This window comes from Psychrobacter sp. DM8, from assembly GCF_051307025.1.
Lineage (GTDB): Bacteria > Pseudomonadota > Gammaproteobacteria > Pseudomonadales > Moraxellaceae > Psychrobacter.
The window spans coordinates 288,358-346,028 of the sequence record NZ_CP195538.1 but is presented as its reverse complement, the minus strand read 5'-3'; the positions used below and the strand labels follow the sequence as shown (position 1 = coordinate 346,028).

At 44.6% G+C, this 57,671-nt stretch carries 55 protein-coding genes and 3 tRNA genes (1 of these 58 running past the window's edge); 21 read left to right on the top strand and 37 right to left on the bottom strand.

What is annotated here, in order from left to right:
- The 3 genes from mutS to ACR64J_RS01570 all read left to right on the top strand — a co-directional run.
- Positions 1–65, top strand: partial view of a DNA mismatch repair protein MutS gene (gene mutS / locus ACR64J_RS01580; RefSeq protein ID WP_435950180.1) — the end only. The gene continues 3,013 nt to the left of window position 1, outside the view; the window shows 65 of its 3,078 coding nt (coding positions 3,014–3,078); its start codon lies off the left edge, out of view; its stop codon occupies positions 63–65.
- A gap of 95 nt (positions 66–160) precedes the next feature.
- A complete protein-coding gene (gene fdxA / locus ACR64J_RS01575; protein ID WP_317199484.1) occupies positions 161–484 on the top strand; it encodes a ferredoxin FdxA in 324 nt (107 codons plus the stop codon).
- Positions 485–695: 211 nt separating this feature from the next.
- Complete coding sequence (locus tag ACR64J_RS01570; RefSeq protein ID WP_317199485.1) at positions 696–1,229, top strand: REP-associated tyrosine transposase; 534 nt, start codon at positions 696–698, stop codon at positions 1,227–1,229.
- A gap of 350 nt (positions 1,230–1,579) precedes the next feature.
- Here the strand turns inward: ACR64J_RS01570 and ACR64J_RS01565 are convergent, their stop codons facing one another.
- From ACR64J_RS01565 to ACR64J_RS01515, 11 genes are all read right to left on the bottom strand, one after another.
- Positions 1,580–3,076, bottom strand: coding sequence for a fused MFS/spermidine synthase (locus ACR64J_RS01565; RefSeq protein WP_435950179.1), 1,497 nt, complete (start codon positions 3,074–3,076; stop codon positions 1,580–1,582).
- A gap of 634 nt (positions 3,077–3,710) precedes the next feature.
- Positions 3,711–4,124: a prepilin-type N-terminal cleavage/methylation domain-containing protein gene (locus ACR64J_RS01560; protein WP_435950178.1), complete on the bottom strand. Its 414-nt coding sequence runs from the start codon at positions 4,122–4,124 to the stop codon at positions 3,711–3,713.
- Between the two features lie 289 nt (positions 4,125–4,413).
- Positions 4,414–4,905, bottom strand: coding sequence for a type IV pilin protein (locus ACR64J_RS01555; RefSeq protein WP_435950177.1), 492 nt, complete (start codon positions 4,903–4,905; stop codon positions 4,414–4,416).
- Positions 4,899–5,396: a type IV pilin protein gene (locus ACR64J_RS01550; protein WP_435950176.1), complete on the bottom strand. Its 498-nt coding sequence runs from the start codon at positions 5,394–5,396 to the stop codon at positions 4,899–4,901. Before ACR64J_RS01550 ends, ACR64J_RS01555 begins: the two co-directional genes overlap by 7 nt.
- A 1-nt stretch (position 5,397) precedes the next feature.
- Entirely contained in the window at positions 5,398–9,504 is a 4,107-nt protein-coding gene (locus tag ACR64J_RS01545; RefSeq protein WP_435950175.1) for a hypothetical protein, read from the bottom strand.
- Between the two features lie 99 nt (positions 9,505–9,603).
- Positions 9,604–10,407, bottom strand: a complete 804-nt coding sequence (locus ACR64J_RS01540; protein ID WP_435950174.1) for a PilX N-terminal domain-containing pilus assembly protein — start codon at positions 10,405–10,407, stop codon at positions 9,604–9,606.
- Positions 10,407–11,474, bottom strand: a complete 1,068-nt coding sequence (locus ACR64J_RS01535; protein ID WP_435950173.1) for a PilW family protein — start codon at positions 11,472–11,474, stop codon at positions 10,407–10,409. The genes ACR64J_RS01540 and ACR64J_RS01535 overlap by 1 nt, the downstream gene beginning before the upstream one ends.
- A gap of 61 nt (positions 11,475–11,535) precedes the next feature.
- The gene (gene pilV / locus ACR64J_RS01530; RefSeq protein WP_435950172.1) at positions 11,536–12,126 is read right to left on the bottom strand and encodes a type IV pilus modification protein PilV; all 591 of its coding nucleotides are present in this window, start codon (positions 12,124–12,126) and stop codon (positions 11,536–11,538) included.
- Positions 12,126–12,620, bottom strand: coding sequence for a pilus assembly FimT family protein (locus ACR64J_RS01525; protein WP_435950171.1), 495 nt, complete (start codon positions 12,618–12,620; stop codon positions 12,126–12,128). Before ACR64J_RS01525 ends, pilV begins: the two co-directional genes overlap by 1 nt.
- A 293-nt stretch (positions 12,621–12,913) precedes the next feature.
- A complete protein-coding gene (locus ACR64J_RS01520; protein ID WP_435950170.1) occupies positions 12,914–13,720 on the bottom strand; it encodes a ComF family protein in 807 nt (268 codons plus the stop codon).
- Between the two features lie 28 nt (positions 13,721–13,748).
- On the bottom strand, positions 13,749–15,152 hold the full coding sequence (locus tag ACR64J_RS01515; RefSeq protein WP_435950169.1) for a phospholipase A: 1,404 nt from the start codon (positions 15,150–15,152) through the stop codon (positions 13,749–13,751).
- Between the two features lie 355 nt (positions 15,153–15,507).
- Here ACR64J_RS01515 and ACR64J_RS01510 point away from each other — a divergent pair, with 355 nt between their 5' ends.
- Complete coding sequence (locus ACR64J_RS01510) at positions 15,508–16,041, top strand: DUF2058 domain-containing protein (RefSeq protein WP_317199498.1); 534 nt, start codon at positions 15,508–15,510, stop codon at positions 16,039–16,041.
- A 185-nt stretch (positions 16,042–16,226) separates the two neighbouring features.
- On the opposite strand, the gene ACR64J_RS01505 is transcribed toward ACR64J_RS01510, so the two are convergent.
- From ACR64J_RS01505 to ACR64J_RS01460, 10 genes are all read right to left on the bottom strand, one after another.
- Complete coding sequence (locus ACR64J_RS01505) at positions 16,227–18,416, bottom strand: cytochrome c biogenesis protein CcdA (protein WP_435950168.1); 2,190 nt, start codon at positions 18,414–18,416, stop codon at positions 16,227–16,229.
- Positions 18,417–18,598: 182 nt separating this feature from the next.
- Positions 18,599–18,979, bottom strand: coding sequence for a type II secretion system major pseudopilin GspG (gene gspG, locus ACR64J_RS01500; RefSeq protein ID WP_435951001.1), 381 nt, complete (start codon positions 18,977–18,979; stop codon positions 18,599–18,601).
- A gap of 424 nt (positions 18,980–19,403) precedes the next feature.
- Positions 19,404–20,606, bottom strand: coding sequence for a type II secretion system inner membrane protein GspF (gspF, locus tag ACR64J_RS01495; protein ID WP_435950167.1), 1,203 nt, complete (start codon positions 20,604–20,606; stop codon positions 19,404–19,406).
- 40 nt (positions 20,607–20,646) lie between these two features.
- Positions 20,647–21,618: a hypothetical protein gene (locus ACR64J_RS01490; RefSeq protein WP_435950166.1), complete on the bottom strand. Its 972-nt coding sequence runs from the start codon at positions 21,616–21,618 to the stop codon at positions 20,647–20,649.
- Positions 21,619–21,810: 192 nt separating this feature from the next.
- Positions 21,811–22,752, bottom strand: coding sequence for an AraC family transcriptional regulator (locus ACR64J_RS01485; protein WP_435950165.1), 942 nt, complete (start codon positions 22,750–22,752; stop codon positions 21,811–21,813).
- A 325-nt stretch (positions 22,753–23,077) separates the two neighbouring features.
- Positions 23,078–23,153, bottom strand: a tRNA-His gene (locus ACR64J_RS01480).
- 40 nt (positions 23,154–23,193) lie between these two features.
- Positions 23,194–23,270 (bottom strand) — tRNA-Arg (locus ACR64J_RS01475).
- 85 nt (positions 23,271–23,355) lie between these two features.
- Positions 23,356–23,432, bottom strand: a tRNA-Pro gene (locus ACR64J_RS01470).
- Between the two features lie 240 nt (positions 23,433–23,672).
- A complete protein-coding gene (locus ACR64J_RS01465; protein ID WP_435950164.1) occupies positions 23,673–25,025 on the bottom strand; it encodes an McrC family protein in 1,353 nt (450 codons plus the stop codon).
- 37 nt (positions 25,026–25,062) lie between these two features.
- On the bottom strand, positions 25,063–26,427 hold the full coding sequence (locus ACR64J_RS01460) for an McrB family protein (protein WP_435950163.1): 1,365 nt from the start codon (positions 26,425–26,427) through the stop codon (positions 25,063–25,065).
- Positions 26,428–26,608: 181 nt separating this feature from the next.
- On the opposite strand from ACR64J_RS01460, the gene ACR64J_RS01455 reads away from it, so the two are divergent.
- Together ACR64J_RS01455 and ACR64J_RS01450 are read left to right on the top strand one after the other, a co-directional pair.
- Positions 26,609–27,310 (top strand): DUF4442 domain-containing protein, encoded by a 702-nt coding sequence (locus ACR64J_RS01455; RefSeq protein ID WP_435950162.1) that lies wholly within the window; start codon positions 26,609–26,611, stop codon positions 27,308–27,310.
- Positions 27,311–27,369: 59 nt separating this feature from the next.
- The gene (locus ACR64J_RS01450) at positions 27,370–27,855 is read left to right on the top strand and encodes a RidA family protein (protein WP_435950161.1); all 486 of its coding nucleotides are present in this window, start codon (positions 27,370–27,372) and stop codon (positions 27,853–27,855) included.
- Positions 27,856–28,021: 166 nt separating this feature from the next.
- Here the strand turns inward: ACR64J_RS01450 and gspE are convergent, their stop codons facing one another.
- Entirely contained in the window at positions 28,022–29,554 is a 1,533-nt protein-coding gene (gspE, locus tag ACR64J_RS01445) for a type II secretion system ATPase GspE (RefSeq protein ID WP_435950160.1), read from the bottom strand.
- Between the two features lie 276 nt (positions 29,555–29,830).
- Here gspE and ACR64J_RS01440 point away from each other — a divergent pair, with 276 nt between their 5' ends.
- Both ACR64J_RS01440 and ACR64J_RS01435 read left to right on the top strand, forming a co-directional pair.
- Positions 29,831–31,231, top strand: coding sequence for a WS/DGAT/MGAT family O-acyltransferase (locus ACR64J_RS01440; protein WP_435950159.1), 1,401 nt, complete (start codon positions 29,831–29,833; stop codon positions 31,229–31,231).
- 125 nt (positions 31,232–31,356) lie between these two features.
- Positions 31,357–32,636 (top strand): IS3 family transposase gene (locus ACR64J_RS01435; protein ID WP_435949542.1). Its coding sequence is split into 2 segments (ribosomal slippage): positions 31,357–31,735 and positions 31,735–32,636, totalling 1,281 coding nucleotides; the frame shifts between segments, so codons are not numbered across the junction.
- Positions 32,637–32,677: 41 nt separating this feature from the next.
- Here ACR64J_RS01435 and ACR64J_RS01430 read toward each other — a convergent pair.
- Complete coding sequence (locus ACR64J_RS01430; RefSeq protein WP_435950158.1) at positions 32,678–33,505, bottom strand: inositol monophosphatase family protein; 828 nt, start codon at positions 33,503–33,505, stop codon at positions 32,678–32,680.
- A 154-nt stretch (positions 33,506–33,659) separates the two neighbouring features.
- Positions 33,660–35,708 (bottom strand): 1-deoxy-D-xylulose-5-phosphate synthase, encoded by a 2,049-nt coding sequence (gene dxs, locus ACR64J_RS01425; protein WP_435950157.1) that lies wholly within the window; start codon positions 35,706–35,708, stop codon positions 33,660–33,662.
- A gap of 561 nt (positions 35,709–36,269) precedes the next feature.
- Here dxs and ribA point away from each other — a divergent pair.
- From ribA to ACR64J_RS01410, 3 genes are all read left to right on the top strand, one after another.
- On the top strand, positions 36,270–36,908 hold the full coding sequence (gene ribA, locus ACR64J_RS01420; protein ID WP_435950156.1) for a GTP cyclohydrolase II: 639 nt from the start codon (positions 36,270–36,272) through the stop codon (positions 36,906–36,908).
- A gap of 108 nt (positions 36,909–37,016) precedes the next feature.
- Positions 37,017–38,009 (top strand): oxygen-dependent coproporphyrinogen oxidase, encoded by a 993-nt coding sequence (gene hemF / locus ACR64J_RS01415; RefSeq protein WP_435950155.1) that lies wholly within the window; start codon positions 37,017–37,019, stop codon positions 38,007–38,009.
- A 115-nt stretch (positions 38,010–38,124) separates the two neighbouring features.
- Positions 38,125–38,625, top strand: a complete 501-nt coding sequence (locus ACR64J_RS01410) for a c-type cytochrome (protein WP_435950154.1) — start codon at positions 38,125–38,127, stop codon at positions 38,623–38,625.
- Between the two features lie 103 nt (positions 38,626–38,728).
- Here ACR64J_RS01410 and ACR64J_RS01405 read toward each other — a convergent pair whose 3' ends face one another.
- The 4 genes from ACR64J_RS01405 to ACR64J_RS01390 all read right to left on the bottom strand — a co-directional run bounded on the left by ACR64J_RS01405 (position 38,729) and on the right by ACR64J_RS01390 (position 42,322).
- A complete protein-coding gene (locus tag ACR64J_RS01405; protein ID WP_435950153.1) occupies positions 38,729–39,892 on the bottom strand; it encodes a hypothetical protein in 1,164 nt (387 codons plus the stop codon).
- Positions 39,893–39,919: 27 nt separating this feature from the next.
- Positions 39,920–40,936, bottom strand: a complete 1,017-nt coding sequence (locus ACR64J_RS01400; RefSeq protein ID WP_435950152.1) for a mechanosensitive ion channel family protein — start codon at positions 40,934–40,936, stop codon at positions 39,920–39,922.
- A 45-nt stretch (positions 40,937–40,981) separates the two neighbouring features.
- Positions 40,982–41,551 (bottom strand): lactoylglutathione lyase, encoded by a 570-nt coding sequence (gene gloA, locus ACR64J_RS01395; protein ID WP_435950151.1) that lies wholly within the window; start codon positions 41,549–41,551, stop codon positions 40,982–40,984.
- 123 nt (positions 41,552–41,674) lie between these two features.
- Positions 41,675–42,322, bottom strand: a complete 648-nt coding sequence (locus tag ACR64J_RS01390; protein WP_435950150.1) for a carbonic anhydrase — start codon at positions 42,320–42,322, stop codon at positions 41,675–41,677.
- Positions 42,323–42,608: 286 nt separating this feature from the next.
- Here ACR64J_RS01390 and potA point away from each other — a divergent pair, with 286 nt between their 5' ends.
- The 4 genes from potA (at position 42,609) to ACR64J_RS01370 (ending at position 46,796) form a co-directional block, all read left to right on the top strand.
- Positions 42,609–43,886 (top strand): spermidine/putrescine ABC transporter ATP-binding protein PotA, encoded by a 1,278-nt coding sequence (gene potA / locus ACR64J_RS01385; RefSeq protein ID WP_435950149.1) that lies wholly within the window; start codon positions 42,609–42,611, stop codon positions 43,884–43,886.
- A complete protein-coding gene (gene potB / locus ACR64J_RS01380; RefSeq protein ID WP_435950148.1) occupies positions 43,886–44,773 on the top strand; it encodes a spermidine/putrescine ABC transporter permease PotB in 888 nt (295 codons plus the stop codon). The genes potA and potB overlap by 1 nt, the downstream gene beginning before the upstream one ends.
- On the top strand, positions 44,773–45,561 hold the full coding sequence (gene potC / locus ACR64J_RS01375) for a spermidine/putrescine ABC transporter permease PotC (RefSeq protein WP_435950147.1): 789 nt from the start codon (positions 44,773–44,775) through the stop codon (positions 45,559–45,561). Before potB ends, potC begins: the two co-directional genes overlap by 1 nt.
- A gap of 344 nt (positions 45,562–45,905) precedes the next feature.
- A complete protein-coding gene (locus ACR64J_RS01370) occupies positions 45,906–46,796 on the top strand; it encodes a LysR family transcriptional regulator (protein ID WP_435950146.1) in 891 nt (296 codons plus the stop codon).
- Positions 46,797–46,992: 196 nt separating this feature from the next.
- Here ACR64J_RS01370 and ACR64J_RS01365 read toward each other — a convergent pair whose 3' ends face one another.
- The 7 genes from ACR64J_RS01365 to ACR64J_RS01335 form a co-directional block, all read right to left on the bottom strand.
- A complete protein-coding gene (locus ACR64J_RS01365) occupies positions 46,993–47,889 on the bottom strand; it encodes a hypothetical protein (protein WP_435950145.1) in 897 nt (298 codons plus the stop codon).
- Positions 47,890–48,057: 168 nt separating this feature from the next.
- Positions 48,058–48,339, bottom strand: a complete 282-nt coding sequence (locus ACR64J_RS01360; protein WP_435950144.1) for an addiction module antidote protein — start codon at positions 48,337–48,339, stop codon at positions 48,058–48,060.
- On the bottom strand, positions 48,340–48,642 hold the full coding sequence (locus ACR64J_RS01355; RefSeq protein WP_435950143.1) for a type II toxin-antitoxin system RelE/ParE family toxin: 303 nt from the start codon (positions 48,640–48,642) through the stop codon (positions 48,340–48,342).
- 78 nt (positions 48,643–48,720) lie between these two features.
- Complete coding sequence (locus ACR64J_RS01350; protein WP_435950142.1) at positions 48,721–49,092, bottom strand: CrcB family protein; 372 nt, start codon at positions 49,090–49,092, stop codon at positions 48,721–48,723.
- A 51-nt stretch (positions 49,093–49,143) separates the two neighbouring features.
- Positions 49,144–50,202 (bottom strand): tRNA (adenosine(37)-N6)-threonylcarbamoyltransferase complex transferase subunit TsaD, encoded by a 1,059-nt coding sequence (tsaD, locus tag ACR64J_RS01345; RefSeq protein ID WP_435950141.1) that lies wholly within the window; start codon positions 50,200–50,202, stop codon positions 49,144–49,146.
- Between the two features lie 130 nt (positions 50,203–50,332).
- Complete coding sequence (locus ACR64J_RS01340) at positions 50,333–50,854, bottom strand: c-type cytochrome (protein WP_435950140.1); 522 nt, start codon at positions 50,852–50,854, stop codon at positions 50,333–50,335.
- Between the two features lie 53 nt (positions 50,855–50,907).
- The gene (locus ACR64J_RS01335) at positions 50,908–51,435 is read right to left on the bottom strand and encodes a c-type cytochrome (protein WP_435950139.1); all 528 of its coding nucleotides are present in this window, start codon (positions 51,433–51,435) and stop codon (positions 50,908–50,910) included.
- Between the two features lie 370 nt (positions 51,436–51,805).
- Between ACR64J_RS01335 and rpsU the strand changes: the two genes are divergently transcribed.
- Together rpsU and ACR64J_RS01325 are read left to right on the top strand one after the other, a co-directional pair.
- Complete coding sequence (gene rpsU, locus ACR64J_RS01330) at positions 51,806–52,021, top strand: 30S ribosomal protein S21 (protein ID WP_025651930.1); 216 nt, start codon at positions 51,806–51,808, stop codon at positions 52,019–52,021.
- Positions 52,022–52,168: 147 nt separating this feature from the next.
- Complete coding sequence (locus tag ACR64J_RS01325) at positions 52,169–52,618, top strand: GatB/YqeY domain-containing protein (protein WP_435950138.1); 450 nt, start codon at positions 52,169–52,171, stop codon at positions 52,616–52,618.
- 105 nt (positions 52,619–52,723) lie between these two features.
- Here ACR64J_RS01325 and ACR64J_RS01320 read toward each other — a convergent pair whose 3' ends face one another.
- On the bottom strand, positions 52,724–54,361 hold the full coding sequence (locus ACR64J_RS01320) for a M48 family metalloprotease (RefSeq protein WP_435950137.1): 1,638 nt from the start codon (positions 54,359–54,361) through the stop codon (positions 52,724–52,726).
- Between the two features lie 227 nt (positions 54,362–54,588).
- Here ACR64J_RS01320 and ACR64J_RS01315 point away from each other — a divergent pair, with 227 nt between their 5' ends.
- The 4 genes from ACR64J_RS01315 to thiS all read left to right on the top strand — a co-directional run bounded on the left by ACR64J_RS01315 (position 54,589) and on the right by thiS (position 56,860).
- A complete protein-coding gene (locus tag ACR64J_RS01315; protein ID WP_435950136.1) occupies positions 54,589–55,020 on the top strand; it encodes a sulfurtransferase TusA family protein in 432 nt (143 codons plus the stop codon).
- Between the two features lie 329 nt (positions 55,021–55,349).
- Complete coding sequence (gene rpoH / locus ACR64J_RS01310) at positions 55,350–56,213, top strand: RNA polymerase sigma factor RpoH (protein ID WP_317199671.1); 864 nt, start codon at positions 55,350–55,352, stop codon at positions 56,211–56,213.
- A 32-nt stretch (positions 56,214–56,245) separates the two neighbouring features.
- Positions 56,246–56,611 (top strand): DUF423 domain-containing protein, encoded by a 366-nt coding sequence (locus ACR64J_RS01305; RefSeq protein WP_435950135.1) that lies wholly within the window; start codon positions 56,246–56,248, stop codon positions 56,609–56,611.
- A gap of 51 nt (positions 56,612–56,662) precedes the next feature.
- The gene (gene thiS / locus ACR64J_RS01300) at positions 56,663–56,860 is read left to right on the top strand and encodes a sulfur carrier protein ThiS (protein WP_317199534.1); all 198 of its coding nucleotides are present in this window, start codon (positions 56,663–56,665) and stop codon (positions 56,858–56,860) included.
- Positions 56,861–56,927: 67 nt separating this feature from the next.
- On the opposite strand, the gene hpf is transcribed toward thiS, so the two are convergent.
- Positions 56,928–57,308 (bottom strand): ribosome hibernation-promoting factor, HPF/YfiA family, encoded by a 381-nt coding sequence (gene hpf, locus ACR64J_RS01295; protein ID WP_317199535.1) that lies wholly within the window; start codon positions 57,306–57,308, stop codon positions 56,928–56,930.
- Positions 57,309–57,671 lie beyond the last annotated feature (363 nt).

The following is a 57,671-nucleotide window of genomic DNA, read 5'->3' as shown; positions in this document are numbered from 1 at the left end:
ATAGCCTCACGCCCAAACAAGCGCATGACTTACTCTATGAGCTCAAACAACGCAGTAGTCGCTAAAGACAATTGTTAAATGAGGATAAAAGCGCTAAAATACGCTTTATTTTATTTCCTTTTACTTATTTATTTAAGCCGAATCAATAACAGGATTTCCTATGACCTTTGTCGTTGCAGATAATTGTATTCTTTGTAAACATACGGACTGCGTGGAAGTCTGCCCAGTGGACTGCTTTTATGAAGGTCCTAACTTTTTGGTGATCGATCCTGATGAGTGCATTGACTGCGCGCTATGCGAGCCTGAATGTCCTGCCAATGCAATCTTTTCAGAGGACGAAGTACCTAAGGGTCAAGAGGTCTTTATTGAGCTTAATGCTGAGCTGGCACAAAAGTGGCCAAACATCACAGAGATGAAGCCGCCAATGGAAGACGCCGAAAAATGGGACGGCGTTGAAGGCAAGATTCAGTATCTTGAAAAATAGCGTGTTTTGCTATAGATAATCCATTCGGTATTCATTAGGCTGTGGCTTTTGCTACAGCCTTTTTTTATTGAGAAACTTTTGATAAGCCATATTGTAGGGTGGGTTAGCAAAGCGTAACCCGCCAAACGTTATTCAAAATGAAATTATAGACATAGATAAATTTCGATCGTAATGATATTGTTTTATTATCATTAACTTTTTTGTAGAATCTATGAAAAACTATCGTAGAAATAGACAAGTCGGTGCAACTTACTTTTTCACGTTTTGTTTAAATGATAGACGCCGCTGCCTTTTGACCGACTACATTGATGAATTAAGACAGGCTTATAGTAAGACCCAATCAAAACTACCTTTTACTAGTGAAGCCATGGTAATACTGCCTGATCATATCCATGCGCTATGGACGATGCCTGACAATGATGATAATTATCCTGCCCGTATCAGGCTTTTTAAAAGTCACTTTAGTCGTCAACTCCCTCAATCGGTAAAGCAGACGGGCAGTATCAGTCGCATCAATCGTAAAGAAACTGGCGTTTGGCAACGTCGATATTGGGAACATACTATACGTGATGAGTTAGATTTTAATAACCATATGGATTATATTCATTTTAACCCTGTCAAACACAAGCTAGTAAGTTGTGCCGCTGATTGGGAATATTCTAGTTTTTTACGTGAGGTAAAAAAAGGGAGGTATGCTAAAGATTGGGCTACAAATGCGTTCGATGATAGCGATATTGGAGAATAGCCAAAGCTTTATCAAATACTCCTGTTATCGTCAATAAAGGCGGGTTACGCTGTTGCTAACCCGCCCTACGATAGCTATATTGTCAAAGTTAATTTTTTGTAGGGTGGATTAGTTTTATCAAATTCTTAACGAAAATTTCGATAGAGTGTAACCTACCCTTTAATAATACTTAATAGGCGGGTTACGCTTGCGCTAACCCACCCTACGACAGATATATTTCAAAGTTAGTTTTTCGTAGGGTGGGTTAGTTTTACCAAACTCTGAACGAGAGTTTTTATAAAACGTAACCCGCCATTCAACGAATAGACTTATACGCTATCGTCCACCCTATTTACTTTCAATCAAATATCTCACAACCGCTCAATAGAGCGATACAGATACCGATCAAGTCTCGGTACGTCATCGGTATGGACATGTTGATGTTTATTTAAAAACTCAGCTTGCGCAAGCTTTTGACTATCTGGACAAGCAAAATTACAAAGTATCAGGTTTTGTAACTTGCTGCTGTCGTTTTGAGTCAGGATATAAGCGGAATCGCCAAATACTTCAACCCAGTTCTTTAAGATGGTTTGGGTGTAGCCGTGCTCGCTATTGGGCATGCCAATCACGTTTGCCATAATGTATTGACTATTGGCTTTGAACCCAGTCAGCGCCTCTAGGGTATATAAGTTACTCGCGACAAAACGCCCTTGAAAAGCATCAATCAGCATAAAGTCATAACGTGCTTGCGCGTTACGGGTCAAATAACCGCGCGCATCATCGCCGATGAACTTGATATTGGGCGCTATAGATGCTTTTAAAAAGTGCTCTTCGATAATCTTGGGTAAGCCTTTATCAATATCGATGACCGTCAGCGCCATATTAGGATTGTGATGTGCCACTTCGCTTGGTGTACCCATACCCGCGCCGCCCAAAAACACAAGCGTCTCAGGGGCAATCTCATTGATAGCCTCTACGGTAACCTTGCCATACCAGTGACAGTTCTTTTTGGGCAAATATATCCAGCAGCTGCTCGTTGATAGTCCAGGCTTGTCAGTGATGGTGACTGCCAGCTGATGATCGATAACCGTCTGGTTGATAAACCAAGCGCCCGTCGCGGTCTGATAGCCTGTATCGGTCTTATTCAACAGTATGAAGCTCATGGTCATTACAAACGCCGATAACGCTAACATATAGTTAAGCGTCGGCGTAGATAGGCTCACAGGCTCGTCGCTCTGTATATGTATAGCGAGCTTGGTACATAGATAGCTACTGATCGCAAGGGCGGCGATAAATAGCGCCAAGCTACTCATCAGGCCAATATAAGGCAGTAGTATAATTGGCGTCAGCGTCGAGCCAAGCACACTACCGATAGTAGTGACCGCTACCATCATCCCCGCGTTCTTGCCTGCATCGACACTGCCATTATTGTCCAAGCTTTTATATTTCAATGATAAAAACTGGGTAATCAGCGGAATCGCCGTCGAGCCAAACGCTAGCCCTACCCCAAACAGCAAGCCAACACCGATAGCCGCGAGGATTGGACTGTCTGTGCTAGCAGTCATGACTGCAAGCAGTGGCAATTGAATAATACAGGCAATCGCGTGAGAAACAGCAGACAAGGACAAGACATGCCCTGCTTTTAATAGTGCTTGTCTTGGGGTATGGATATCTTGTGACAGGCGTCCGCCATACCAGTAGCCCACAGCGATAGCGATTAGCACCATCGCGAGGATGACACCTGTGATAGAGATAGACGAGCCGATATACGTCGCAGAGATACGAATGGCATAGATCTCGATACCGAGACCAGCAAAGCCTTCTAGTAGCGCGATGACTAGACAGATACCTAAGACTTTCTTTTGCATAGCACGACTCATCAGCACAATATTTTGTGATGATTTTACACTATTCTGGGTGGGGCGTAATGGTGGGTATGTTTTAAGTTTTTAAAAGAAAAATGGATAATTGGATGAAACTAAGGCAAAACTTTACAAGATGAACCATTAGGAAGATCGCACTCTATACGAGCATCAGAAGGTGATTTAGCAATAGCTATAATCTTTTGTTGTGTTTCTACTGTCCATCCTGTAGCGTCAGTAATTGATTTGCAAGCGCTTATAATTGGAGCAATTGGTGTTGCATTACTATTATTCTTAGTATAAAACAAACTGTTACTATAATTTTCTACCTCTGACAAGCAAGCATTTTATTGAGCTTTAAAAGTATATTAAGTGTAATTAGGAATAGCAATTGTAGCCAATAACAACAATCATTATCCCTATTAATGTAAAGCCTTTTTATAATTGTTGAGTCATTATATTCGACTAAAGTTATATTTAGTGAGTAAGGTATGAAACAGAAATTAGGCCAATAACAGTATTCACTTAATGTTTGTAAATTTCTTCGATATAAAAAAGCCAAACACAATGCTTGGCTTTTAAGTAGTATATTCATATTGTGAGCTGCGCTAAAAGCCCAGCCTACGCCTGTTTTCAAATGTTAGCAGTCTAACCAACCAGCAGCACATACATCTGTACCAGCTAAAGTAGCGACTGTCCAAGAAATTTCAGTAGTATTTGTAGTTACGGGAGTAGCGGTAATTGTATCATTAGTGCCGTTACCATCAATGTCACCAAGATTTGCAGTTATGACACCATCGGTTACATCTGTAACCGCACCTTGAGCAGCAGGAATACCTTCGGCACCAGCATCACATGGTGTTAAAGCACCACCGTTAGTTTGAGAACACAAAGCAATAGCAGTACGATACGTAGTAGTATCTGAGTATTCACTTGTAGCATTAGCACCGCGAGTATAGTTCTGATATTGAGGAATAGCGATCGCAGCCAAGATACCGATAATGGCGATAACGATCATAAGTTCGATTAGGGTAAAACCTTTTTGAGCGTTCATAGGAACTCCTTTAGGGATAGTACGAAGATATCTCTATCTTCAGTTATAAGGGTAATGCTTTCTTATCTTAGTTGTTGCATGTAGTGTGCCAAGTTATCGTTTCTAATTCTTTTATCTTAGTTCGTATTTGATTCTAACTCGTTTAAATACTCTTTAAAGGTCTATTGAAGCTCAATAAGATCAATATTTTGGCTTATGTTACGTAATACTTACTCAAAATTGTCAGTACAGATATTTATTACGTATTTTGAATACTATTTACTGACATTTTTTGTCAATGACTTATTCATTACTGCCATTCGCTACCTGACCCGCAATAAGTCCCTCTACATTTCTCTCCAGTGCTGTCTAAAGTCAGGCTACCATCGCCTGCCATGCGTGTACCTGTTATAGGGGCCGCCGTAACTGTCCAATCTTTACTAGTAAGGGTAGTCGCATCATTAGGCGTGACAGTAACAATATATAAAGCTGTACCCGATGATGGAAAATTCACGCTACCATCCGTAGCAGGTGTACCTGACAATACAGAGGATAGTGGAATTCTATCGTAACGCTTATAGTTGGTTTTGCTTGACTCTATACGGGTTGCAATCTGCTGCATCTCACTCATCATATCCGCGCGATTTACCCTTTCCACATATCCTTGATAACTCGGATAAGCAATGGCTGCCAATATACCGATAATAGCTACGACAATCATGAGCTCTATTAAGGTAAAGCCTGTCTGCGGCGCCGCCTTGATCGATGAGCTATGTGTAGTAGTACTATAGTAAATTACCATGTCGTCTGTCCCGTACCACAATCGGCATCCGTGATCTCAAAATCAGCACTGTTAGCGCAGCGTACGCCTTGGCTGGTTAGCATGAAGTTGTCTGCACCTACCATATCGATGGGCGTTGCTATCATAACCCAATTATTAGCGCGCCCGCCGCCTTGGTGCAAGGTGCTAAAAGTCGTCGGTCCTGTCAGATGTCCCAGCGTGATCACATAACGCGGATTAGTAGTCGGTGAGTTTATCGCGCCCGTAGTATCGGCAATAGTATTAGGCTTAAAACCTTTATAGGTTAAGGCTTTGGCTCGCCACTGTTCAAGCTCATTACTCAGTGCGAGCATCTTGCTCTGCACATCGGCCTCCGCATTACGAATGATATAGGCGCGATAGCTTGGTATAGCGATAGCAGCCAATATAGCGAGTATGGCGACAGTAATCATCAGCTCTATAAGCGTAAAGCCTATTTGTCGTATCATTTTATCGTTCGATAGTTTAGACATATCAATGCTCAATCCAGCTTAATGGGTTGATGCGTTTGTCCGTATTGAAGCCAGCTAAAGGGTCACAATCTATACCCGTACACGCAGGCGGCTCAGGATCACAGTCACCATTTGGGCAGATGAGTTTGGGGGTACAGTCGTCACCCTCACAGCGGTTCACTAGTCCACTAAATATACTGGTATCATTAAACTGGGTGACAATATTGTCGACAATACCTGAACCTGCATTGAAGGTAGAGCGAGCAGTTACTACTGCATTACCACTACTATCTAAGCAAGTACCGAAGGGCAAACAAGTGCGTTCGCGTTGAGTCGCACCTTTGACACCAGCGCTACAGGCTTGAACAGCTTGACCCTTGTCAGGGTTATATGAAGAGGACACTAATATACCAGCTAGTGCATCAGGCTCATTGAACATTTTCATCTTGTAAGGGCCTGTAGTCTGCTTTGCCTCATTTAACCAAGTATCAAACGGCATATACCAGCCTTGGACAATACCTTTCTCCATGTTTTCTTTAATGCCTGCCCTAGCAGGTGCGCCTCCTGTTACCGCTGCTGCACTAATATCAGCGGCAGAAAATGTCAGTTTTTGTAGTTTGTCGTTTCTAGAAGTCGTACCTGCTACCTTGTTAATTGGTGTGCGTAAACTGATTGTCGGCGCTGTTCCTGTTCCATAGAAGAATAGATCACTACGAGACACGTCCTTATCGATGACGCTGTATAGCGCATTAGGAACACTCCTTGTTGCAGTTACTGGATTACTACGATCTCCTGTGCCTACTGTCACCATAGCTTGTACACCACTAGCAGTGCCTGACTGATTGTCCGCATCGATATAACCGTACCTGCCATTATAAAAAGTGATTAGCGGGCGCTCGTAAATACGTGGTGGCGCATCGCCAGTACCCACTTGGTCACTGACATCGAGCACTTTAACGACTCGATCTACTTTAAAGTTATTGGTATCTGCATTGTTATTGATATCAGCGCGCCAAACTTGTCCGCCTAAATCAGCAAAGTAGATATGATCCGTCAGACCATCATAGTTGCGGTCTAAGGTTCTAATCTGAGTCACGACGCTATGCTTAAGATCGTCTGCTTTTGAATACTGTAATGAGGCACTAGTAGCAGTAGAAGCAGCGGTAACACTAGTACCACTATTATTAGCCCACCATAACAACTTGCCATTACCAGTTGAGACATTTACTTTTTCTTCGTTATTGGCTTTGGTTTCAACTTCACCCATCTGCACCATATAGACGCCATTACCTTGAGCTGTCGTTTTACCATTACAGCCTGTAACCGTATTGGTTGTGACAGTAGAACCAAGCTTAAACTTTGGATCTTCGTAGCAGGTATCATAACCACCAGGTAAGAAGCTCACCATGACGCGTTTACCGCCGCTTTTAACGTAGCCTAGAGCAGGCTTGCCCCATGATTGACCCATTTTTGCGAAGGCTAGCTTTTCTGCTGCTACGGTGCTACTTGTAGTACCTGCTAGCACTGTTGGAGTGGCTCCAAGTTGATCTTGTAGCTTATTAGCGTAGTTAGAACCGACGCTATATATCATCTTAGGAGTACTAGGAGTTGAGACATCTAGGGCATAATACATAGAGCCGCCCATGCGTAGACCACCTAATGCAAAGCTCTGCTCCGCTTCAAAAGTATTCGTCGTGGTAGCTGCATCGCCCGTACCTGTCGTATTAGACTTTGTAGTGTAAGAGGCGTACGTTAGCCAAGGCGCATCGACACCATAAGGATAGCTGCCATCTTCGGCAGTACCATTGCCAGCAAGTGCTTTGGGTTGTAAGTCAAGGATCTGCTTGGGCACAAAGGTAAAGACCTCCTTACCCGTGCTATCATCGAGCATATGCAGAGCGCCATCCATAGAACCATATATTACGTAATCTTCACGTTGACTAGTATCAAACTTGCCCGTAGCATCGACAGCTACTTTTTTGGTGATCAGCTGCGGTATAGAATGCAGCACACCACCGACATTCTTCAGATCAGTATTTAATGAGGCAGTTATTGCGGTGCCATCAGTTACTGTCGTGCTTGTAGATTCACCATATCCCATAAAGTTTAGTAGCGCGATTTTTTTGGGGTTGGTATATCCATTGGCCGTCGTCAAAGTATTAAAGTTTACAGGTTTCTTGTCTGCAGTCACCTTTAGATTGACTAAACTACTGCCATTATTTACAAACAGATTGCGACTGCCTGATGCGGTTGCACCTGTATTTTCAAATACCTTTTGGTAAGCACCGCCCACTTGCGGCAAACCTCGGTCAGGTCTTGAGGCAGCAACAGTATTCCATAAATCATAAGTATTTTTTGCAAACAAACCACTGTTATTAGAGAAGACAAAATTATTATTACCACCGAGCAAAGTGGCATTTCTAACCTTGTATTTTTTTAGGTTGCCGTTCCATAGTCTGGATGATCCAGGGAGAGGCTCGAGTATAGGTAAATAAGCAAATTGACGCGATTCTAGTCCCCCTAGACTGTCAAGCGGTACAGACATCGTGCCTGCTGATATGGGAGCAATCTCAGTTTCACCTACGTCTCTAACGAAGTTCTTAACACTCTCGGCAATATCTACCGACCCAGCAACATAATCAAACCCACCTTCACCATAGCCCTGGCCTTTTTCACCAAGCTTACATAGGTTCTTGGCGTCTATACTATTAATATTAGCATCATCACAGTTATAGACAGGTTTTCCTTCGAATGAAGTTTGTTCTAGTGTTGATAGCTCTCTATATACACTGCCTAATCCTGCTGTTGCGGTCGCAATCGCATCTCCTCTAGAATTATTGTCACTGTTTAATGCTTTTGCATATTCTCCAATCAACTCCCATTCAGGCCTACCGACGTTGGCTCTGGTTCGAGGATCTATGCCCGAATAGTAATAGCTTCTTAGAGAGGTAAGCTCAGGGTTGCTAACATTATTAACAGACAGCGAACTTCCTACCAAGCTCGTATTCATCAGGCTTTTAGTGTTTGGCTCTGAATAAACACTGTTGGGCTCACCATCCGTCAAAAAGTACACACCGTAACCATCACATTGGTTTGCAACATTAGGCATAGGTGAATCATACTTTAATCCACTAGTTATTTTAGTGCTACTATCTGAGAGCAAAAAACCACTTGCTGGATTGACTACTTCTACTGGTACCTCAATTTGCTTATAATAAAAAGTGACGTCTCCACTTCTACGAGGATAAACCGTACTACTACTTAATACAGAGGGATCTAAGTTTCTAGTGTTAAATTGACTAACGACTGAAGAGTAGCTCCCCCCAACACACTCATAATATTTATTACTACCAATAGTAGAAACTTCTGAACTCACATTATTACATTTATATAAACTATCTCTATTTCCGCGCTCAGCAACTGAAGCACCAACTGCTTCGTATCGTATTTCGGTCTGGGTTGATCGACTGACTGTGGTTGTCCCTAACATATACGCGCCAGCTTCGGCATAAGCATTCGCTATCGGAGTATATGTCGTTGGGCTCAATGCAATAATCTTATTGATAAGCGCTTTCCTATTTGGAAGCGTCAGATCTGCTGCTGGCGTATCTATTTTTCCACCACCTGCACCACTTCCTCCAAAAAAGCTACCCAAACCGATTTTGTATTTAGTCAAATCCTCATCTGGACCGAACCCTGAGGTGCCTTTAGGGTTGGCAAACAGTGGAATAAGCGCCATTTTCAAACGTGATATACGGTCATAATATCTATTTCCAAAGCGATCTAATTTATAAATCACTCTATATGACAAACTACTATCAACAATGCTAGTACCAGCATCGTTATAAATGCGTACAGGTTCGTTTGCAGCATACAAGTTGAAAAGTGCGACATCTGGATAATCGTCTTGAATATGCCTAACGCCTTGTTCATCCATACTTAAAGAGTTATCTAGCATCATCATGATTGAGGCTTTGCCACCTGTCGCACCTTGATAGATTTCTAAATCACTAGTATGACCAGCACTCGTTGCCATACAGGCCAAAACGACTGTCGATAATACTTTGATAGGCCAGCCTTTCATAATAGGGTGGACTCTATCAGTTGTGATTCTGTTCAAGACTCTCATAGTAATCATCCCTAAATATTGATTGCTGTTATAAATAAACTGCTAGTCATCTATTGCTTTTAAGCTGGCGCGCTAAACATAGCAGCCGCTTAAATAATTCTAGTTACCAGAAACACAGGTCACACCAACTGGCTGGTTAATATAAGTCTGCTGTTGGGTTTGATACGGCACGCTCAGTGCGGTCAGACAACTGTCTACAGTAGTAGACCCTGTACGCATCTGCTTAAAGCAGCCCGCGATAGAAGTAGTATCATTGCTACTCGCATTACCCAATGGTGCGCTAGAGAGTGCTGGTATGACTGAAGTGACGTAACCTATAAAGGTAGTGCAGCCAATAGCGGCATTGACCCCAGTTGTCGCAGGCTCAACATTGTTAGACGAGGTACCTGAACCTTCTTGAGAGAAAATACCACTGCTCTCAGGTCGTACAAACGTCATCTGAGTAATTACCCGACCTTCACTGACATAGTCATTACTATCGTTAGGATTGCAATAGCCGTTGTTTTTGTCCGTCAATAAAGCATTACTTTCATTGAGTTCGCTAATCTCAAGAATACTAAATAGCTTAGTACTACGCGGTCTAACACAAAAGCTGATCTTATGACCTTCACGCTCACTACTCGATATATAGCCTTTGAGAGTGTCGTTCTTTTCGCGGCTAGCAGCACTCAAGATACGATCTTCTTTTTCAACTTTTAATAGAGCAGCATCATTGGCTTGAAACAGTAACTTATTAACCTGATCAGCCGTTGCCACTTTGAGATCGGTGGTGCTCTGCCTAACAGCGATTGCTCCTACTATCATAATTAAAATAAGCACTAACAAAACCACAATTAGCGCGACACCAGATTGATTATGCAAACTTGTGGACACTTTAGGGTAGTTCATAGTTTCAGGTTTCATTATAGACCTCCTCTAGCATTACGTAACAAAATAGTCGTCTCGTAAATATTACGTAAGTAGGTTGGCCCAGCTGCGACAGTGTCACTAAGCTCTGCATCGACTTTATCCAACACTGTGAACGTCAAATCACTATTGTTTTGCGCAGTCGCGGTTGGATTATTTGAACGCGCTAATATACCTATCTGCAAGCTGACAATACGCCTAGTGTCGAGTACTGTTGCCAGATTTGCCGCTGCGGGAATCTGTACGTAAGCTATATCTAAATTTGCAGGATCAGTAGCGAAGTCTCTGCTAGAGGATATCCCTAGCGTTGCTCTAAAATAATCAACATTAGGAATAATGATAGTGCCTGTACCTGCTAAGTTGTTTGCTGTGGCATCTGTTTCACCAGGTACGATGTAACTGGCTATATCTATACCAGTTGCGCCTCCAGCAGTTGTCTCGTTATAACTATAAATAGCTGAAGCACAGGCTAACCCTGGTGCATTAGGAGTAACTGTCGTATCCGTTCGCACAAAATAGCGTTCAATGACATAGAACCCTTGTGGTATCACATCACCTTCACAGTCAAAAGTACCTTCTCTATCCGATCGATATTGAATCGTTAGCTGATCACTATTGGCGATACCTTTTAGATTGCTAGTACTGTTAGCAGAGGCATTGCTAGATAACAAAGCTACTGGAATAGCGGCACCATCTAGTGTCAATCCAGATAAATTACCTTGTAACCAACTGACTGGTGTAGGAGGAGTCGTAACAGGAGCGACCCCCGTTGGCGCTGTGAGTACCACTCCGCCCTGCGGGGTCAAATGATTCATAAAAAACTCATTAAAAGCCCCTGTTGATTTGGCACCATAGTTAGTACGTCTCAGGTGTTGCTGCATTTGAGAAAAGCCAAAAATAGCATTATCTTGAATCTGAGAGCTGGCTTCTTGTCTACGACTGTTGACTGAACTGGTATAGAATATCTGCAATGCTGCAGCGGAAACGAGCAAACCTAGTACTAAAGAGATCATTAATTCTACTAAAGTAAAGCCTTTTACTCTAGTAAAAGCTAGAATTTGCATAGTAGGTACACTATTATTTGAAGCGCATGAGTGTATAGAGTTATGATGCTTTGAATTCATCTTATATCTCCATCATCATACAGGTAGCTGCAGAATGATAATTGCCACCCGCTTGTTCGGCTACATCTTCGGTAGCGGCCACTTGCGCCGTTAAACAGTTTGTCTCATCATCACTACCAATAGTCGCTGTAGTATCACCCCATGCGGAAATTAGACAGTATGAATACATAATATTAGTTGTTGGATCAGTGCCATTACCACCCGTATTAGGACAAGGATGCATCTGTATCTGAAAATCATAATTCTGTAGATCAAGTTTAAATTTATAACTTTCGGCCTCTGCAAGCTGGACAGAGGTACACAAAGTCGTTACTGCCGCACCATCAAGACCACACTGAGTACTAGGCGCAGTGACAGAATCGATATCATTAATTTGAGTTTCATAAGTTTCGATAGCAAAAGGATTGGCATGAATCTTTTCTGCTATATTACGCATCATGACCAGTGACTGCGAACGCTCAAAAGACTCATTGGTTGCTTTTATAGCTCGGCCTTGTAACGCACTATAACCTAATACGGCTACTGCTAATAAAAGCAGAGCAACCATTACTTCTACTAAACCTACCCCTGTCTGTGTAGTATTACTGTTCATTAACAGCTCCCAGTGTTTGTAACACTGATATTAGCGATTTTGTTAACTGTGACATGTCTTGAGGTCTCGTTAGTAGAACTATCATCGCAGATAGTATAGACAACTTCAGTGCCTGCCCCGCTTATCACTTTATTCGGTTGAAATACGACCTGAGTAGTACTAGCAGGCGTAATAGATTGACTGACAGTACTCTGCCTATTAACGTTATAACTAGCTATAACACTATTACTTCTATCAGTTACAGTAATTGTCTTCAAAGCACTATTATACGCAACTGTAATGTTCTGCCGACGAATAATACTCTCAACCTTTGCCTCTTTTAACGCATTCTCAAGCGTCGCCGTTGTCGACTTTACCCGCTGGTTGGCCAATTGCGTACTAATATTGGGAGCTGCGATACTTACGATAATAGCGAGGACGGCGATGGTGACCATCAGCTCAATTAAAGTAAATCCTGACTGTTTAAGTGCTAACTGTGTTGTTGAGACGTTCACACTTGATTCCTATTAATTAGCACTTATTTTGTAGTCCTTTAGACTCATAAAGCGTTTTGCTTAGAGTGATATTTGCGGTGGTCTTAGTGAGCAAAGCTTTTATATCTATATTGTAATGATGCAATTTTTGTTCCAGTCTATAATCATACTTATGCTCTCTTGCAAGCTGGTTGTAGCTAGTACTCTGACTAGTAACACAAAAAGACAAAGAGACTGTTTTTAATATATCGACAAGGTAACCTATAAGCAACAAAAGAGTTGCAAAAGCTTAAAGGTGTTACTATCGATAGAATTTATTGACTGCCATGCGCTAAGGCATAGGCTGATAGCTCATAATTATTAGCAGAGGGTAATGCTGAGGTATAAAAATGAGACACTTGCTCATGTATCGTGCGCCCGAGTGCCTGTAAGCTTGCCCCTGTCGTTGCGACATCATCGAATAAAATAAGGCGTTTGACTGGCGGCATCTGAGTTAACGCAAAGGCATTGTCTAGGTTACTTAAACGCTCGCTACGGGTCAGGCCTTGCTGGGTACTGGTACTGTCGATACGCTTGGCGCCATGCCACAGCGGTATGTTCCAGTGTTTGGAGAGTTGTATCGACAAGATACTCACAGGATCAAAACCGCGCTTGACTAGGCGTGCATTAGTCGTTGGCATAGGTATGATAACGCTGTTGGCATGATGACAGCCATGCGGGCGCGGCAGTTGACGTAAGACATGGACGAGGATAGCAAGTTTTGTCATATCTTCATGATGCTTAAAAGCGCGAATGGCTTGACGTATAGGATAGTCGTAATAGGTCGCCGCCTGAATAGGTAGCGTCATACTAGGTGCGATATCTACAAAAAATGGCGCTGGTAGCCAGACAATATCGTGATGACAGTGCGCGCATAGTAGACCACGACTAAAGCGCTTGCTGAGGGTCTGTGAGTTTGAATGATTATAATCGAGATGGTGCTTTGATGTACTAGGATAAAGACGACAAAGCTGGCAGCGTACGCTTAGATACTCTGCCAGCCACAAGCCACTTTGGTAAGGTGCTTTTAAATAAGATACTTTTGGATAAAGCGCCTTTAAATAAGACGCTAGGGCATGCATAAGGCGCTCTTTGGTTTATTCACCCGTATTAAAACCCTTTCCAATCGTTAAGGACAATACCAAAACCGATCGCGGTATTTTCATAGTCATAATCTATGATCGACTCGCCATAGCCTTGGAACAGCTGCACATAACCATTGACGTTTTCTGATAGCGGATAGATATAGTCAATTTGCGCCGCACCCTTATTGGTACTCGGATTGTAGCGTAGCGTACCGCTGAGGCTTTGCTGTTTTGGCAAATCATATAAGAACTTGATATCACCATATCCTAAGAAATCTTCGATATCTGGGTTGTCCTCACTACTATCACTTTCGTTATTGATACGCGCCCAAACGCGTGGCACGATTGAGAATTTGCCCCATTCAGCGCCCGCCATTAGATAAGCGCGGTTCCATGAGCGCGAGATAGGATCAGAGCGTCCGTTGGAATGATGCACCAATCCTGCGCCAAGCATGCGCAAACGCCCATCAAACGGTAAGTTGGCTGTGACAGGTTGCGTCAAAAAAATCTCTGGCTGATAATCGGTACCGCGAAATGGTCTAGAGTTGTCCTCATTGTAGACCTGCCAGTGCGCTTGCTGGGTGTAACCAAACCAGAGGTCAGCGTTGGTATCGAACAGATCCTCGCCCACCTTGGTCTTGAGCGATAATTGGAACTTTAGCTCAGTGTTACGGATATCGTTTGAAGTGTACTCTTCTCCTGGCTCATCTGGATTGCTAGAGGTTGGATTCAAGTTAGGATCAAAGCTATAAAACAATGGCAATACGTAGTTGGGACGATAAGGTCTGACTGTCCAAGTGCCGCGCTCGCTGTTTTGGTCTAAATCATAGGCAAGACTTAGCGGACTATATTTTTCGATATCATCTTGCGTCACCCCTATGTTTTCTAGTACTTCAGCTTCTCTTTGCGTAAGTCCCACTGTATCCAAGGACTCAGTGGAGGCTGCTGTATCCTCGCTGACTTTGCTTACGCCGTTATCCTTTGCCAGTACCACTTGCGGATTGCCTGATATGGTAGATTTAATCGTCTTTGCCAGATCGACAGGCTGCTTGGTCTCTGTGTAGGTAGGCGTTTTGCCTTGCGATGCCACCTTGTCATAACAGGCTAACCGCGCGGCGCTCACTTGCAAGTCCTGACATTCTAAGAACAATTGGGTTTGGTTTGCTACAAAGGTTTTGCGCTCAGCAGGGGCTCTTGAGCTGCCCAAAACCTCGTCCATCACGGGTGACGTACGCGTGCTTGGGTACTCAACTGTTGCATCGTCAACGGATAGCTCATTATAAGTTTGTGCATAAGCTTGTATGGTAAAGCCACTTAAAGCTAGCGTGATAGCGACACTTAAGGTTGTAGGCAGTCGGCGCTTAGAAGTCATAAGGTGGTGCTCGCTTGAATCAGTATGCAGATAGGATGAAGATGAATGGGCAAGCATAGATGTCCTTTATTTATGGCAATAAACCTAAAGGTGCTGCCAGTAGAAGGTTAAGATAATTAAGATATAGATAATAAAGGTGACACTTAAATTAGAGCTGCTAATAAACGCCAAAGACTATATATGAGATGTCTTTATTGCTATGCATTAATATTGTTGCTTTAGTGTAATGAAATTGCTGACGATATACCAGTATTAATACTAATAAGTCGAAACTTTCGAGACCTGTTTATTACTTATATTGTTTATTCTTTATACAGAGGATAGCGCTCTTAGGGTTTACATGCATTTGTGACAGGCTATTGCAAAATTTGTTACTATCTACGTTTTATACAAAAGACTTAGGTGATCAGATATGGCTAAAAACGCCCTCCAAGCACAGCTGTTAAAAGCAGGACTGGTCGATAGCAAAAAGGCCAAAAAAATAAGCAAACAGTCTGAGCATGCCAAACGTACTGGCGACGATTTGAATGCAGAGAGCAAAAAAGCACTCGCTGCAGCGCAAGCAAAAAAAGTAGAAAAAGATCAAAAACTCAATCAAGAAAAACAACAAGCGTTAGAAGATAAGATGCTAAGAGCCAATATTGTACAAATGATTAAGCAGCATCAGATCCATGATACGCAAGGAGAAGTGGACTACCAGTTCGTTGATCACGCTAAGATTAAAAAGATTCACGTGACTCAAAAGTTCTATGAGCAAATCGTCGCCGGTCACGTGGTGATAGCACGACTTGAGGACAGTTATGCCTTGCTGCCAAGGCCTCTGGCGGATCGTATCAATGCCAAGCTTGAAGGTTTCATCATCGTCTCAAATGACAAGTCTGATACCGAGCTTGACGAAGACGATCCCTATGCCGCTTATGTGATTCCAGATGATTTGATGTGGTAGTTTTTAGCTTTCAAATAAAACAGAGACATCGCGTTGTAGCGAGACTAAAATAATTTTTTCTTACGGGCTGCGCTTACGCTGCTTGATGCTGCAAGAAACTATTTTAATCTCGCTGTATGGTCTTATATCAAACCAGTTAAAGAAGCCCGCGATAAATAAATTATCGCGGGCGGCTTTAATGAAAATCAAAGCTGAGTGTTCAATGTGGTCAGCGTCTGTTCAAACTCTTGACGGCCAATTTCACCTACTTGCTGGGTCACTAGTTGACCATCTTGATAATACAAAAGCGCAGGAGGGCCAAAGAGTTGGTAACGTGCCAAGATCGCTTTGGAGTCCTCAGTAGTCTGTGTAATATCTAAGCGTACCAGTTGCCAATCTTGCATTTGCGCGGGGCGGTTTTGAAATAAGTTTTTGTCCATAATGCGGCACTCGACGCACCAGTCGGCGGTGAGATCGACGATAACTTTGGGGTTAGCAGCAGTAATAGCATCCAATTGCGCCAGTGTGGTAATCATTTTATCATCACGAGCAGTGCTATTAACGATGCTTGCACTGGTGGCAGATGTCGCACTCAAAGACGCTAGCGGATATAAGCTATCCTCATTACCCAAAGCGGCACCTATGATGAGACAAGCCGCCCAAACTCCAGTAGTGAGTGCTAGTGCTTGAGTAAGCATGCGCCCGCGACCGATCCAGCGCCATGCCCATATCGCCACCACCATAAACCACAGCGCCCATACCAGTAGCATCACTGATGAGACAAACACGCGCTCAATCAGTAACAAAGCGACTGCAAATAACAGCAGCGCAAAGCCTTGCTTGATCCAGTCCATCCACACGCCGGCCTTTGGTATGATCTTGCCTTGGGTAGCACCGATAAGAATAAGCGGTGCGGACAAGCCAAAGCCCAGCATAAATAGCGCAGCAAAGCCGAGCCCTGGACTACCGATCGTTGAGACCGCCAGCAGCGCACCAAATAGTGGCGCTGATACACAAGGCGATACTACCAGCGCTGACAAAAACCCTGCAACCAAGCTGCCGCCCGTACTCCCCAGCTTACTATCACCTGCCTGACTCAAGCCTTGCATCTTTTGACCGACAAATCGCGGCATACGCATACTAAAGACACCGAGCATATGCAAGGCAAGTAGCACAAACACTAGAGCAAAGCTCAGCAAGATAACTGGGTTTTGTAGCCAGCCTATGATACCGAGCGACTCACCAAAGATGGCGATAACCGCGCCCAATAACCCGTAGGCTATTGCTACGCCTAACGCATAACTGGTCGTCAATATCACGCCCTTTTTGACGGTTGGGTTTTCTTGGCGAGCGACAATATTAGCGACAATAGGGAGCATAGGAAGCACACAAGGCGTTAATGCCAAACCCAGCCCTGCCACAAACAATAGCATCAGTGCCAGCCAAGGATGCGTCGCCAAACCAAATGGATCACTATCAACCAAAGCATTAGGAGCTGCGTTATTTATGGTCTCTGAACTAGCATCATTAGTACTGCTATTTGAGACTAAAGGGGTACTCGTAGCATTATTATCAATCGGCTCTGCGCTACTGTCTAATACTTCGTTTTCGTCTGTGAGTATCTGCCCATCTGCAAAAACCGCTTTATCATTCGCCGTCGCCTCTGCATCAGATATAGCCGCATTGGCGTTCAGATTGCTTTGCTCAGTATCAGTATCAGTATCAGCTGGCGCGGCTACAGTCTTAGCTGGCGTAGCAGGACTTTTAGTATCAGTATTATCAACAACTTTTTTGTCAGTAGGAGCTTTGGTAGCTGCACTCACCGCTGGTTTGGCCGGCGCTTTTTGCGGAGTCACCGCAACGCTGACGGTCGTATTAATTGTTTCTGGTGGGTAGCATAGACCTGCTTTAGCGCAGCCTTGCCAACCGATGACAATTTTTGCATTATCGATAGGTTGACCTGTGGCATTTGTCAAAGTCGTCGTTGCCACCATATTGCGCTGATCAAATACAGGTACTTGCCCAAAGGTAGGATCGTCGATAGATTTTGGCGATTGACTGTAGGTAAATGGCGCCGCGCTTATGCCTGCAGGCAACGTGAGCTTGATCTGATCTTTGTAGACGTAATGCTCAGGGGTGATATCAAAGTTTATTGCTAAGCGCGTACCTATCGTCTTAGCCTGGCTAGTGCTAGTGACTTGAAACGCTTCATCTACTGGCAAAAAGCTGCTCTGGGCGGCGCTTTTATTACCGAATAAATCGCTCAAACTGGCGGCTTGGGTCGGTGCCGCGCTCATAGCAAGCGCGCCCACGACCGAGCTGCTAGCCAATACGATAGCAAGCGCATAGGACTTTTTCGTCGTTTGGCTTTTGGTCGTGGTACTCTTTAATGACATAAACGTTGACCTATAATTTGAGCTTTGTTTGTTTTTATTGTTATAAATAAAAAGCAATCTATCCATTACATCTAAATATAAAAATATCAACCAATAAAACCTTATTGATTGATATATCGTGCTATTACTATCGGTATGGCTATATTTACTTATGCACTAAGTAATAATATAACTAAATACCCTTATAGCTGGGCATAAATATCAGCATCTAAGCCTTCACCGCCTTGCTGACCGTCGCCGCCTAATGAGAACAAGTCATAAGGTCGATTCTCACTGCCTGGGGCGACATATTGCAGCTCGTTCTCCCAGCCATCAGTCGGATAGCCGCCTTTTATATAGCCGCCTTCTGGATAGTTTTTGGCGTCGGCGGGCGGCGTTGTTAGCGCCTCTAAACCTTGCGCCGTCGTCGGATAGCGAGAGTTGTCCACTTTATACATGTCAAGGGCGTTCGATACCGTAGCGAGCGCTGTTTCTGTGGTTTTGACGCGAGCTTTATCGCTTTGTCCAACCACTCTAGGTACGACTAAGCCTGCCAAAATAGCCAAGATAACAATGACGACCATGATCTCAATCAAGGTAAAGCCTGATTGACGCCTTACAACTGGCGTCGTTTTTGCTGAGGGTAAATTATCATTATTAAGCGGCGCTAAGATTGCCGTATTGTTGGTTTTAGTCATCTGTAGGGTATCAGCCATAGGTGTGGTCTCAGTTGTAGTCGTTGCTTAATTTGCAAAGAGTAAAGCCTTATTAAGCGGTTATAGCTTGGATTAAATTAACGTTACTATAGTACAGTTGTCTAAGACAAACAAATTATCATCACAAACCGCCGCTTATCCAATATCTCAACGACGACATCAGTGCTATCTACTATAGCCCACCTACTCCTTTAACGACATTAATCGCTGTCAATAGACAACAGCGGGCAAAACTTGCGAAACCTTAGATAGAGTTAAGTGATATGTCATTTAGCAAAAGCGCGGCGCTAAATTAGCCTGCCAAATCGTTCATATTGACGATAGGTAGCATCACCGCCATAACGATAATCATGACGATTACGCCCATAAATACCAGCATCAACGGCTCAAGTAAAGATAACAAAGTACTGATAAAGTTGGTCGCTTCTGCCTCTTGCATGTTGGCGGCGCGGCTGAGCATATTCTCAAGCTCGCCTGAATTCTCTCCACTTTTGATCATTTGTACCATCATCGGTGGAAAATAAGCAGACTTTTCTAACTGGCTTGAGAGACTGGCGCCCTCGGTCACTCTGTCGGCAGCAGTGATAATGGTTTGCTGGATATGTAGGTTGGTCGCCACTGCCGCGCCAATATGCAGCGCTTCTATCAGCGGCACCCCTGAGCGCACTAATATCGCTAAGGTGCTAGCAAAGCGCGCCGCATTTAGGCCTTTGGACAACCGCGCTAAGATAGGTAACTTAAGTACAATACTATCTATCGTAAGCTTACCCGCCTGCGTCTGCGCAAAGCGGTAAAACAAAAAGGAGGCGCCCGCTAATACCAGTAGCATCAGCCACCACCACTGAGTAATAACATTCGATAGGGTCAGAACGACTTGGGTAATAAGAGGTAGCGCTTGCTCTGATTGTTCAAACACTTTGACAATTTTGGGTACGACAAAGCTCATAAGCCCCATAATGACCGCGACCGCCATTACCATCAGCACAATAGGATAGACCATAGCGCCTTGGATTTTCTTTTGTAGGGCAAAGCGGTTTTCGGTGTAATCGGCCAATTGATTGAGAATCAGATCTAAGTGACCAGACTTCTCCCCTGCTGCGATAGTGGCGATGTACAGCGGCGGAAAGCTCGCCGCTTGCTGTAGCGCACGCGCCAAACTCAAACCCTCAAGCACATGTGCGCGCACGGCAAGCATCAAGGATTTGATATGGGTTTTTGGGGATTGCTTGGCAACAGCGGCTAAAGTTTCCTCAAGCGGGATACCGGCGGCGAGCAAGACAGAGAGCTGGCGGGTCAACAGTGCAAGCTCATAGGCAGAGGGTTTTTTGTAGCGGCTCTTGCTTTGATGTTGCCTATCATTGACGGCGTTGACTTCGACTGGTGTCCATGCTTTGTCCCGCAGTTGCTGACGTACTTGGCGTGCAGAGTCGCCTTCTAACAAGCCTTTTTTCATACTGCCTTGATCATCAAGCGCCTTGTAATGATAAGCGGGCATAACAGCAGTATCCTAAGCGAGCATCAAAAATACAGGTGAATTAAAATAGCGGAGTGGAATCATTACTCTCAGGCATCATGCCTTGGAGCAATAAAACATCTAGATGCTGCTGTTGTAGTTTTTTGTCAAAATCATTGACCTCAGCGATGAGCATTTTTTCAATACGTTTATCTGAGGCATAAACGCTTAGGCGCGCACAAATAACAGCCAACTGGTAGATACGTTTTTTGCAATAGCCATCCAACCCTTGCAGCAATCTCACCATATATGGCGTCTCAAGGCTAGCGTAGTCATAACCGCTCACCGCGTGCTCATCAAGTGCGGTCACATTGTAGCTAACAGATAAGTGCGCGCAAAAGTAACAGCTGAATAAATATCCGACCACATGACCGATGTAATAACCGCGATCATAGCTAAAGCTGCTGACACCAAAGTGACTGAGGACATAATTGTTAAGACTTGCCTTGTCAGCTATCGGTTTGGAGCTTTTGAGCTTGCCGATAGTGGGCAGACGTAACGGGTTTTGACCATCTTGCGAAGTCAGCTGCCATCCTGCGGGCTGCTGGGCAGGCATGTGACGCACAATATCGGCAATGATATCATCAACCACGTGTAACTGCTGCCATAGCCGCTCTAAAGGCTGGGTATCGATAAGACCGCGTTTATCGAGATTTTGTGCAAGCAGATGTTGCTGATATTCAGCAAACTGTGACTTGAGTGTCTGTACTAGATACGTCGGACGCGTACTAGCTGCAACAGTATATAGTAGCTGCGTGCGCTGATACTGAGTGCGATAAAGCGCTAGGCGCGCATCAGCTACAGTAATGTCTGTATGAGTGACAACGTTGTATTCATCGTTATGGTCATCGCCATCATTTACTGTAAACAACGCTAGTAAAGCTGCCTTGTCAATCGTATCCTCACTGACCATTTGCTGATTGTGCTCTGCTGCGCTAGAGCTTGACTTTTGATGCAAACTTTCATTATCAGGTCTAGAAGTTGATTGGATCATAACACACCATTTGTAGCAAAATTGAATAAGTGTCAGTCTATAAAGCAAAAGAACTCGATGTCTTATAGTACCTCAAGCTCGGCAGATTGTCATAGTCTAATATCAAAGCGGCAAGCGTTTTGAGTGTCACTATCTAAAGACATAAACAAGAATGCCAAGATAATCTATCTTGGCATTCTTGTTTGTGTCTGCTTAACTCTTATTAATTAGTTTTCTAAAGTGTTCCTGACGATAAGCCTTTGGTGATATCCCATAAATGCGCTTGAACGCTTGACTAAAGGTGGAGTCCGACGCGTAGCCTACCAGCTCGCCGATGCGGCTAATACTGTGTTGTTGCAGGCGCAAATAGCGCGCCGCCAAACGTAGACGATAATCTGTTAGATAAGTCAAAGGCGGCATGCCTACGACGTCTTTAAAGCGCTGAGCAAAACTTGAGCGCGACATACCCGCCACTTCAGCGAGGCCATGAATAGTCCAATTGTAATCTGGCGCGTCATGCATAACGGTTAACGCTTTAGTCAAAAACGGATCTTTCATAGCCCCAAGCCAACTGTCGGTCGCCTCGGGTAGGCTCTCTATATAAGTGCGCAGACATTCAATCATCATAATGCTCGCCCAATGATTGATAACGGCTGTTTTGCCCATACGCTCGCGCTGTGATTCTAAAGTCAGCAGTCTAATCTCGACATCAACGACTTCAAACCTAGCACCAGAGCTTGCGTTGAGCTCTGGCAATATAGAGGGCAATACAGAGAGTATCGGACGTACCATCTCTTTATCGTACTTGCATTCAATCAAGATCACAGAGACGTTGGCATCGCCGCCACTATCGAGATCAAGTGTGTTATTGATACAATTAGCGAGCCTATCATCTAATGACGTTGCCGAATTACCGTTATGGTTAACAGCATAGCTTCTGTGATGATGAGAGTTTGATAGCATGATCGTATCGCCAGTTTTTGCCTGTCGAATCTCGTCTCCGACATCAATACAAAAACTACCTGATAGCACAACGTAGAATAAGATACAGTCCTGTCTATCCATAGAAAAGGACCAGTCGCCCGTGCCATTGAGACGATAATATTTAGTTTCAAACAAATGCACATTTTGTAACAACACACTGAGTGCGTCCATCTATTTATCCCTTAGTGGTTCAGCAGTTAGTAAATAAGCCCATTAAGATAACCAACGAGCTGATATTAAACCATATAAATCAATTCGAGTGGATAGAGACTAAAAATATAAATACGTTGAGCACATAATCACTTTATCTTAGCTGACTAAAAATATTGTTTAAGAAGAAAGTAGTTTTGCACCTTGCGCCATAAAGCTTAGCATTAAAAGAGTGCTACAAAAACGATATCAAATACTAAGGGGGGGAATAAAAAGCAGACGCAAAAAATTGCCACAAGAGGCAAGCGTTTTAAGCATTATTTGAAGAGGATAGTACAGAGATAATTGGGGCGACTGATGGGACTCGAACCCACGACCACCAGGATCACAACCCGGGGCTCTACCAACTGAGCTACAACCGCCATAACTGATGCCTATGATAGGCAAGATTTGCAGGCTAAATGGTGCGCCTGGCAGGATTCGAACCTGCGGCCACCTCCTTAGAAGGGAGATGCTCTATCCAGCTGAGCTACAGGCGCTCTTAAGGGCTTTTTATCTACTTAGGTTTGTAAGTAACTAAACCATTATACATAAAAAAAAAGCCTGTAAGGCTCTCAAAATAGATGGTCGGAGTGATAGGATTCGAACCTACGACCCTCTGGTCCCAAACCAGATGCGCTACCAAACTGCGCCACACTCCGATAAACTCTATCTTTGCTACGATAAGACTCTCTTTAATGCACTACCAGCAAAGCTGCTAACTCATTAATGATCATCGCTATCGAGGTGCATATATTAAGCGCTAAGGCGGATAGTGTCAACACCTATTTATAAGTATTTTATAAATAGGGGCTTGGCGTCTTGTTAACCTATAGAATAATACTTATCGATGGCACTCATTGATTATGGATGTGGTATGCGCTTTATTGCCAGCGTTTACGTTAAGTATTAAGGTTAAGCGTACCCTCTAACACATTAAATGGCATCAGCCATAGCTTACGCGGCGATGCACTCGGTTGACTCAGTGCTATATTCCCTTGCGGCTTGAGGGCAACAGGCCGACGACTATTTAGGACAGGATATACCAGCCATACGTGCTCAGCTTGATAAGCCTGCGCGTAACTACTGAGCTGATAGGCGTCACTAGAGGTGATCGCACCTGCTGGCGTGAGCGACTTCCATTTTATATCGATGACGTGGCTGTAATTGGTTTGTGTACTAGTGGACAGTGGTGATTTGTGATGAAGGATTAACAGATCTGGACGCATAGAGAGCTGCGTCTGTCCAGTGTCGTCACTAAGCCAAATACTTTGTGCTTGGTACAGGGGCTGATAATCTGAGTCGATAGTTTTAAGGGTAGCTGCGATACTTATACTCGCCCACTGCTCAAACATTTGATTCATATTCAAAAGAACGCACAAGCGCATCTTTGGCGCTGACACAGGTTGTACATTAAGGCCATGACCTGCCTCAATGTTTGACTGTTTAAGCAGCCAATATGCCAAATCTAGCAGCTGCTCGGCTCCGCGGCGTTGATGCAGGCTTAGCGGTTGACTGGTAAGCTGATATTTTGCTTGCTGATATACTGCCTCTAACTGACGCCGCTCTTGATGATTGAGTGCGGTTATAGCTTGCCAAGGTAGTAAGGCCCAAACTTGCTGATCTAACAAAGGCGCAAGTAGTATAAGCGCACTTTTTATTATGCGATTGGCGATAATCTCTTGATTTAATTGGCTTATCTCGCAGACAAACTTGTGCGGCTGATGACGATTACGTTTAAGCTGCTCTTTGATAATGAGCTTGCCTTGCATCACCATATCATTACGAGTTTGCGGCTGATAACGACTACTAGGCCGATATTGCGATAAATATTGAACAAACTGCGCGATTAACCATTCTGATAACGGAGGCTTTGCTGGCGGCAAATTGTCTGATATAGGTGCTACATGGGTGCTGATATGACCAAAGTTTTTGCTACTAATTGACGAAGGGCTCAGAGCGGCGAGCATGTTGTGCACCCAGCGCCGCGTCTGCTCAAGGCTATGATCTGTACTGCTTGCGCTCTCATCGTCTATATGAATAGGTTTAGGTAAAATCTCCAGCATACTCCCGCTTGGCAACAAGATAATACCGATATAATACCCAACTTTGAGCTGCCATTGTCCCTGTTTGCGCTTGATAGTAAACACCGTTAGCTCTTCACTGAGCAACCAATCAAAATCTGTCGTCCACGCAAAGTCACGCGCTGTTAAACGCTGATGCTCAAAAACGGTCATCGTAATAATATTATTCATCGTGAACATCAATCACTGTAAATATCAATCTGTGTGGTTAATACAAGCGCTGATAAATATCGGCGCTGGTAAATTCACCCTTTTGTGCGACAAGGTCAGGGTTTATTCTATAGCTACTTGTGCCCATAGACTGCCCCAAAAATGCGTTTTGATTGGCAGCACTTGGCAGATGCTGGCTGGGTATGAATGACTGGCTATCTTGAACAAACTGCGCCGCTAATGGCTGCGACTCATCTTTGAAGATATAGTGCAAGATAGTGGACTGATTACCGGCCGCTTGCGCCAACTGCGGAATAATCTGCTGCACCAAAGCCTCTTGCAAATGCTCAAAAGTTGCAGTAGACCACAAAAAAGCATGGCCCAGCTGCGCCTCAGCGCCTAGTGTTTGAATAATGCGGGTATTTAAACCTGTCAATAACTGCCCTAAATCTATCGCAGCCCTGCTATCATTATCAGCATGAATAACCGATAACAGCTCAGGCTGCGGCGGACAATCAATAAAATGAAAGCGCCGACGTAGCGCCATATCGAGCGGGGCAAGTGAGTGGTCTTGAGTGTTCATCGTCGCATAAATATCGACATTGGCAGGCACGCCAAACACGCGCCCTGAATAGGCCAGATTGACCCTCATCACATTTGGCATCCCAAGACGCTTATCAGGTTCGATGAGGCTGAGCAGCTCACCAAATACGCGTGAGACATTAGCGCGATTGATCTCATCGATCAACATAGCGTAGCGCTGATTGGGGTCACGCAGGGCGCGCTGACATAACTTTAAAAATGCCCCATCTTGAATATCATAAGCCTGCTTGTTAGCGCCAATGACAGGTCTGATGCCCTCTACAAATTCCTCATAACCGTAAGCTTGATGAAAGCTGACCATAGTGTAGCGCTGCTGGTGCACCCTATTATTGCTTAAGCGATTATCAGCGCAAGCTTGCTGATACTCTGCCAACTGCTCACCTAGTACAGCGAGTGACTCTTGGCTCTGTGGCAATAGATACCAAGCGCCGCTCGCGTCTTTATCAAAATACGCCTGCCCTGCTCTATTATCACAATTTACCGTCTGCGACTCTACTGGACTGTGCATTTGTAGCACAGACCACGCCGTGCTATTTAGGTGTTTGCCGCGCTCGTTTTGCGCCGCTTTTGCCAAAAAAAACGTGTGCGCGACAAGCTCAGGCACTTTAACCAAATCCTGTCCTTTGTGCTTTAAATCCAAAAACACAAGACAAATAATTTCACGCCAGCTGCGATCTTGTAATAAATGATCAAGCAGACAGTCGCTATCTGAAGGAGGCAGATAGTCGGTGTATTGTTCGGCGATTTGTAGCAAACGATGAGTTTTGCCAGTACCTGCAACGCCAGTATAAATAATGTTGTTAGGCTTATGGGTTGGCAAATCAGGCTCCAATAGATAAATTACGTTGATAGCGACTTTATGAGCGCTTAAGTTCATGGTAAAAATGACACAGGTATAGCGATTGAGGTACTATTATCACTATCATCTTAGCAGGGTATTGCCAGCTTTGAGCTCGCTAAGCTACCGCTACTATTATTATGTTCAATTTAAGGGATCTTGTATGTCAGGATTATTTAAAAAGCTTCCTAACAAGCTTATCGATAAATTACCCACCAAAATATCTGATACTAGCCGCATGCAAGAGGACAAGCCTAGCAGCACTTTAAAGCCTATTAACAATCAATTCACTAAACTGTTGTCTATTACCAAATACTTGCCAGCTACCGCGCGCTCCAAGATTTTATCAAAAGCTTTTGGTAAAGTGGTACCCTATGTCGGTACGACAGGTATCTGTTATGAGACGGTCGAACCCAATCAAGTGGTTGTCAGTTTGGACAATGACAAGGCAGTACAAAACCATATCGGCTCTATCCATGCGGTGGCGATTACTTTACTTGCTGAGACAGCCACTGGGTTTATTTTGGGATTAAACCTGCCCTCTGATCGTATATTATTAATAAAATCTTATTCTGTAAATTTTTATCGCCCTATCAAAAAAGGTCAAATTGCAGCGGTAGCGAGCCTATCCGATGAGCAGCGCCAACATATCTTGGACACGCCCAAAGGCGAGATGATCATTCCTTGTGTTATCGAAGACCGCGAGTCTGCGAGTAGCCGCGACCCTATCACCGTTGAGATGATGTGGGCGTGGATACCCAAATCCGAGTTAGAAGCGCGTCGCCAAGGTAAGGGCGATAACCTATCAGATACTGATCAAGATAAGCAAGCCACTGATACAATCAAAGCGACAGAGGATGAATAACACCCCCTAGTATCATACTCATAAGTATAATACTCATATTTACAATAAAGGAGATCACTATGATTAGTCATAATAATCTATTTAAAATACTATCTAAAGCCGTACTTATAGGTGCCTGCTCGCTCGGTCCATTGAGCGTTGTGCTGACAGCTCAAGCTGCACCAACGACGACGATGAGCAAAACTGCGCCAGTCTTTTTAGGTGATGGCGGTGACTATCCTTTTTCTAGTGCAGTACGCGTTGGCGATACCTTGTACATGTCAGGTCAGATCGGCTTTAAAGACGGTCAGCTGGTCAAAGGCGGTATCAAAGCTGAGACCAAGCAAGCCTTGGACAATATCAACATGACATTGCTAACGTATGGCTATCAAAAATCAGATATCGTCAAATGCTTGGCTATGCTCACAGATATGGATGATTTTGCTGATTTTAATGAGGTCTATAAAGCTGAGCTTGCCAAACCTTATCCTACGCGCTCCGCTTTTGGCGTAGCGGATCTAGCAGCAGGCGCTAGTGTTGAGATCGAATGTATCGCTGCAAAATAGCTCTATAGCTCTATAGCTCTATAGCTCTATAGCTCTATAGCTCTATAGCTCTATAGCTCTATAGCTAGGCACTTTAAGTTAAGCAGTCCAAATCAAGCAAATAATCTAAGCTACTTGGCAAAATTATAAAACGCGCTGAATAGATGGGCGCGTTTGCCTGCTTATTTTATACCAACAAACCCTCATCAGTAGATGCACTCTCTTTGGTCACTCGCAATACCTCCTCCAGCGTTGTCCGCCCTGCTATTACTTTGTGCAAACCATCTGCGCGGATCGATGGCGTTTGCAGGCGGGCGTAAGACTCCAGCTCATACTCTGCAGTATTGCTATGGATCATTCGGCGTAGTGCATCATCGACAGGCACCACTTCATATATCGCGGTACGTCCCTTAAAGCCAGACTGATTGCATTTATCACAGCCAACAGGTTTTGGTAAGCTAATGACGCCATCAGGCACGCTTAAACTTATGTCGATCTCATCAAAGAGTTTGGCCTGCTCACTGTCAGCTGCCTGCCATGTATGACAGTGGGTGCATAACGTACGAACCAGGCGTTGTGCCACTACGCCAATTAAAGATGATGATAATAAGAACGGCTCAACGCCCATGTCTTGCAAACGCGTGACCGCGCCAATCGCGGTATTGGTATGCAGAGTTGAGAGCACCAAATGCCCCGTAAGTGATGCTTGTACCGCAATCTCAGCGGTCTCAATATCACGGATCTCACCGACCATCACCACATCAGGATCTTGGCGTAGCATCGCCCGCAGGCTTTTGGCAAAGGTCATATCGACTTTGCTATTGACCTGCGTCTGCCCAATACCGTCCAATTGAAACTCAATAGGATCCTCTGCGGTCAAGATATTACGCGTCTGATCGTTTAGATCAGTGAGCGCTGAATATAGCGTCGTTGTCTTACCCGAACCGGTCGGTCCTGTGACGAGGATAATACCGTGCGGGCGATGAATCAGCCGTTTAAGCTCGCTGTAGTCATTATCTGAGAGCCCCAGATAGGTCATGTTTAATCGTCCTGCTTGCTTATCAAGCAGACGCATGACCACGCGCTCACCAAAGCTTGATGGCAGGGTGGATACCCGCACATCGACCTCGCGTCCTGCTAAGCGCAAGCTAATACGACCATCTTGCGGCACCCGTTTTTCGGCGATATCAAGCTTGGCCATAACCTTGATACGTGAGACTAAAAGCGGCGCTAATTGCCGTTTTGGGGTAATAATCTCTTTGAGCTCGCCATCGACGCGAAAACGAACGACCAAGCGCTTCTCAAAGGTTTCGATATGAATGTCTGAGGCGCTCAAGCGAATGGCTTCAGAAAGCAGTGCGTTAATCAGGCGAATGATCGGTGCATCGTCTTGAGAGTCCATCAAATCTTCGGTTTCAGGGACGCTATCAGCCAAGCTATCAAGATCAGGATGATCCTCCAAACCTGCGGCGATGTGCTGTGATTCACCAGTATTATTGGCATAAACCGCATTGAGTCTTTTTTCAAAGTTGTCGCTATCGATACTCTCGTAAGTCGGTATGCTAGGCACGCCCTGCTGCTGCAAAAAACGCATGGCTTCATTAATCGCAGACAAAGGCGTAGCTTTGGTCAGTACCAAAGTTGGCGGTAACTGAGGATCAATGGCTAGCATGATCAAAAGCTGATGACGTTTGGCAAAACTGTATGGCAGCTGCATCATAAAAACGACCTGATAATAAGAGTAAAAATCAAAGCAAAGATAAAACGCATAAGTAAATAATTACCAGCGGTACGTGCTTGCAAGTTTGTTATAATAGCATTTTGTTTTAAGCTGCGCTTAATCATAGCAAAAGCCGATATTTATCGTGTCACTATTACTTTTTAAGCAACGATGTGTGACCCTTAGCTACTTTTTATCTATACCCGTTTGACTATTTTTACGCTATAGTTATCATAACGCTATAGCCTATTACCTATCGCCATAAAAGGATTTATCATGCGACTAATGACAGCCGTCGACCAGTTGTTTTTACTTTTAGAGTCGCGCCGACAGCCGATGCATGTCGGTGGTTTATTTTTATTTGAATTGCCAGAGGATGAGCAAGACTCAGACAGTGACTTTGTCTATAACCTTGTGCAGCAAATGCAAACCTCAACCGTCCCGCCAAGCTTTCCTTTTAATCAGGTACTAGAGAACTTGCTGTTTTGGAAAGAGGATGATGAGTTCGATGTCGAGCATCATTTTCGTCACGTTGCTCTACCAAGCCCTGGCCGCGTCCGCGAGCTACTTATGTACGTGTCAAAAGAGCATAGCCGCTTACTTGATCGCGCCATGCCGCTTTGGGAATGTCATGTAATCGAAGGTATTTTGCCTGAGTCTGAAGGACAGCCTGGCCGTTTTGCTTTATACATCAAGATTCACCACTCATTGGTTGATGGTATTGCAGCGATGCGCATTGTGCAAAAGACCTTGTCTCAATCACCAAATGACCCAGTATCTTTGCCTATATGGTCGATGGTTACGCGCAGCAATGATAAAGATAAGCTCATCTCAGAGGTGCCCTCAACTAGGCGCATAATCAAAGAGCAGCTATCAACCATCAAGCCTGTATTTACAGAGCTTATGGACAATTTTAAGCACAGCGGTGATGAGGATTATGTCGGCACTTTTGACGCGCCAAAGAGCATTCTTAACCACCGTATCTCAGCCTCGCGCCGTATTGCAGCGCAGTCTTATGATATACGCCGCTTTGAGACTATAGCTGAGCAATTTGATATCAGCGTTAATGATGTGGTGCTTGCAGTTTGCTCAGGTGCGCTCAGACGTTATTTACTCGATCTAAAAGCACTACCGAAAAAACCTTTGATCGCCTTTGTGCCGATGTCACTGCGCGGAGATGAGAGTGCCTCTGGCAACCAAATATCGTTTTTGATGGCAAACCTAGGTACTCATTTAGAAGACCCTGCCAAACGCTTACAACTGATTCATGACAGTATGAACAGTGGCAAGCGCCGCTTTCGCCGTATGAATAAGGCGCAGGTCATCAACTACAGCGCCATTGCCTATGCTTGGCAGGGGCTGAACACCCTCACAGGTTTATTCCCCAAAAAACAAGCCTTTAACCTGATTATCTCTAACGTACCAGGTTCCAAAAAAGAGCTCTATTGGAATGGCGCTTTGCTAAAAGCTCTGTATCCGGCGTCAATCTTGGTCAATGGGCAAGCGCTGAATATTACGCTTGCAAGCTACCTCGATAGAATCGAGTTCTGCATTACTGCCTGTAGCAAGCGCTTACCACATGTACAAGATATGCTCACCTTAATTGAAGAAGAGCTGACGATTTTGGAGCAAGTCAGCGAAGATAAACGTTTAAGTGCGTTAGAATATAAGGTCTAAATGCATGAGATATTGTTTGAAAATCTAAATGCCTAAAACCAAAAAAGCTGACTCCATTTTGAAGTCAGCTTTTTTGTGATCATTTGTCCCGTCCTAGAATGAGTTGACACTTTTTAGGCGATAATATGTCAAACGTAGAGAGTAAGAGAGCGAAACGCAGTCAAAAAGATTACACCTTAGGCTTTAAATTAAGCATTGTACATAGTGTTGAAAAAGGCGACATGACCTATAAACAAGCCCAGAGTATTTATGGCATACAAGGACGCAGTACCGTTTTGGTATGGCTACGAAAGCATGGTAAATTGGACTGGACAGGTTCTAATCAGCGGAGGCGATGTCCTATGTCAGCCCATAACCCTAGTGTAGAAACCCCTGCTCAGCAGATAAAGCGTCTAGAACGAGAGCTTGCAGACGAAAGAGATCGTAATCTTATTTTAAATACCATGATTGATATATATGACAAAGACCATGGAGTAAACTTAAGAAAAAAGTCTGTCACGACAGTCTCTGGCACCTTAAACAAAACGGACAAGTGAGTTTAGCTAGGGGCTGTCGCTTATTAGGAATCAGTACTCAAGCCGTTTACCAACATAGAGCGCGACACCTCAAGCGAGTAGACGAGTTAGCCATACTGTCTGAATGGGTTGTATTTTATCGCCAGTTTATGCCAAAGCTTGGCGGACGTAAACTGTACTACTTGCTCAAACCTAAGCTTATAAAAGCAGGTATCAAACTAGGTCGAGATGGTTTCTTTGATTACTTGCGGGCACATGACTTACTGGTGAAACCCAAACGTAGCTATACTAAGACGACTGACAGTAAGCACTGGCTCAAGAAATATCCTAATTTGTTAAAAGACAACCAAAACCAACCGCTGATACCAGAGCAAGTACTCGTGGCGGACATCACCTACGTAAAGTCTAGTGAGGGCATTCATTATCTATCGCTGGTGACAGATGCTTGTTCAAGACAGATTATGGGCTATCACTTGAGTAACGATATGAGAGCGTGCAATGTGGTCAAAGCGTTAAAGATGGCGCAGTCTAACCGCTACTATGATCATGCTATGATTCATCATTCAGACAGAGGACTACAGTACTGCTCCGAGCTATACCAAGAGGCACTAAAAGCTTATCAGATAACGCCGTCAATGACGGATGGCTATGATTGTTACCAAAATGCCTTGGCTGAGAGAATCAATGGTATTTTAAAATATGAGTTCTTACTATACGAGTGTAATACTTTTGATGAGTTGAAAGTAATGATAGACGAGTCTATACATATCTATAATGAGAGGAGACCGCATTTAAGTTTGAATATGCTCACACCGAACCAAGCTCATAAAAATATAAGAAGTGATATTCCAAAAAAAAGCCAGATACTTGCAGTATCTGACTCCTTATAAACCCTCAACCTATTTTAGGACGGGACAATTAATAAATGATATTAAATGGCGTCGTTCCAAGCCGGGACAACGATTTGCATTAGTGGCTTGAGTAGTTTGACGTTACAGGCAAAGATAGAGCCTGTAGTCATAGAGTTATGCGCGCCCGTATGATCGACAACCACGCCGCGCGCTTCGGTGACAATCAGCTCACCTGCCGCAATATCCCAAGGCTTGATAGACATCTCAAAATACCCATCAAAACGCCCTGCTGCTACGTAACATAGATCTAGGGCGGCTGAGCCCAGGCGGCGAATTTGACCGCCCGCTTCACAGACCTTTTGCAAGCTCTCAAAGTGCTCTTTGGCATAAGAGATGACTTCGCCGTTACGTTTACGCTCTAGCGGATGACCTGTGGTAAATAATGCACCCTCTAACGTTTTGCGCTCACTGACATTAATACGGCGCTGATTAAGACGCGCGCCTTTACCGCGACTCGCTGAGAACATCTCATCACGAACGGGATCATAGATAACGCCGTGCTGAGTGACGCCTTTATGCTGCACGGCGATAGACACACAAAACTGCGGAACCCCGTGGACGAAGTTTTTGGTACCATCGAGCGGATCGATAATCCAGCACCAATCAGCGTCTTCGCCGCGACCTTCTTGCATACCAAACTCTTCACCCAAAAATGAATGCGTCGGATAGCTGCTTTTGAGCGTCGCAATCGTCAGCTCTTCGCTAAAGCGATCGATACGAGTGACCAAGCCATCAAGACCTTTAGATTCGGTATCGAACTCGATTTTGTGGCGGTTTTGATGCGCATGCAAGATCTCTTTTCCAACTTTTTCAGCAGCACGCGCTGCGATGACGACCATGGGTTCCATAAATAACCTTTTACCTAATCAATGAATAAAACGAAAGCATTAGCCGTAGCCAAAGCCATTTAAGACACACTGTAAAATAATTTACACCTGCGGCAAGCAGGCGTCGTACTAAAACTTTTAAAGCTAATAAATATATTTTCAATAAAATATAAGACTACGAAGATAACAAACCTTTGAGCTGAGAGGTTACGCCTGTGACATCTAAGCCGCAGTCTGCGATCTGCTCGGCTTGCGAGCCATGAGCGGCAAACTGATCGGCTATACCGATGTTGAGTACTACCGGTCGCTGACGCTGATAAGCGACTGACTCATTGAGCAAATACTCATTGACCGCGCTACCAGCCCCGCCCATGATGACGTGCTCCTCAAGCGTTACGATATGCGTCGCACCCTGCTCAATTAGCGACTCTATCATCTCACTATCTAAAGGCTTGACCCAGCGCATATTGACCACTTGAATCTGACAATCGGCTTGCTCAGCACTCAACACCTTTGCCGCTTGCTCAGCTGTCGCAACCCTAGTTCCGAACGCTAGCAAAATCAGCTTAATCTGAGCCTCACTAGAACCCAATACTGACTCAATAACGGCTTGTCCGATCTTATACTGCTCAGCAGGCTTAACGATAAGGGCGCCTGTGCCCGTGCCGCGTGGATAACGAACCGCGCTGCACCCTTGATACTCATAACAAGTATTAAGTAGATGGTAGCACTCGTTTTCATCTTTTGGCGCCGCGACAATCATATTAGGTACGCAGCGCATAAAGGCTAAATCAAATATACCCGCATGGGTTGCACCATCTTCACCGACTAACCCTGCACGGTCGATAGCAAACATCACGTCCAAATCTTGCAAAGCGATATCGTGAATTAATTGATCATAACCGCGCTGCAAAAATGTGGAATAAATCGCCACAATAGGCTTGACCCCTTGGGTTGCCATGCCGCCTGCCAGCGTGACCGCGTGCTGCTCAGCGATTGCTACATCAAAGAAGCGCTCAGGATAGTGGCGGGCAAACAGGGTCATCCCTGAGCCCTCCTCCATCGCAGGCGTAATAGCTAACAGCTTATCGTCTTGCTCAGCTTTATCACACAAAAACTGCCCAAATACTTGCGAGAATTTTAGTGCTGGTGCTTTAGCTGGACTGTCTTTGGCGACATCATTGTTTGGCGTATCACCAGCCAGCTTACTAATCGCATGATAACCCACAGGATCCGCTTCAGCAGGCGCAAAGCCGCGACCTTTGGTGGTATAAATATGTACCAAGACTGGGCCTTTGACTTGTTTAGCTCTCGATAACACCCGTAATAATTCAGGCATGTTATGACCATCAAAGGGGCCAAAGTAGGTAAAGCCTATAGCTTTAAACAAGTTGTCTTCTAAATTAGGAACATCGCGCATGGCTTTGTGGCGTTTGCGCCGATCAAAATCACGCATATTAGGTCTATGACGCAAGACAGGCTCGCCCGTTTCTGCGATATCTACCTGATAGCCTGACTCCCACAGCATCGCTAAATGCCGTGAAAACCCACCGATAGAGCAGGATATCGACATATCATTGTCATTTAATATGACTAGCAGATCAGCGTTTTGCTGCACCGCATCATTCATGGCCTCAAACGCCATGCCACCTGTCATCGCACCATCGCCGATAACGCAAGCAACAGTCTGCGCGCGACCTTGGTAACGCAGCGCAAGGCTCATACCAAGCCCAGCTGAGATAGAAGTCGAGGAGTGTCCCACGCCAAAGGTATCGTATACAGATTCGCCGCGCTCAGGGAAAGCGGTTAGACCATCTTTGGCACGAATAGAGCCAAGCTTATCACGGCGACCAGTCAATACTTTATGAGCATAAGCTTGATGACCGACATCCCAAACGATTTGATCTTGCGGCATATCCAACAGATAATGCAGTGCAATCGTCAGCTCAATGACGCCCAAGTTTGCGCCAAAATGACCGCCGCTTTGACCTGCTGAATACAGTACAAACAGACGCAGCTCATCGGCTAATGTAATAAGCTGCTCACAACTTAAGTCATTTAAATCAGCAGGCGCGTCAATAGTGTCTAGTAGCGGAGTCGATGGACGCGTGCGCGGAATAGTATCGTAAGTTTGCTGCAAAGCTGATGGGTACACAGGCGCATCAGCAATAGAGTGCGCTGCAGATGCTGACTGAGACTGTAGGGGATGAGTTGACTGCTGCATAAACCGTACGATACCTATCAAGCTTGACGTGATATACCTTTAGCTTACATAAGCTTAAGAGGTAAATCTTTATTTGTTTTTTTGCTCAAACAGACCCTAGTATTACCTACTTTATTCGCTGCGATAACTTGCCACATTATGCCTTGTTATCGGGCATGGGTCGTGAAAGTTCGTGACGCCATAGTAATCTACGGGTAAACACTTGTCACTGTACTGGGCAAAATAGTATGGCATAATAGCATTTTTTTTTGACAGTCGCTGAAGTCATCGTGTTTGGTCTGTGAATTTTATGTGTTTTATCCTAAACTTAGTCGCTTGCTTCAGAACAGGTTATACTAGTTTGCTCTATTTACTATCAGCGTGTTATTAATTGGCCTCAAGCACCACATAGGCGAAGCACTCCTTTGCCAGCCTTAAGTCATAGGCTTATTGTAAACGAGAACTTATGCCTTATATAAGTCTAAAATTATCGTTAGGCTAAAACAGGTTCCAAGTTGACCTTAAATACGCTCTACAACACTCTCCTCTACTGCCACGATAACCGGCCTATGCAGGATCTCAATGTCATATCAATTTATTACTAGTGCCAAATTACCGACTCGTTACGGCGAGTTTGATATTCATGTTTTTGAAAACGAAGACGGTCAGGAGCATGTCATGCTCACCGTTGGCCTGCCTGCCGCACAAGATATAGATGCTAGTGCCTCTATGATTCCCCTTGTACGCATTCATTCAGAGTGCCTTACAGGTGACGCTTTTGACTCACTCAAATGCGACTGCGGGCCTCAGCTTAATATGGCTATGCAAGCGGTACAAGAGTCCGGTTGCGGCGCTATATTATATCTGCGTCAAGAAGGCCGCGGCATAGGACTCACCAATAAAATCCGCGCTTATGCCTTGCAGGATCAAGGTCATGATACTTTGGATGCCAATTTGATACTAGGGCTACCTGCTGATGCGCGTATCTATGATATGTGCGGGCCGATGCTGGCACACGTTGGCGTCAATCAAGTACGCCTCATCACCAACAATCCTAACAAAGTCACCTATCTGACCGATCACGGTATCGACGTCGTAGAGCGCGTGCCCTCAATCGTCGGTATCACAGAGGATAACGCCAGTTATCTAGCGACTAAGCGTGACCGCATGGGACACCTGTTGGATAAAGACATCAATACCGAAACGCATTTTAATCAGTAATACGCTTCAATAGTAGTACAAGTACCAAGATTGTAAGCGCAGGACTATAAGCGACAAACTATAAGAAGTGACAAACTATAAGCGAAGCATTATAAGTGAAAAATTATTATGAGCGACACAAACGACAAATCAGCAATAACGACTACTGACAGTGGAGCGACCAGCAAGAGCATCCTGCGCGTACGCGCGTTTTTGGTCGATTTGCAGACGCGAATTTGTCAGGCGCTAGAAGTTCAGGAGCGTGACGGCGGCGGTAGTGCTACCTTTGTTCCCGATAATTGGGAACGTCCTGAGGGCGGCGGCGGACGCTCAAACGTGCTTGCGGGCGGTCAAGTTATCGAAAAAGCAGGCGTTATGTTCAGCCATATTCATGTCCATAACTTGCCGGCGTCCGCGACAGCCCGTCACCCTGATATCGCTGGTCGCAAAGCACAAGCAATGGGCGTATCACTGGTGGTGCACCCCACTAATCCAAACGTCCCAACTAGCCATGCGAATGTTAGATTGTTTGTCGCCGAAGCACCGGGTGAGGATCCGATTTGGTGGTTCGGTGGCGGTTTTGACTTGACGCCGTTTTATCCTGTGCTCGCTGACTGCGTGCACTGGCACCAGGTCTGTCACGATCTATGCGCACCTTTTGGCGAGAACATTTATGCTGATTTTAAACAGTGGTGTGATGAGTACTTTCATCTGCGCCACCGTGATGAGCAGCGCGGTATCGGCGGCCTGTTTTATGATGATGTCAATACCCAGAGCCGAGGTTGGGATTTTGAGCGCTGCTTTGACTTTATGAAAGCGGTCGGCAACGGTTATCTCGATGGCATCCTCCCTATCTTTGATAAGCGTAAAGATGAGCCCTATACCGAGGCGCAGCGCGAATTTCAGCTCTATCGCCGTGGTCGCTATGTTGAGTATAACCTGGTGTATGATCGCGGTACCTTATTTGGGCTACAGAGCAATGGCCGTATTGAGTCCATCTTGGTCAGTATGCCGCCCCTTGCCAGCTGGCACTACCGTTTTGAGCCTGAGCCTGGCACTGCTGAGTTTGAGCTTACCGATTACTATTTAAAACCACGTGACTGGTTGACTTTGCACTCTTAGTTGGCATAATGAATAAAAAAGGGCTCAACAACTGCCCTTTCTTGTTTTTAATAAAAACTATCTTAACCACCAACCCTGCATATTTAATCATTGTATAAATAAGGAAGAGTGACCTATGGAACAGGTTCGTACTAATACCCTATTAAAAAACAAAACTTTAAAAGCCACATCATTAAGAGCAGTCGCTGGCACGGCGCTACTAAGCGCTGTAGTCGGTTTAAGCGCTTGTAGCAGTCCTACTGATCCTGATATCAAAGCCCGACAAGACATTATGAAAAGCTACAGTGACGCAATGGGAATTATGGGCGATATGGTCAAAGCGCCTGATACTTTTGATGCGGCAGTACTCAAAGATCAAACCTCATTTTTGGCAGAAGCCTCAAAAAGCCCTTGGGTACATTTTGGTAACGCGGAGTCCATTGGTAATTCGACAGAAGCCGTTTGGAGCGACAACGCCACTTTCGTCAATGAATCAGAGAAGTTTCAGCAAGTTACCGCACAGCTTGATGCGGTTGCGCAAACAGCGACCAGTGTCGATGACTTCAAGCCCGCTTTTGGTGATGTTGGTGCCAGCTGTAAGTCTTGTCATACTGACTTTAAAGTTAAAACCGACTAAGGTGCCTACGTTTGTAGTCAGTGAGCAAGTACAAAAAAACCGCTATATTAAATGATATAGCGGTTCTTTTAGTGAGATTTATTAGTAGCTTGTTCCCAAGCTATCACGTTTCATCAGCTGCAAACAACACATTGCGTACCACTGAGCGCGAATCCGCCGATCCGCCAAGCGAGCCTGATAGCACTCCTACAGCCGCCAAGAATGCTGCCAAGCGTATATGAGCTGCAAGGGAAGCTCCATCTTTGTCAGAGGTCCACGTACTCATCAAGGGATCTGGAAATACGAACACCACCACACCATACATCAGCACTCCAAACATGATGAACATACAAATCAGCGTTAATACTAGTGCCAAATAGGTAGCCGCAGCCGTGACCACCGAGCTCTCTGAGGTTTGCCCTCGCCGCGTAGATATGAGCTGAAAGGAAAAAGCGCGGTAGAGCACAAAAGTTGCTGCCAAAAAACTGGAGACGACAAAAACCGCTAGCTGACTGTAAGACACTGAAGCGGCAAAATCCCAAGTCTCCCCGCCAAAGATAAGTACGATAATCACTGAAAGCGCTGTCGCAATCATGGTTGGTAGTTTGGTAACAAGGCGTAGCGGATTGGCTCTGATGGCTCCGCGAACAATCCTTGGAATATTGCTTAGGATATGCCGAATGACAAAAGAAAACCTACTCCCCTCAGAGTAACGATCATTGGCCTCTTGTGGAAGACTCTCAGCCATCTGCTGGTACTGAGCGGCTGTAAAGGCCTGCATAGCGTCAAGGTCATCAGGCACTTGCACATAAGCCAAATAATTAGTCGGCTCTTGCGTATATTTTAGGTTTAACAGTCGACCAAAGCACTGTAGCATTAGGTGAGTTAAGCGCTTGATAAGCCTATCCTCTTGCGTAACTTCAGAATCGAGCAAACGACGCGTAGAGATTACCGCCACATTAGTAAGCTGAGAGGGCAGCGCAAGTAAATAAGACATAGAGGCGGCAGCGATTTCTACATCGGTAATAATCAACATAAATGCAAGCTTGCGCTCAGTCTTTTCATTGATGCCAATCTGTACAAAATCGAGCGCTCGATAGCCGTTCTGATCAGGAGTTAAACTGAGTCCTGTAAAAGAGAATGACTCGATTTGAATGTCTAGCTTATGCTGCACGACTTGGTTGAACCGAGCCGTCGCAGCTTCGATTGTTTTATCCAAGGCAACGTCACTCTCTTCGCCAGCTACGGCAAGTTTCATAATGCCAAGAGTGATCACTCTTTTCGTCATCGATGTATCAGCCTCAACACCAGATATTTACTCTGTGATAATTTTATCCACATCTACTTTGTTTTCACCTTCTTGATCTTTAGCATCCTTTTTGCTGAGTTGCTCGACCGTAGCTTTTACCGACGGATCGCTCAGATCTAGCGTGCGTATCGGGAATGGTATATTAATGTCTGCCGCATCAAGTGCTTTTTTGATCTCAACAATGACCTGATGAATGGAAGCCACTTTATTGGCTTGCGTACCATCTTCGATAAACCAACGTACTGTCATATCCATAGATGACCCACCAAAACCTGTGGCAATGATACTTGGATCCGCTTTGGTTGATACCGTATCCGCCTTTTGTAATGCCTTGATAATCTCCATCTTGGCTTCTTCGATATCATCCTCATAACCGATACCCACCTCAACTTGCAAGCGGCGCTGCTTATAGGCGGTATTGACCGTTAGAGCCGAGGTATACAGATCTGAATTGGGTATGACAACTTGCCGTCCATCATAAGTTCTAATGGTCGTGGCGCGGATTTTGATGTCTTCAACCGTACCCTCAAAATCACCTGAGACAATTTGATCGCCAATGCGAAACGGCTCTGATATTAATAATAAAATACCAGATAGTAGGTTTTGAAAAATATCCTTAAAGGCAAAACCAATGGCAACCGAACCGATACCAAGCGCGCCGATAAGTTTGGCTGGGGTAAATCCTGGTAAGGCGATGACCATAGCGATCATAAAGCCGATAAAAAATATCAATGCGCCGCCTATGCGCTGAAATACTTTGACAAGGTTTTGATGCCGACTACGGCTGCCCAGTAGTTTGCGAACGATTTTTTTGAAGACGATAGACAATAGCCAAAAGATTACGATCACGATAATCGCCGCAACTAAGTACGGGATGCGTTCGACGAAACTACTGAGTAGATCGTTCGCTGTATCTGTAATGGTATGATAAGTCACAGGGTCAGCGCTTTGTATTGCTGTGTTTGCGGCAGTCTCAGTTGCGGCAGTCTCAGTTGCGGTAGGATCACCCTCAGTAGTTGCCATAAAAAGATTACTCCAGTCATTATTGTTTTAGTCAATCGGGCATTACTAATCCATCAAGTCCGCTTGTACGATCTCAATCCAGTAACCATCGACATCTTTGATAAAGGCAATATTTTTCATACTGCCTTCCTCTGGTCGTTTTTTGAAAGCGACATCTTTGCTATCAAACCATTCTACAGCGGCCTCTAAATCAGGTACGCTAAAGCAAATATGTCCAAAGCCCTGCGGCGCCTCATTACCATCGTGATAGCTAAAGTCATCTTTGGTCTCGGTACCATGATTGTGCGTAAGCTCCAAAATACCGCGCTGACGAAAGGCATAAATCGCTAAATCGTCACCTGCGGGCAGAGTATCACGCTCGCTTTTGGTAAGCTTGGCTAAAAAGTACAAATCAAAACCCATATCAGGGAATTTTTTGACGGCAAGTAAGGTCATACCGAGCACGCCTGTATAAAACTCAAGCGATTTGACGGGGTCTTTGACGCGTAGCATGGTGTGATTAAAATTAAAGCCTTTGGTTTGAGCCGATATAGGCTGAACCCCTACCGCTTGTACGCTGCTCTTGGGCTGGTCAATCGACGCGTTACTCGTATCTGGACTTAATACCTTTGACATTATTATTCCTATTTTTTAAAAGTGTTACTCATCTTAATAAAAATCGCCGCGGGTACTGATGGCGTTTTGTATTAAGCTCATAAATTCAAGTTAAGATGATAAACCTAAATTAAGCTTATACATTTAATGGTCTAAAAAGCGTACCTCACCTGTCTCTAAGTCATACTCAGCGCCGACGATGAGCAATTGACCACTACCAGATAAGTCTTCTAAAATACGCGAGCCGTGACGAAGCTGGCTGACTGACATGCGTACATTGGCGCTAATAGAGCGCTCAACCAACTCATCAGCGTCGACATCTTGCCCGTTGGCAGTAGCAAGCTCATGCAGGTTGTAGACACTGGGGCGGATGCGATCGACGATCGACTGCAAGTTGGGCGAGTAGTACTTGTCAGGATGGATCAGCGCGTCGACGCAAGCGGTCACCGCGCCGCAGTGCGAATGCCCAAGAACGACGACAAGCTTGGTATCGAATTGATCGGCAGCAAATTCAACAGAGCCAATTTGAGAGGGCGCGACCACATTTCCTGCCACCCGAATCACAAAAAGCTCGCCAAGCTTTTGATCAAAAACAATCTCTACAGGGACGCGGGCATCTGAGCAGCCCAGAATAATCGCTAGTGGATTTTGCACACTGACCAGCTCAGGCCGCCTTTGCATACAAGGGTCTGTTGTATTTAAGCTCTCAACGTAACGCGCATTGCCTTCTTTGAGTAGCGCCAGTACTTCTTGACCCGTTGCTGGGCGATTATTATCGGTTTGAGTAGTCATAAGACGTCCTTGTTTTGAGATGAGGGGCACAAGTGTTAAAACCTACCTAGTGAACAAAAACAATTGTATCGCAATAATGTTAAAAACAGGGTAAAAAATGTTTGTCTCAATGTTTGGTTATAAGCCAATTGTATAATTCATAACGAGATTTGAGTCATTCATTGGGTAGGTTTGTTATAATATCTAACCGTTGGCGCAAGTCAAACCCTGCGCTTATCTTATATTCGTCGGTATACTTGATATAACTATTCACAAGCCTATTGTTAAAAGCTTAGGAATCCGCTTTATGACCAACTCGCCAGCAACTGTCATCTCAGCAAGCGCCAACAGCGCTTCTAACTATGATAAAAACACGCCTACTGACAGTAATAGCTTGCTGCAAATCACAGGGGTCAAAAAATCTTACGATCAGACGCAAGTGCTGACCGACATCAACCTCGATATCAAGCACGGTGAGTTCCTAACTTTGCTAGGTCCATCTGGTTGCGGCAAGACCACCTTGCTACGCTTGATTGCAGGATTTGAGCAGCCGACAGCAGGTGCCATCGTTTTGGACGGCGTGCAGATAGCAGGTCTATCCGCTGATAAACGCCCTGTCAATACCGTATTTCAGCAGTATGCGCTGTTTCCGCATATGAGCGTCGCGCAAAACGTCGCTTACGGACTTAAGCTCAAAAAAGTCCCAAAGGATGAGATTCAGACGCGGGTGCGCGAGATGCTAGCGATGGTGCAGATGGAGCACTTGGCTAATCGTCGCCCGCAAGACTTATCTGGCGGTCAGCAGCAGCGCGTGGCTATCGCGCGCGCGGTCATCAATCGCCCTAAATTGTTGCTACTCGATGAGCCGTTATCAGCACTCGATCATAAGCTGCGTTTGCAGATGCAATCAGAGCTTAAACGCTTGCAACGTGAGCTGGGTATTACCTTTGTCTTTGTCACTCACGATCAAGAAGAAGCCTTATCGATGTCAGATCGCATTGCGGTGATGAAAGATGGTAGGTTTCAGCAAATCGGCACGCCTATTGAAATCTATGAGACCCCTGCTAATCTGTTTACCGCCAAGTTCATCGGTGAAGCCAATCTGTTTAAAGCTGAGGTTAAAGGCGTGAACTTAAAGCAACCAGATCGCGATGGTCGCGTCACTAATGGGCGTATTGAGGTTGAGGTTTGCGAAGCGCAAGACGGCCCGACAACCCTGCGTAATTTGCGCCGCCCTGCGTTTGCGACAGCCGTTCAAGTCGGCGATATCGTCAATTTACTCCTGCGCCCTGAGGATTTGCGCATTTATGATCCCCATGATACGACGCATACGGGACTGCTAGGCCGCGTCATTGAAAGTAATTATAAAGGCAGTACGCTTGACTCTATTATTGAGCTTGAAAACGGTCATGTGATTAAAGCCTCAGAATTCTTTGACGAGGACGATCCTAGTTTTGATTACAAGTTAAATGAAGGCGTCAAAGTCTCGTGGGTTGATGGCTGGGAGTGGGTATTGCCTGATGACACTCATGGCGACACGAATGATGGCTATGACAACGTCGATAACGAAAAGGATGGCAGCTGATGGCAGGTCATGGCCGTTTCAATTTGGGCAGCAAAAGCCCCTTTCGTACTGCAACGCTGTGGCTAATTTGGGGCTGGCTACTAATATTTGCCCTGTTGCCTAATATCTTGGTCATTGCAGTGAGCTTTTTGAGCCGTGATAGTAGCGCGTTTATCAGCTTGCCGGTCACTATTGAGAGCTATATACGCCTAGTTGATCCGCTATATTTTGAGGTCTTCGTTCATTCACTCTGGATGGCAGGGATTACTACCGTGATCTGTTTGCTGCTTGGTTATCCCTTTGCTTGGCTCGTCTCCAAAACCAATGGTCGCTGGCAGGCGTTACTGATGATGTTATTGATATTGCCCTTTTGGACCAACTCTTTAGTGCGTACCTATGCGCTCAAGCTGCTGTTTGCCAATAATGGACTCATCAATAAAACCCTGCTCGCGATAGGCGTCATCGATGCGCCCATCGATATTTTGTACACCCAAGGCGCGGTCATCGCAGGTCTCACCTATTTGCTGTTTCCATTTATGGTGCTACCGCTCTATGCCGTGTTTACGGATCTGCGCGATGATATGCTGCTGGCGTCACAAGATTTGGGCGCCTCAAAAACGCAAACCTTTTGGCATGTGGTGCTGCCCTTGACCACGCCGGGGATTATCTCAGGCGTACTCTTGGTGTTATTGCCGGCGATGGGGATGTTCTATGTCGCTGATGTCTTAGGCGGCTCGCGCAATTTGCTAGTCGGTAATATCATCAAAAACCAATTTTTGGATGCGCGTGATTGGCCGTTCGGCGCGGCAGCGAGTGTACTGTTAACGTTAGCGATGGCGGTGTTGCTCCTAGCCTATCGCGCTAGTAGTAAGCGTATCGGCAAAACTGACTTCAATGAGGTGGCGTAATGTCGAGCCTACGTACACAAAAGATAGGCCGTATCGCCGCCAAAGGTTATCTGGGACTCATTTATACGCTACTGTATTTGCCCATTATTGTCTTGGTCGTGATGTCTTTTAACAAGTCCAAGATTGGCTATAACTGGGGCGGCTTTAGCCTGAAGTGGTATGAGTCACTGTTTAACAACCAAGCGATGCTTGATGCGTTTTGGCACTCTATCGTTTTGGGATTGGTCGCCGCCACTGTCTCCACCTTGATAGGCACGCTGACTGCCCTTGCGCTCCATCGTTATAACTTTCGCGGTAAAGGGCTATTAAACGGCCTGCTCTTTGTGCTGATGATGTCGCCTGAGATTGTACTGGCGATCTCATTACTCGCGCTATTTTTATTGATAGGTTTGCAATTAGGCTTTGTGTCTTTATTGCTCGCGCACATTACCTTTTGCCTGCCGTTTGTGGTGATTACCGTCTTTGCACGCTTGAGTAGTTTAGATGAGCGCTTGATGGAGGCGGCCAGAGACTTGGGCGCTAGCGAGTCAACGATGGTACGCACCGTACTCATTCCCGTTATTTTGCCTGCGGTTATGGCGGGCTGGTTGCTCGCCTTTACCTTGTCGCTTGATGATGTGGTGGTCTCTACCTTTGTCACGGGTCCGAGCTATGAGATCTTGCCGCTGCGTATTTATTCTATGGTGCGTGTCGGTCTTAAGCCTGAGGTCAATGCCATTGGCACACTGTTATTAGCGGCTTCATTGGTATTGGTCATTATCTCGCAGCTCTTATTGCGTCGTCGCTAAGCGTAGTAATTTTAATACGCCATTCTTAGTTTAATATTAGCTGTTGTAGGCTAGCGCTTTTAGACTAGCTTTAAAACCTTACAAAAGCTTCTTGGAAATTCTATTTAAAGAATTACCCTTGCAAAGCTAAAATTGCAGTGCAATTTTTTAACGCTTCTCAGGACTTAAGCCTGAGGTCAATGCTATCGGTACACTACTGCTCGCAGCGTCTTTGATCTTAGTTATTATCTCGCAATTGCTATTACGCAAGCGTTAATATCAAATAGAAAACTATAAATCTGAAAGAAATTCATTGTGATATTTACTATAATGAATCCATCTCATCTTAAATATAAAGATACGCTATGTTAGAGCTTCGCCATCTTAATACGTTAACCGCGCTGCGCGCACACGGTTCGCTAGCCGCCGCAGCCGATGAGCTACACGTCACCGCTTCTGCGGTCTCCCATCAGCTCAAAGAGTTAGAGAACTACTACGACATCAGCTTAGTCAATCGTCGTACGCGCCCGCTTAGCTTTACTCCAGCAGGCAAGACGGTACTGGCGCTCGCTGATAGTATCTTGCCGCAAGTCACCCGTACCAAATCTAACCTCAAGCGCTTAGCTCATGGGCAAGCGGGCAGATTGCGCCTAGCCTCTGAATGTCATAGCTGCTTTGACTGGCTAATGCCGATACTCAATCAATATCGCCGCGAATGGTCCGATGTCGAGCTGGACTTTGCTACAGGATTTGAGCCTGAGCCGCATCATTTGCTGGTTGAGGGTGATATTGACTTGTTGATTACCACGAGCAATCTACCGATAGACGGTATCAGCTATCAGCCATTATTTGAGTATGAGAGTCGTTTGGTGTTATCGCCAACACACGATTTGGCAGCGCAGCAGGTTATTGAGCCTAATGATTTAATCGATGAGACCTTGATAGCTTACCCCGTTGAAGCCAAGCGCTTAGATATCATTGCCAACTTTATGACACCATGCGATGTGAGCTTTAAGCGTATCCGCACCACTGAGCTAACCGCGATGTTGATTCAACTAGTCGCTAGTGAGCGCGGAGTTGCCGCCCTCCCCGATTGGGTGGTTGCAGAATACGAGAAAAAAGGCTGGGTGGTCTCGCGTCCTTTAGGTGATGGCGTGCATTGTCAACTCTATGCCGCGACGCGTACGTCAAGCCAAAGTACTGCTTATATGCAGGGGTTTGCTGGTCTTTTGGCAGGTATTGTTAAGCCGTTGTAGGTTTTTCTGTCTATTCATTTTTCAGTTATGAAATATCGATTATTTTCTTATATTATGGTAATTGATAGTTCCCTGATGAGGAATTTAATGTTTGGCTATAAATTAATGGTGGTAATGGGTTGAGTCGTTTAAATAATTGCAATGTATTTCATAGTGTTCTTTCTGGACAATTACACAGTTTTTAGGAAACGATTTCTTATTCTTCACTCAAAGTTATAATTCTAGTATCAAACAACATACTATTAGTCTGGTAGACAGCTATAGAACCCTCATTATCGGGTCTAATGATTTCTATGAACATGAATTTATCATTAAAATACAGGATATTAACACTATCCTTAGTAATAGCTTGATCTTTATAGTCTATCATTACAATCTGTTTAGCTTTATCGTAGTTATCTAAGTTAGAAGGTAGATTATAAATATTGTATATAAACTTGGGTATTGTAATAATTGAAAATATAATAGCCATACTTACCAAAAATCTATAAATAGCCCCAGTACCTATTCTTTTATCACCTGTAATTTTCACTATATGACTATCATACTCGTAAGAGTATTTTAGCATTTCCATTAATAAAGAATAGATAAAAGAGTAAATCACTACCATAGGAATAATTTTATTATTGAAGTAGCCTATAATAGTAATATTGTAAAAAATAAGTACAAAGAAAGGCAGTAGTAGAAGTAAAAAGCCTTTTCCAGTCAACAGGGAATTTTCAGATCTGTGATTATTTTGGAGGTCATAAACGAGGATATTACTAATACCTATAGATTTGAATAAGAAAGAGAAGGCGAGAAAGGATATGTAACCTAGAAAGATTAGTGATATAAAAAAAGCACCATCTGCAATTAGCTGTGATACAGAAAAAAACTTTATATAAGTAGGATCTATTGCACTTAATTTTAAAACTTGAACAGTAGCCCCTAAACCATAAGTAACAGCTAGTACAGTCTTGGTGTTATCTTCAATAAATCTAAAGGCTATACCTATATAATAAATAATACTTCTATCTTTTTTAACCTTATTACCTCTAATACTTGATCCTTTAGTTATCGTATGTTCTACCTTGTCTACTCCTTCTTGATCCATGTATAACCTTCATTATAATTGGTTTAAAGCTATCTTTAAGATTAATCCCACTAGAACTAACCAAATAGACCTGATAATCAATAAATAACCTATTCAAAACAAACTGCTATAATTGAACTACTAACTACCGAATAAAAACACAAGTCAATTTAGGAAAGGCTCGATATCTTAAATTGCCAGACGTAAATTTAAAGCTTTAACAACCTTAATAATTGTGTCAAAACTTGGATTAACTTCACCAGAGAGTGCTTTATATAGACTCTCTCGACCTAACCCTGTATCTTTTGATAATTGTGTCATTCCCTTGGCTCTAGCAATATTACCTAGAGCTTTTGCTATAAATGCGGCATCGTTGTTAGATTCTTCAATACAAGCTTGTAGATAAGCTTGCATATCCTCATCAGTTTTAAGATGCTCAGCACTATCCCATTTTCGAAGTTTAATAGTCATTTATAGTTCCTTCTCTAACTCTTTTGCCAATTGGAGAGCAATTTTTATATCTTTACTTTGAGTCGCTTTGTCTCCACCTGCTAATAAAATAATGACTCTTTGCCCTTGCTTGCAGTAATAGACTCTATAGCCAGAACCGAAGAAGAAACGTAGTTCAGAAACACCTTCACCTATAGGTTCAGAATCTCCAAAGTTTCCATCTTCAACCCGATCAATTCGAGCCTGTATGCGTCTTTTTGCCTGTTGGTCTTTTAGTTTATTAAACCATTTGTCAAAAACTTCAGTAGTATATATTGAGTACATATAATTATTGTATCCTATAAGATACAGGTAAACAAGATTTATATCTATTTTGATATATCAACTAATATCAATCGTAGTTCACAAAACCATTTTAAAGAAATAAAAGCCAAGCGCGGTTGCAAGCAATGTAAGCCCAACATGTAACCCTATCAAGGCTAAACCCGCCAGCAAACGCCCATCATGAATAAAGCCAAACACCTCAGCACTAAAGGTACTAAAGGTCGTCAGCCCGCCCAAAAAGCCAGTGATCACAAACACGCGGACATTATCCGACAGACCACTACCCATCCGCTCAAACCAGACCAGCGCCAAACCAATTAATAAGCCGCCTAAAACATTCGCGCCTAGCGTGCCAAGAGGTATCCAGCTGTGCGCTATATTAAAGCGGGACAGCCACGCCCTCAGACACGCACCAATCGCTGCTCCTACACCTATGGCTAGCCACTGCATCGCGTTATCCTTTTTTATGATTTAAGCCTATGAGAAAACTATACAGAACGCTTACAGTGCAGGTAGCTCGGTCATCGGCCAACGCGGTACGCAGCTCACTGCTAGGTCATCAGACTGCCCGGCTTGCAGACGCTCAAAGCCAGCATAAGCAATCATCGCGCCATTATCAGTACATAGCGCAGGCGGTGCATAATGGACAGTCGCATTTATTTTAGCCAGCTCAGCCTCTAAGGTTTCGCGCAGATGAGTATTAGCACTGACGCCGCCTGCGATAACTAGCCTATTCATATTTACTTGCTTGAGGGCTTTAACGCATTTTTTCACTAGCGTATCGACCATTGCATGTTGAAAGCTCGCAGCAATATCGGCACGCACTTGTGAGTCGCTCTCATCTTTATGACCTGAGCCTCCTGAGTGCGGCGTATCTTTGATCAAATTATGCACCGCGGTTTTCATACCACTAAACGAAAAGTCCAAGCCGCGATGGAGCATAGGGCGCGGTAAATCGTAAGCGCTTGGATCACCACTCTCTGCTAGTTTGGCGACATTGGGACCGCCAGGATATGGCAAACCCAACATCTTGGCAGCTTTATCAAAGCACTCACCCGCTGCATCATCTATCGACTCACCGAGTATCTCATACTCCCCAATACCATGTGCGGCGATCAGGAGCGTATGACCACCAGAGACGAGCAAGGATACAAAAGGAAATGCGGGTGGATTTGCGCCCATAAGTGGTGCCAGCAAATGCCCCTCCATATGATGCACCCCAATCGCAGGAATATCCAAGCCATAAGCCAAACTGCGCCCAAATAACGCGCCCGTCATCAGCGCGCCGATCAGACCTGGACCTTTGGTGTAGGCGATCGCATCGATATCGCTTTTTTCGATATCGCACTGCGCAAGCAATTCGTTAAGTAGTGGGACGAGTTTACGAATATGATCACGACTGGCAAGCTCAGGTACCACCCCGCCGTAGAGAGCATGAAGCTCTACCTGAGAGTACAACACTTGCCCAACGAGACCTTTATTATCGCTGCTGATTTGCTCACTATCAAAAATAGCCAGACCGGTCTCATCACAAGAGGTCTCAAGTCCCAATACTTTCATACTTTATCCTTTGTCATGGCTTTTACGGTGCTGCCGATTGTATTATCACTTAGTCCAAAACAGCAGCCATAAAAAACCGTCACTGTGAACCCACAATGACGGTTAGCTTAGCAAATTTCAATAGCGGATATTAGCTTACAGCTGCCAACATATAATCTACAGCCGCTTTGACTTGCGCTTCTGTGACGCCGTTTACAGCTTGCGCTGGCATCTTGTTAAAACCGTTTGCAGAATGCAGGTATAGGGTTTGCTTGTCTTTTTGTAGTGCTAACGCCCATCCTGCTTTGTCACCGTATTTAGGCGCGTTGAGGAGTCCACTGGCATGACAGGCTTTACAGTTTGACTCATAAAGAGTGACACCTGCATCACTTGCAAGAACGACGTCAGCGGATTCATTCTCAGTAGCGTCTGTCTGAATGACCTCTGTTTTTGGCGCTACAGAGTCAGTTTCGACTGCCGCTACAATTTCTGTTTCTGGCGCTACTGTTACTACCTCAGGATCAGCCGTAGTCGTTTCAACTGTAGCACTGTCACTAACAGGCTCATCGCTACTACAAGCACTCAATAAAAAAAACAAGCTAAGATTAGAGGCTATCAAAATCCCTTTGACTAGCGGACGTTTGGGTGAGGCTTTTTGCTGACTAGTCATCATAGCTCCTTATACATACAAAAATTAGCGCAAGACAACCCTCTACTTATAGCCTATTAGCTGGCTGCATCGATCATGTATTCGACCGCTTGGCGGATCTGATCTTCGGTCACGCCGTTATAAGCCTGAGCTGGCATCTGATTAAAACCGTTGGCTGAATGAGATGTTAGCGTATCAACACCTTTTTCGATACGAGGTCCCCAAGCGGCTGCGTCACCATATTTAGGGGCGTTGAGCAACCCTGTCGCATGACATGCCATGCATTGCTTATTATATAGCTCAGCACCCACGTTGACCGCTAAGTCCTCAGCAGGGGCAGCGGCATCAGCTGGTGCTGCCATTGCATCATCCATTGCGGTAGTTTCTGTAGCGTCAGTTTCAGCGATAACCATAGGCGCAGTCTCTGGAAACTCAAAGTCCTCAGCTTCTGGAGCATTAGCGCGAGCTTGATCTGCTGCAGCATTGACACGTTCAACAGCAAAAACATCATGAGAATCTACCCCTCCACCACAAGCACTAAGACTTAAGCCTGAAGCGATGAGCAACGCTGTCCATAATGATGCATTTAGTACTGTCTTTTTCATCCCAAAATCCTTGTTTAAATCAATCTGAATATGTTGTGATACTATAAAATTATCATACCATAAACTGCTTTTAATACGTATAAACCGTATGGACTTTTTGTGCGCGGTCATTACATTTAGCTAGAGCTTATAGTGCTTATTTTATTTCAGCGCTTATTGTTATAACCCTCAGAGATGAGTCAGTATAGCTATCACATAAGAAGATTAAGCTTTGACTTTGTAGGTATTTTTCAGTATAATTACCGCCCTTGTGCACCGTGCACAAGTTATCCTAGTTTGAGCTGATGCCTGTAATCTTGAGATGTTACGGCTAAATACTAATACACAGCCAAACTAATGCCTTTGTATCTCATCCCAATAAGGAGTCTTCATGCCTGCAGTTAAGGTTAAAGAAAACGAACCCGTAGATATCGCTATCCGCCGTTTTAAGCGTGCTTGTGAAAAAGCTGGCGTTCTATCAGACGTACGCAAACGCGAATTTTATGAAAAACCAACGCAAGAGCGCAAGCGCAAAAAAGCGGCTGCTGTAAAGCGTTATAAAAAGAAGTTGCAACGCGAAACTATCCGCACCACTCGTATGTACTAAACACTATTGAGCCCATAGCTCAAATGTGAGTACTACAAGCGCTATACCAACGCCACTGCTATCGATTGATATCAGTGGCGTTTTTTATGCTATTATTTTTGCTATTCATATTGATCTATCAACTTTTAAAAATAAGGAATAATAATTATGAGCGACCTCAAACAAGTGCTATCAGATAGCATCAAAACTTCGATGAAAGCTCGTGAGCTTGAGCGCGTCAAAGTGCTGCGTAATGTACAAGCGGTTATCAAACAAATCGAGATTGACCGTCAAACCCAGCTGAGTGACGCTGACGTTTTAGAGGTACTACAAAAACAGCTCAAGCAGCGCCAAGAATCGCTCGCTATCTTTACTGAGAATAATCGTGAGGATCTTGCGAACAAAGAGCAGTTTGAGATTGATATCATCAATGGTTTTATGCCGACGCAGATGGATGATAGCGAGCTTGCCGCCTTGGTCAATAGCGAGGTTGCAGCACAAGGCGCGACCTCTATGCGTGATATGGGTAGCGTGATGGGCGCACTCAAAGCCAAAACCGCAGGACGCGCTGATCCTGCGGTAATATCAAAATTGGTTAAAGAAGCGCTACAAGGCTAACCCTACTAATCGTCTAAAAATAAGGCGTCTACAAAAGCCATTTAAACTAGACGGTTTATGGCCTATTTGATGTAAGCTGCCTTACATAAACTACCTAAAAACCGCTTAAGGCTCAAAGTCTTTGGCGGTTTTGACGTCTTTGATCTCAGCATTGATATTTGCAAGCAAAGGCGGCGCGCTTCGAGCTTGTGCGGTGCTTTGTAGTTTCTTAGTTAGCTGCTGAGCTTGGTTTAACGAGGTCAAAGCACTATCATAGCGCCCACTCCACAATTGGGTTTGACTGCGGTAGCGTAGTGCATTAATCGTAGCAATATCAGCCAATGCCTTTGAATCCGTCGTTTTGGCCAGTTTTTCATTAGCCAGCTGCATACTTTGCCATGCATAACGATCGCTTGGGTCTTGCTGCGTGAGCGACTTTACTAAAGCTTGTGCTTGCGCGGGCTGATTACTATTGGTCAAAGCCTCAGCTAAATACAGCCGCAAATCACGACGCTCAGGGTACAGGCGCTGCTGGCTTTGTAATAATTGCGCAGCCTGCTGCCACTTGCCTTGATCACTGAGTATTTGGCTATAAGTAATTGACAATAAAGGCTCAAGCATCTGGCGCTGGGCGATTGGCAGAGTCTGTAGCTCATTCATGATATCTTTGGCATTAGCATAACGCTGCTGATCGCCGTACCAGTACATCAGCGCAACTTTAGCCCCAAGGCTATTATTAGCAGCGGTCTTAAGAGCAGTTTCAGAGACATGTTTGCCCGTGACCTGTACGCGCCAGTGCAATAGATCAAATAGCGCTTGATGACGCTGCTGCTCACTTAAGCTCAAGGACGAGTAACGCTGGGCCCGCGTCTGTGCTTCGCTCAAACGCTCATTGCTAAGCGGATGCGAGCGTACAAAACTTGGCATAAATTGATTGGCAGTTTGATTAAGCTGGCTTCTTTGATTCATAGTCGCAAAAAATCTAGGCATCGCTCTTGGGTCATAGCCCGCTTGCGTCATGATTTGCATACCGACGCGATCTGCCTCACGCTCATTGCTACGACTAAAGGCCATGCTACTATTCATCGATGCCGTCTGACTACCCGCCATCACTGCCGCCGCTGCATTACCATCAACCGCAGAAGCCGCGATAGCAGCGAGCATCCCGCCGATTTGCATCAGCAGTGCTTTTTTACGCTCATCTGCACCGCTCTCATAATGACGCTGACTGATATGCGCCACCTCATGAGCGACGACGCTTGCCAGCTCATCCATGCTACTTGCGGCAAGTATGGTGCCTGTATTGATACCGATAACGCCGCCTGGCGCTGCAAAAGCATTGATACTTGGATTATCTATGAGTACTAACCCCATAGGCGCTTGCTGACGCGCTTGAGCATTAATGCGCCATGTCATGTCCTTGACAGTCTGTTGAATCCAAGGATCATGCTCCATTTTAACCCGGCCATTGATATTTTGCAGTGACCATGCCCCAAGCATTTTGTTTTGATACTGCTCATCAAAGCTCAAGCCTGAACCGCGCAAACTTGGCAGCTCTAATGTCTCAGGCTCCATGACTTGCCATGAGTTTTTGACATAGCTAGCCGCCGACGCAGGCGCAGACCACAGCACTGTGCATAGCGCACAACTAAGGGCTATCGATAAAGGCTTGGCGCTTTTATATGCTGTCAATGCAGCGCTGCTCTTAGCTGAGCGGTTTAGACGAGAGTCGTACTGAGTAGAGTGGTACTGAGTATAGTACAAGGGCGTATCCTATGCGGTGACCAGATATCAGCTTTGACTATACGAGCTTGTTTGGCGCAAATCAATTTTAGTCTGCTGATAGCTACCAATATCCAAGCAGGCGTCACTTTTTAGTAACACTTGCTTGTGATTTTGGCGAGTCAAACATGGGGTTAAACATTTCAGAGACGACTGAGCTACCGCTATTTGCTACAATGACACGCTACTGTATAAAGGGGCTTACTCCTATGTCCATCGAACCTACTTCTATCACATATTATGACCTCTCAAAGCTATCTGCTACTGAGCGATCAGTCGTACAGGATTTGATTGAGCGCCTCCCTAAAGATAGTGATCAAGCATCCTTGGCAAATTCTATTGCAGATTTGTCCATAACAGCATTCGTCGATGGGCGCAATCTATCTTGCCCTATGCCACTACTTAAAACTAAAGTGGCGCTGCGGCAAGTAGTAGACGGTGACTCACTCTATATCGTCGCAACTGACCCCAACTCACAAGCAGATATTGTCGCTTTTTGTGAGCAAAGTCAGATGACCAACGCTACAAGCTCATTATCTTTGGCAGTCAACACTACAAGTGAGATAGAGCCAGATAGCAATCTAGCAACATCATTCGATACAATATATCACTTCATCATTACCAAAACTGATAGTAACTAAGCGTCTCTATCCTTTACAATTAATACAAATACACCTTTGCTTACTTAGTTATAAATACTTAGTTAAAAACACTCAAGGTCAAGAATATGGCTACCAAATCAGCAAGCGACAATAACAACCGCAAAAAAAACGACAAGGTGCAAGACAAAACTGCGCCAGACAATGCTGTGCAAAATGATGAGACGTCTAATATAAAAACAGCGGCAGGCAAAACCTTGACGCCTGCAAAAAGTGAAGCTCGTACCGCAGCGCTCAAGGCTGCCGCACAAAGACCACCTTATGATGCGAGTAAATTGGGCGATACCAGTACCCGTGACTTGGTGCCTGCGATGCCAACGCATCTGTCAGCGCCTGGCGTGAACTTAGGGGCATACATTAATACTGTGCATCAAATCCCTATCCTAACGCCAACACAAGAGCAAGAGCTGGCTCATCGTTATTACGATGAAGGCGATGTCGAAGCGGCGCGCCTTCTCGTTATGTCGCATCTGCGTTTTGTCATTCATATTGCGCGTAGTTATTCAGGATATGGTCTGCCGCAAGCGGATCTGATTCAAGAAGGTAACTTGGGACTGATGAAAGCGGTCAAACGCTTTGATCCCAACAAAGGCGTGCGTTTGGTGTCTTTTGCCGTACATTGGATCAAAGCTGAGATTCACGAGTTTGTCATTCGCAATTGGCGCATCGTTAAAGTGGCGACCACCAAAGCGCATCGCAAATTGTTCTTTAATTTGCGTAGCCTTAAAAAGACGAACAATCAGCTCACTTTAGAAGAAGCGGATGCTATCGCTAAAGATTTAAATGTCACGCGCAAACAAGTGCTCGAGATGGAGTCGCGCCTAACTTCTTATGATGCGTCATTTGAGGCGCAATCAAGTGATGATGATGACGGTCGTTACGCGCCGCAACTGTTTTTAGAGGACGGTATCGATCCTGCTGAGCAGTTAGAAGAAGCTGACTGGGAGGAGAATAACTCCTCGGCGCTACTGGCTGCTATGGAGACCTTGGATGATCGTTCGCGCGATATTGTCGAGCAGCGCTGGCTCACTGAGCAAAAATCAACCTTGCATGAGCTGGCGGCGGTCTACTCGATATCGGCTGAGCGCGTGCGTCAGATCGAAAAGAACGCTATGGACAAGATTCGTGAGGCGATGACGATTGAGAGCGTTATACTGCCAGATGACATTCAATAAATATTCATGATGGTATCTAAGGCTAGATAATAATGAACTGGATTGGTATTGGTGCGCTCAATATGGCGATTGCTGTGGGACTTGGCGCATTTGGTGCTCACGGTCTCAAAGGCATCGCTGACGCGCAGCAGCTGGGCTGGTGGCGTACCGCGACACTTTATTTGCTGGTTCATGCTTTAGGGTTGTTGATTGTCGGTTTGCTTATTCGCTTAAATTATGCGACTCAAATGACGGCTTGGTTATTGCAAATCGGGGTGATTATATTTGCTGGTAGTTTGTATGCGATGACTTTGGGCGCGCCGCGTTGGTTTGGCGCGATTACGCCTATTGGCGGCGTATTAATGATAGCGGGATGGGTTTGGCTTGCTGTCACCACGTTTCGTAGCACAACCAGTTAGTTATCAATGCTAAATGAATGAATACGAAATGAATGAACAGGAATAAGTGTTATGAGTACAATCGAGGTCAACGGCAAAACTATGCAGACTACCCATCAGACAGTACAACTTGTGGTTAACGAGTTGGGACTCAGTCAAGGTCGCTATGCGGTCAAGGTGAATGACAAACTCATAGCGCATGCTGATCTAGCTAAAACTAAAGTGGTTGATGGCACGAATATTGAAGTGGTACAGCACGACGATTTATAATAAATACTTGCAAAAAAACCTCAACCGTATCACGTGTTGAGGTTTTTTGTTTTTAGCTCATTGGTTTTTAGCTCATTGGAGAGGCTTCATCGTCTCCGATCTCATCAAATCGTCCTTCACGTCCAGCGCCCTGCGTCTTTTTGCGCTCTTGACGGGTTTTATACTTACGGACTTGCCTATCAAGCTTGTCTGCCATCTCATTGATGGCTTTATACATATCATCCTCTAAAGCTTGGACAAACATCTCTTGACCTGAAACACGCAAAATAGCTTCTGCTTTGTGGCTTTTTTTACCGCCATCACTAGCGCCGCTATTGTCTAGTGACAAGATCACTTTCACACTTTGTATTTGATCAAAATGACGCTCAATTTTGGCGAGCTTTTCGCGTACTGAGGTGTCCATAGCTTCGGTTACACTGATATGGTGACCACTGATAGATACATTCATATTGTTGTCCTTATGGTTATCTTTCTTATTTATGAGCAGACAGTACATTCCTATACTTATCTGCTTTATCTCACCAATAATGAATAAAACCGAATCGATTGATAACTGATTATCTTAAAATGGCTTGTCCTTTTTCATCCACCATCTTACTGAGTTCAATACCTTATTGATGCTTCTCTAATTTGTCATGAAAGCACCTAAGTAGCAAGACAACAAACTGTAAGCAAATGTAATAATATGAGTCATTGCACTAATATTTCTATGTAATCAAAAAATTTTATTTTTATATTCTAATTTTGCTATAAACAGCTACAGTCGCTGCACTATAAAATAAATACTCTGCTATTAGGATAAATTTTGCGT

Coding starts and splice junctions, on each gene's coding strand:
- fdxA (WP_317199484.1), top strand. CDS start 161: ATGACCTTTGTCGTTGCAGATAATTGTATTCTTTGTAAACATACGGAC.
- ACR64J_RS01570 (WP_317199485.1), top strand. CDS start 696: ATGAAAAACTATCGTAGAAATAGACAAGTCGGTGCAACTTACTTTTTC.
- ACR64J_RS01565 (WP_435950179.1), bottom strand. CDS start 3,076: ATGCAAAAGAAAGTCTTAGGTATCTGTCTAGTCATCGCGCTACTAGAA.
- ACR64J_RS01560 (WP_435950178.1), bottom strand. CDS start 4,124: ATGAACGCTCAAAAAGGTTTTACCCTAATCGAACTTATGATCGTTATC.
- ACR64J_RS01555 (WP_435950177.1), bottom strand. CDS start 4,905: ATGGTAATTTACTATAGTACTACTACACATAGCTCATCGATCAAGGCG.
- ACR64J_RS01550 (WP_435950176.1), bottom strand. CDS start 5,396: ATGTCTAAACTATCGAACGATAAAATGATACGACAAATAGGCTTTACG.
- ACR64J_RS01545 (WP_435950175.1), bottom strand. CDS start 9,504: ATGAGAGTCTTGAACAGAATCACAACTGATAGAGTCCACCCTATTATG.
- ACR64J_RS01540 (WP_435950174.1), bottom strand. CDS start 10,407: ATGAAACCTGAAACTATGAACTACCCTAAAGTGTCCACAAGTTTGCAT.
- ACR64J_RS01535 (WP_435950173.1), bottom strand. CDS start 11,474: ATGCAAATTCTAGCTTTTACTAGAGTAAAAGGCTTTACTTTAGTAGAA.
- pilV (WP_435950172.1), bottom strand. CDS start 12,126: ATGAACAGTAATACTACACAGACAGGGGTAGGTTTAGTAGAAGTAATG.
- ACR64J_RS01520 (WP_435950170.1), bottom strand. CDS start 13,720: ATGCATGCCCTAGCGTCTTATTTAAAGGCGCTTTATCCAAAAGTATCT.
- ACR64J_RS01515 (WP_435950169.1), bottom strand. CDS start 15,152: ATGCTTGCCCATTCATCTTCATCCTATCTGCATACTGATTCAAGCGAG.
- ACR64J_RS01510 (WP_317199498.1), top strand. CDS start 15,508: ATGGCTAAAAACGCCCTCCAAGCACAGCTGTTAAAAGCAGGACTGGTC.
- ACR64J_RS01505 (WP_435950168.1), bottom strand. CDS start 18,416: ATGTCATTAAAGAGTACCACGACCAAAAGCCAAACGACGAAAAAGTCC.
- gspG (WP_435951001.1), bottom strand. CDS start 18,979: ATGGTCGTCATTGTTATCTTGGCTATTTTGGCAGGCTTAGTCGTACCT.
- gspF (WP_435950167.1), bottom strand. CDS start 20,606: ATGCCCGCTTATCATTACAAGGCGCTTGATGATCAAGGCAGTATGAAA.
- ACR64J_RS01490 (WP_435950166.1), bottom strand. CDS start 21,618: ATGATCCAATCAACTTCTAGACCTGATAATGAAAGTTTGCATCAAAAG.
- ACR64J_RS01485 (WP_435950165.1), bottom strand. CDS start 22,752: ATGGACGCACTCAGTGTGTTGTTACAAAATGTGCATTTGTTTGAAACT.
- ACR64J_RS01465 (WP_435950164.1), bottom strand. CDS start 25,025: ATGAATAATATTATTACGATGACCGTTTTTGAGCATCAGCGTTTAACA.
- ACR64J_RS01455 (WP_435950162.1), top strand. CDS start 26,609: ATGTCAGGATTATTTAAAAAGCTTCCTAACAAGCTTATCGATAAATTA.
- ACR64J_RS01450 (WP_435950161.1), top strand. CDS start 27,370: ATGATTAGTCATAATAATCTATTTAAAATACTATCTAAAGCCGTACTT.
- gspE (WP_435950160.1), bottom strand. CDS start 29,554: ATGATGCAGCTGCCATACAGTTTTGCCAAACGTCATCAGCTTTTGATC.
- ACR64J_RS01440 (WP_435950159.1), top strand. CDS start 29,831: ATGCGACTAATGACAGCCGTCGACCAGTTGTTTTTACTTTTAGAGTCG.
- ACR64J_RS01430 (WP_435950158.1), bottom strand. CDS start 33,505: ATGGAACCCATGGTCGTCATCGCAGCGCGTGCTGCTGAAAAAGTTGGA.
- dxs (WP_435950157.1), bottom strand. CDS start 35,708: ATGCAGCAGTCAACTCATCCCCTACAGTCTCAGTCAGCATCTGCAGCG.
- ribA (WP_435950156.1), top strand. CDS start 36,270: ATGTCATATCAATTTATTACTAGTGCCAAATTACCGACTCGTTACGGC.
- hemF (WP_435950155.1), top strand. CDS start 37,017: ATGAGCGACACAAACGACAAATCAGCAATAACGACTACTGACAGTGGA.
- ACR64J_RS01410 (WP_435950154.1), top strand. CDS start 38,125: ATGGAACAGGTTCGTACTAATACCCTATTAAAAAACAAAACTTTAAAA.
- ACR64J_RS01405 (WP_435950153.1), bottom strand. CDS start 39,892: ATGACGAAAAGAGTGATCACTCTTGGCATTATGAAACTTGCCGTAGCT.
- ACR64J_RS01400 (WP_435950152.1), bottom strand. CDS start 40,936: ATGGCAACTACTGAGGGTGATCCTACCGCAACTGAGACTGCCGCAACT.
- gloA (WP_435950151.1), bottom strand. CDS start 41,551: ATGTCAAAGGTATTAAGTCCAGATACGAGTAACGCGTCGATTGACCAG.
- ACR64J_RS01390 (WP_435950150.1), bottom strand. CDS start 42,322: ATGACTACTCAAACCGATAATAATCGCCCAGCAACGGGTCAAGAAGTA.
- potA (WP_435950149.1), top strand. CDS start 42,609: ATGACCAACTCGCCAGCAACTGTCATCTCAGCAAGCGCCAACAGCGCT.
- potB (WP_435950148.1), top strand. CDS start 43,886: ATGGCAGGTCATGGCCGTTTCAATTTGGGCAGCAAAAGCCCCTTTCGT.
- potC (WP_435950147.1), top strand. CDS start 44,773: ATGTCGAGCCTACGTACACAAAAGATAGGCCGTATCGCCGCCAAAGGT.
- ACR64J_RS01370 (WP_435950146.1), top strand. CDS start 45,906: ATGTTAGAGCTTCGCCATCTTAATACGTTAACCGCGCTGCGCGCACAC.
- ACR64J_RS01365 (WP_435950145.1), bottom strand. CDS start 47,889: ATGGATCAAGAAGGAGTAGACAAGGTAGAACATACGATAACTAAAGGA.
- ACR64J_RS01360 (WP_435950144.1), bottom strand. CDS start 48,339: ATGACTATTAAACTTCGAAAATGGGATAGTGCTGAGCATCTTAAAACT.
- ACR64J_RS01355 (WP_435950143.1), bottom strand. CDS start 48,642: ATGTACTCAATATATACTACTGAAGTTTTTGACAAATGGTTTAATAAA.
- ACR64J_RS01350 (WP_435950142.1), bottom strand. CDS start 49,092: ATGCAGTGGCTAGCCATAGGTGTAGGAGCAGCGATTGGTGCGTGTCTG.
- tsaD (WP_435950141.1), bottom strand. CDS start 50,202: ATGAAAGTATTGGGACTTGAGACCTCTTGTGATGAGACCGGTCTGGCT.
- ACR64J_RS01340 (WP_435950140.1), bottom strand. CDS start 50,854: ATGATGACTAGTCAGCAAAAAGCCTCACCCAAACGTCCGCTAGTCAAA.
- ACR64J_RS01335 (WP_435950139.1), bottom strand. CDS start 51,435: ATGAAAAAGACAGTACTAAATGCATCATTATGGACAGCGTTGCTCATC.
- rpsU (WP_025651930.1), top strand. CDS start 51,806: ATGCCTGCAGTTAAGGTTAAAGAAAACGAACCCGTAGATATCGCTATC.
- ACR64J_RS01325 (WP_435950138.1), top strand. CDS start 52,169: ATGAGCGACCTCAAACAAGTGCTATCAGATAGCATCAAAACTTCGATG.
- ACR64J_RS01315 (WP_435950136.1), top strand. CDS start 54,589: ATGTCCATCGAACCTACTTCTATCACATATTATGACCTCTCAAAGCTA.
- rpoH (WP_317199671.1), top strand. CDS start 55,350: ATGCCAACGCATCTGTCAGCGCCTGGCGTGAACTTAGGGGCATACATT.
- ACR64J_RS01305 (WP_435950135.1), top strand. CDS start 56,246: ATGAACTGGATTGGTATTGGTGCGCTCAATATGGCGATTGCTGTGGGA.
- thiS (WP_317199534.1), top strand. CDS start 56,663: ATGAGTACAATCGAGGTCAACGGCAAAACTATGCAGACTACCCATCAG.
- hpf (WP_317199535.1), bottom strand. CDS start 57,308: ATGAATGTATCTATCAGTGGTCACCATATCAGTGTAACCGAAGCTATG.